Genomic DNA, 55,522 nt, shown 5'->3' on the forward strand with positions numbered 1-55,522 from the left:
GCGGCCTGCATCCTGTAAGTAATAAGCAGATTATAGCCGGCGATGGCTTCAATTTCATAAGGGCGTAGCGCATCAAACACGCCAGCGGAGCGCGGCGTTGTCGGGCCCAATCGATCAAGATTGGCCGTTATGCGCGAGAAAAGTGTTCCGTTTTCGTCCTGCAACGGTGCAAGGGTCAGGCCTTCCGCGATTGCCATTGCGTGCAGCCGGTCGCCGGAAATTTCGATCCCGTTATCGCGGATATCTTCCGCCACGCCGACGCGATCGGCCGAAGTGGTCACCAGCGGAATGGCGATCATGGCGGCTGCCGCAATGAGGATCAGCGGATAGAAGATATAGTCGTTGGATCGCAACAGCATGGCGGCTAGAAACAGGCTCCGGGACGAGGCGGGAATATAATCATGGATCCCCTAACACGTTTGGAGAACCGCAGCATCTATATCCTGCGGGAAGCAAGGCGGGCGTTTTCACCCATGGGCCTTTTATGGTCGCTGGGCAAGGACTCCAACGTCATGCTGCACCTCGCGCGTAAAGCCTTTGGCGGCCGCGTGCCGTTTCCAGCCATCCATGTCGATACCGGAAAGAAGTTTCCGGAGATGTATGCCTTCCGGGCAGAGTACGGGAAAAAGTGGGATCTCGACCTGATTGTCCGCGATTGCCCGCCCGTGGCCGCAACCGATGAATCTCTGCCGCCGGCAGGCCGGTCCGCGGCCCGAAAAACAGCGGGTCTCAAAAACGTCCTCAAGGAATTTGGCTTCAAGGCGCTGGTGGCCGGTATCCGCCGGGATGAACAGGCGATCCGCGCCAAGGAACGGGTTTTCTCGCCCCGTGATGCGTCAGGCGCTTGGTCAGCCCGTCACCATCCACCGGAATTCTGGGATCAGTTTTCCACGCATCTGCCCCAGGGTGGGCATATGCGCATTCACCCGCTGCTCGATTGGACCGAGCGCGATATCTGGCTCTACACCAAGCGGGAAAACATCCCGGTGATTGATCTTTATTTTGCCAGGGACGGCCAGCGCTTTCGCTCACTGGGCGATCAGGACATTACGAACCCGGTGCCATCCGAAGCCGACACGGTCGATAAGATCATCGCCGAGCTAGAGCACTCCAGGATCGCAGAACGCGCAGGCCGGGCTATGGGCCATGAAGCTGAAGACACGTTCGAGCGTTTGCGCTCGGACGGGTATCTGTAGGGGGCGTTGCGATGAGCCAACCTCTCACCCCTGTAGTCTTCGCCGGCCATGTTGATCATGGTAAATCCACTCTGATCGGCCGCTTGCTGGCGGATACGGGGTCTTTGCCGGATGGCCGTCTGGAAGAGGTTAAAGCCAGCTGCGAGCGCCGCGGGGTCGATTTCGAACCCGCCTTCCTAATGGATGCCATGCAGGCCGAGCGCGATCAGGGTGTCACCATTGATGCCGCGCGGATACTGTTAAAGTCGCGCCAGCGCCATTTCCGCATTATTGATGCGCCCGGCCATGAGAGCTTTTTGCGTCACATGGTTTCCGGCGCCGCGGAGGCCAGCGCGGCGGTGCTGGTGATTGATGCCGCTGAAGGCGTCCGCGAACAGACCCGCCGCCATTCCATGTTGCTGGGTCTGCTCGGCGTGTCGCGCATCATCATTGTGGTCAACAAGATGGACCGGGTCAGCGAAACCCAACGCGCCTTTGACCAGATTTCCGCCGAATTGAACTCGCTCATGTCTGATGCCGGTCTTGAAACCGAGGCGGTGATTCCTGCCATTGCGCGGTCCGGGGAAATGGTTGCAAAGCGCGAGGGTGACAAGGGCTCTATCCTGTCCTGGTGGTCCGGGCCAAGTCTGTTGGAGGCACTGGAAAAACTTCCCGGAGAACCCGAAGCCATTGACCGTCCTTTACGCATGCCGGTCCAGGACGTGCTCAAGGACGCAGACAGCCGCATAATCATCGGGCGTGTTGAATCCGGGAGGCTGTCCGAAGGCGAAACCGTTCTGCTTTCGCCCTCGGGCCAGACAGCGAAAATCGCCAAGCTGGTCTCCTGGCCGGATGATACCGCAACCGCGTTCGGCCCCGGCGAGGCTGCCGGCTTCCTGACCGAATCCCGTCATTTCATTGATCGCGGCGAGATGGTGACAGCGCTCTCTGCTCCCTCTCGTGAAGCCAGCGCTTTCGATGCACGCTTGTTCTGGCTGGCCGATCATCCCCTGCGTGCAGGAGACGGCATCACGCTGCGGCTCGGTACGGCAGAGGCGCAGGGCGAGATCACCAAAATTCATCACATCAGCGATGCAGGCCGCGAAGGCAAACCGGAGGACGGCGAAGTTCCGGCCGGTGCCATCGCCGATGTGTCGGTCCGCTTGCGGCGGACATTGGCGCTGGATGATTATCGCGATGATCCGAAGACAGGCCGCTTCGTGTTGATCGACAAAGGCATTATCTGCGGCGGCGGCCGTGTGTCGCTGGAAGGCTATCAGGACGACAGCGCGGCGCGCCGGGCCAAGGCCAGCCACATTCATTATTTCGCCTCCACCGTGAACCGCGCCGACCGGGAAGAGCGCACGGGCCATAAGGGCGGGGTGATCTGGCTGACCGGACTTTCAGGCTCAGGCAAGTCCACCCTCGCCAATGCGCTGGAACTGGCGCTTCACCGGCGCGGCTGGTCCTCCACCATTCTGGACGGTGATAATCTGCGCCATGGCCTCAATGCCGATCTCGGCTTTTCACCGGATGACCGGACGGAGAATATCCGCCGTGTGGGCGAAGTCGCTGCGCTGTTTGCGCAATCCGGCCTGATCGCCATTTCCGCTTTCATCTCGCCCTACCGTACTGACCGGGATCAGGCGCGGGCTGCGGCGGGAGAAGGCTTTCACGAGATTCATGTCGCAACCTCTTTGGAAGTCTGCGAAATGCGCGATCCGAAAGGTCTCTACAAAAAGGCCCGGGACGGTCAAATCAAGGAGTTCACCGGCATCTCAGCGCCTTATGAGGAGCCCGACAAGCCGGAGCTTGTGGTCGATGCCGGGAGCCAGCCCATCGAGACCTGCGTCGAGCAATTGCTCGATTATGTCGACCGGAACTTCCGCCTTTGAAACCCGATCTCGCCTTCCTTTCAGCGCTCGAAGACGCCTGCCATGAAGCAGGCGAGAAAATTCTCGCTGTCCGCAAACGCGGCTTCAAGGCCGAGCGAAAATCTGATGCTTCACCTGTGACCGAGGCCGATCGCGCGGCTGAAGCCGTTATTCTGGAACATCTGGCAAAGATCGCGCCGGGTGTGCCGGTGATTGCGGAGGAGGCCTTTACCGCCGGTCATGCACCGAAAACGGACGACACGTTTTTCCTTGTCGATCCTCTCGATGGCACCAAGGAATTCATCGCAGGACGAGATGAGTTTACCGTCAATATCGGCTTGATCGTCAAAGGCGTTCCCACCGCCGGTGTTGTGCTGGCACCGGCAACCGGGCGTATGTTTGCCGCCGATAGCGGTAAGGCCTGGCGAATGGAAGCGGGCAATCGGCATGTCCTGATCGGTCGTGAATGTAATCCGTCCAGCATGATCGCTGTAGCCAGCCGGTCGCATCGTGATTGGCAGACAGACAGCCTCCTCAAGGCCCTCAAGGTTCAGGATACGGTGGGTGTCGGCTCCTCGTTGAAATTCACCATTCTGGCTGAAGGTGGGGCGGACCTTTACCCGCGCTATGGGCGCATCATGGAATGGGATACCGCCGCCGGCGACGCCATATTACGCGCGGCAGGCGGGCAGATCATGGATTTGCTAGGCCAACCCATCCGCTATGGCAAAGCCGCAATCGAAGACCCGTTTGCGCATGCCGGCTTCATCGCATTTGCCAGTGAAAAAGCCGCCCATGCTTACCTTTCACACATGAATTTGGTGTAGGCCTGTTGGCTCAATAGCGGGCTTGGAATTTTCATGACGGCGCCGAAAACTCTCATCGACACCGCTGCACGTTTTTGCGACTGGATGCGCGATGCGGCTTTGCCGGTCTGGGCGGACGCTGGATGGGATGCCGAACGGGGCGGGTTTTTTGAGCGTTTGAACCTCGATGGCTCGCCTGATGCCGACGCCGTGCGCCGCGTGCGGTCACAGGCCCGCCAGGTTTATGTCTATGCCCATGCGCACGAGCTTGGTTGGTATGAAGGCCGTAAGCTCGCGCTGCAAGGCTTCGACTATCTGGTCGACAAAGCCTGGTCGCCCGATGGTGCGCCGGGCTGGGTGATGAAGCTCAATCGTGATGGCAGCGTCGCCGATCCAACCCGCGATCTTTATGAACAGGCCTTTGCGCTTCTTGCATTGTCGCATGTTTACCGACTCACCGGCGATGCGCAGGTCAAAACGCTCGCCAATGAGACGCTGGCTTTCATTGACGATGTAATGGGCGCGACCTCTGGCGGTTGGCGCGAGGCCGAGCCGGATCGCCTGCCGCGCCGCCAGAACCCGCACATGCACATGTTTGAAGCCAGCCTCGCCCTGCACGAAGCCTTTGGCGGGCAAAGCCATCTGGCCCGAGCGGGCAATATTCTGCGCCTGATGCGCGATCACTGGCTCTTCCCGTCTGGCGGATTGCGCGAAGTATTCAACGCCGACTGGTCGCCGCTCGACGGTCCTGAGGGCCGCAAGACCGAGCCGGGTCACCAGTTTGAATGGGTCTGGCTGCTCGACCGCTATGCGGAATTATCCGGCAATGAGCCTGGACCGGAATCCGCCGGGCTCTATGCCTTTGCCAAAGCCTATGGCCGTTCACCAACAACAGGCTTGATTGTCGCCACGGTCAGCGATGACGGCGTAGTGCTGGATGGCTCGGCACGCACCTGGCAACAGACCGAGCACCTCAAAGCTGCCCTTGTGCAAGGACAAACCGGACGCTCCGGCGGCTGGGGCAGTGCGCAAGACGCGCTGCATCAACTTTTTACCAAATTCCTCAAACCCGCGCCGACCGGTTGCTGGATTGATGCCTATGGCGCAGCGGGTAATCCGGCAGTTACGCACATTACCGCGTCGACGCTCTATCATTTGTTGGTGGCTGCGGTGGAAGCTGATCGTGTTCTTGGACGCAAGGCCCAGCCCCTGCGCAAGGTGGTGGGATGACCCGAATTCGCCCCGCCATCCTTTGCGGCGGTTCGGGCGAGCGGCTCTGGCCGCTCTCGCGCAAATCCGCCCCGAAGCCTTTTCACACGCTATTGTCTGATCGGACCCTGTTTGAAGACACGCTGCTGCGTTGCACGGGCGAGGGCGAAGGCGTTTCCTTTTCCGATCCGTTGATCATCGCAGGACAAGCGATTGAACAACCGGTGCGCGACGCGCTGAAAAGCGCCGGGATCACCGCGGCCTCGATGGCGTTCGAGCCCATGGGCAAGAACACAGCCCCCGCTGCGGGTATCGCAGCGCTGCTGGCCCAGAAACAGGATGGACCGGAGGCCTTGGTGCTTTTGGTGCCATCTGATCATCACATCGCCCCCGTCTCGAAATTCCGTGAGACGATTGCCGCTGCCGCGCCTCTGGCCGCTGACGGAAAGATCGTGGTGTTCGGTATTCCGCCAACCCGGCCGGAAACCGGCTATGGCTATATCCGTCAGGGCGAGGCGTTAGGTGAAGGCTTTGCCGTCGAGAAATTCGAAGAAAAGCCGAACGTAGACACCGCCAAGGACTATCTCGCAGCGGGCAATATGCTCTGGAATGCCGGGATCTTCCTGTTCCGCGCCGATGTGCTTCTGGGCGAGCTGGGTCTTTACGAACCCGACGTGCTCGCGACCATCAATCTGGCCTTGAGCGAGGATGACTCGATCGACGCAGATCTGTTTTCAACCGGCCCGTCCATCCCCATCGATATTGCCGTCATGGAGCGCACCAAATACGCCGCGGTCGTTCCCGCCCGCTTTGACTGGTCGGATGTCGGCACCTGGCCGTCCTTGATGGATGCGGTCGAGGCTGATGAAGAGGGCAATGTGCTTGCCGGCGATGTCACCGCACTCGACACCACAGGCAGCTATGTGCGCGGAGAGGGCATCACCGTTACCGCGTTGGGCGTGGATAATCTGGTTATTGTCGCCACCAAAGACGCGGTGTTCGTGGCCCCGAAAGACAAGGCCCATGACGTCAAGAAAATCCTTGGCACACTCAAGGAAAAGGGCCGCGACGAGCTCAGCTGAGCAACAAACTTCGAGTCCTGCTTGAAGTTTTTCGCGTTTGAGCCGATTTTAATAGCGCATGTCCAAGACAAAGGATCCGCTCGCTCAAGCGATTGCGCGCCTCGATAAGGCGCTGACCCAGGTGGAATCCCGCCTGCATACCTTGCAGGCCGCTGCCCAGACTTCTGACAACTCGGATAACGATCGGGCACGCCTGGCTGAAGCCCTTGATAAATCCCGCGCGTCCGAGGCCGCCATGGCGGAAGCGGCTGAAGATGCCTCCAAGGCGCTTGGCGAAGCGATTGAGGAATTGCGTGCCGCAGCACAAGCCGCTGAAGCGGAGGCGCAAAATGGGTAAGGTTTCCGTCACCCTGAATGGCCGCGCTTTCACCATTGGCTGCGAAGATGGGCAGGAAAGCTATCTGCGCGAGCTGGCCCGCCATCTCGATACGCATGTGTCCGGTCTCTCCAAACAGGTGGGCCAGATCGGGGATTTGCGTCTTTTGCTCATGGCGTCGCTGGTTGTGGTCGATGAACTCAAGACCGCAGAAAACCGCCTCGAAGCACTCGAAGGCCACCTCAACCGGTTGAAATCAGAAGGCGGCGGCCCGGCAGAACCTGCCAGTGATGATGGTCTGGTCGAGGCGCTCAACGGGATTTCAGCGCGGCTGGAAGCACTGGCTGCAGACGAGACCCCTTGAGGATGAGGCCCTCGCGGTCCACATACACAAGCGGCGGTCCCTGCGGCATGCGTCAGGACTTTAATTCCCCGCGACCTTACATCTCATCGCGGGAGCTGCCTCTGATTGGGATCGTGGTCCCTGATACGCGGCGCCCACCTACGTCTGTGGGTTCGATGGGAATTTACAAAGGCCAACGGTGACTGTGGGGCCGCTGCATGTTTTCTAAATGGCGTAAGCAACGCGCGCGAAAAGCGGCACTGGCCCGCCGCAAGGCGGCCCATGCGGCTTTACCGGATGCAGCCGCCGCACTGGTTGAGCATTTCCCGGACGAGATCTGGCCGGGCGTCGGCAAGGTCGTTGCGGCTTATTGCGCGACGCATTCCGAAATCGACCCGATCCGCCTGATGGAAACCTTTCACTGCGAACAGGCGCGGATTGCCCTGCCGCGCGTGGACGGGCCGGACCAGCCTTTGACTTTCCATCAATGGCAGCCGGGTGATGAGCTGGAGATCGGTGCCCACGGCATTGCCGCGCCAAAGTCCGGCGCGCCGGTTCTGGAGCCGGAATTATTGCTAGTGCCGCTGGTCGCCTTTGATCAGCGCGGTATGCGGCTGGGCTATGGTGGCGGATATTATGACCGCACGCTGGCGGCCTTGCGCGCGAAGAAATCGGTCATGGCCGTTGGCATCGCTTTTGAGGTTCAGGGGGTCAAAAAACTTCCCACCCAACGCCATGATCAGCCACTGGATTGGATTGTCACCGAAAAAAGGGCATATCGCTTCGCCAGCAAATAGGTGGACGAGATGCGGATAGCGTTTTTTGGTGATGTGATGGGCAAGACCGGCCGGAAAGCCGTGACTGAACACCTGCCCGGCATGCGCGAAACCCTGTCTCTGGATTTCATTGCCATCAATGCCGAGAACGCGGCAGGCGGCTTTGGCATCACCGAACGCACCGCCAATGAACTGTTCGAGGCCGGTGCCGATGTTTTGACCCTCGGCAATCACGCTTGGGACCAGTCTGAAGCCCTATCCTATATCGAGCGTGAGCCGCGCCTGTTACGTCCGGCGAATTATCCGCCCGGTACTGCGCCCGGAAAGGGCGCGGGTGTTTTCGCGGCCCAGAATGGTGCCATGGTCTTCGTGATGAATGTGATGGGCCGGTTGTTCATGGATCCGCTGGACGATCCCTTTGTCGCCGTGGAACGGGAATTGTCCGCTGCGCCTTTGGGCGAGGTCTGCGATGCCGCTTTGGTGGATTTCCATGGCGAGGCGACATCGGAAAAGAATGCGATGGGCTATTTCTGTGATGGCCGGGCTAGCCTGGTGGTCGGCACTCATACTCATGTGCCGACTGCGGATTATCGCGTCCTGCCGCAAGGCACCGCCTACATCACCGATCTGGGCATGACGGGCGATTATGATTCCATCATCGGCATGGACAAAGAAGAACCCATGCGCCGCTTTACCACGCGGATGCGCTCGGGCCGCTTTTCACCGGCAGACGGCGAAGCCACGCTGTGTGGTGTGATCATCGAGACCGATAACCGCACCGGGCTGGCGAAACATATCCAGCCGGTGCGGGTCGGCGGCCTGCTCGGAAACGCCGAGCCTGACTTTTAATCAGCTGCCGCTGCCAGCGCGGCGTCCATTGCCGGGTCAGCGCCATTCAGCCAGCTTTCCAGCGTTTCAGGTGCCTGGAGATCCGGCGTATAGCCCAGGCCGATCTCCGGATCAGAGATGTTCTGATAATTGCGCTGGGCCGGGACCCGTACGCGAATGCCGCTATTCGGCAATTCCAGGAAAAAGATAAGGTTCGCCGTCGGGCCTTCCTGTGATCCGCCTGTGGCTTCACCGACCAGCAGGGCATCACGCTGATCGCGCAGCGCGCCGATGATTTGCGTTGCACCGGATGAGTTCAGCGGACCCGTCAGGATGATCAGCTCGCCAGTAAACGCGTTCTCAGCTGGTTGCACCTCTTGGCCTGCACCGGAAATGGCCGGGTTCAGGATGAAGCCATTGCCATCTTCAGCCTGGGTGAACCAGGCCGGATCCGGGTTCAGGGCCGCCTGCTCCCAGGTTTGCAAATGCTCGCGCAGGCCATCAAGGTCATAGGTCGCCACGCGGACTTCGCGCACCGGCGCATGGGGGGCGCTCAGTAAATGCGCCATTAGGCCCCGCTGGGCATCCGTCGAGCCACCGCCATTCTCGCGCATATCCAGGATCAAGGTTTCGGTGTTGTTGGCGGCGATGTCTTCAAACACCGGGCCATAGACCGTTAGGGGATCGACCGGCGTGCGGTAGTTGACGAACGTGCCCTGGCGCAAAATAGCGACGCCTTCTTGCGGATATTCCACCGTCACATTGCCCTCGTCGGAGAAATTCCGCCAACGCGCCTCACCGGTCAGAGCGCGGAACTCTGGATAGGTCAGGCGATCTGCAAGGACTGCGAGGGTTTCGCCATCGCGGTGCGCGGTCAGTTGCACCTGAGCGCTTACCTCATTCATCAGCGGATCAAAATGATCAAAACCGGAGCCGAGAAATTCGCTGGTCGATTCAATCACCCGGGTCCGGACAGAGTCGGTAAACCCATCGACCGGGATCAGCGGATAGATCGCCGCCAGACGATCGGAAGCTGCATCGCCATCAACGGTCAGAATTTCATCGCCGCGCTGAAGACCTGTCGTGCCGGGCTCCTCGACATACATGCGGCCCTCAAAGACGCGAAAGCGGAACGGCAGATAGACGGGTTCGCTATCGCGCAACTCCGCTAGATCACGCGGCAGCTCCGCCTTGGTATGATCGCACCGAATGTCCGAGAGCAGCAAGGACAGGTCGAGATAAAGCTGTTCGCGGCTCACACCGGCACGTGCGCGGGCTTCCAGCCGGGACCAGCCGGCATCCAGCTGATCACGCTCGATATAACGGTCATAGCCAGGATGCACGCGTTCCAGCGCGTCTCGGGCGAGTTCGATATCTGCCAGAGCGGTGTCCGGGGACATGTTCAATGCTTGAGCCGAGGCCAGCGCGCCGACGGAAAGAAGGGTCGAAATAATCATGATCAAGGCTCCTGCTTAGTCATTGGGCGAAACGCGAATGCCATTGCGGAATAGAAAAGGATCGGCGTCAGAGCTGCGGACGGACTTGTCCGCGGTCAGTTCATCGCCGTCGAGTTCGTAGATAAAGCGGACGTCTACGGCCTCGCCGGCATCGACGCCTTCGCCGCGCAATTCCGCGCGCCAGCCAGCGTCGGTCAATTCGAAATCAATCAGCGTAAGTTCGGAGACGCTTGCTTCACCATTCCCGGCATAGGCCAGCGCGATGGTGTTTCCATCAAAGGTCGCGAGCTCGGCCGAATAGACGCGATAACCCGGATCAGTGAATTCCATCTGGGTCAGCTGATAGGAGCCATCGGGAGCAGTCTGGATTGTTCTGGCATGTGGAATTTGAACGTGCTGGTCTGTTCGGAAGTCGCGATATTCGAGGACGCCAGCCCATTGGCCATCCAGCCCGGCCAATTCACTACGGAACTGATCCATGTCCTGGGCAAAGGCGGTTGAGGTGAAAAGGGCAAGGCTGCCGGCGATTAAAATTGCGTGTTCCATGTCTTGTCTCCATGCGGGGCGGGGAAGCCCGCTTGTTTCGATGAGGCAGACATGGCGGATCGCAGCGAGGCTGGCGTCCCGGCTTCCGGAAAAGTCACGATTTACAGGATTTGAGACGTCTCAAACGGCGTTTTCAGCCCTGAAAGCGGCCGGTGTTTGACCCGCTATTTCTTTGAAAACACGATTGAAAGTGGCCTTGGAATTGAAACCGCTGTCTAACGCAGCGGCCAGCACATCATTGGTACCTTCTTGCAACGAGGATTTGACGGCTTCGACCCGAATCTCGTTCACAAAGCGATTGAAATTCACGCCGGCGCCCTGATTGACGGTCCGTGAGAGATAGCTTTCATTCGTTCCGATCCGCCGCGCGAGATCCGGAGCCGACAGGCGCGGTTCGAGATGCCAGTTTTCGTCCCGGATGCGCTGGCGCAAGATGTCCGCTTCACGCCCCCAGTCGCGACCGGGTTCACGTGGATTATTCTTATCCACCACATCCGTGATCTTCGGAAAAGCTTCGCGCTGCAGGATCAGCGCCGCCTGCCCCATCCCCCAGAAAGACAGGGCGACCAGGACATGTAAGGGATAGGAGTCAAAATAATTGAGCCGCGTGATGAATGAATTGGTGAATTCCGTGGCGCTCCAGGCCGCCAGGACCACGCCGCATATGCCCAGGAAAACCGGCAGCCAGCGCGGATCAAACTCTGCAGCGGCTGAGGAGTAATCATTGATGAACTGACGATGGCTTTGATAGGCGCGCCAGGCGGCAAACAGGCCGGCATAGGTGAGACCAATCGCCAGCCAGGTCCGCGCCGGCCAGTAAAAGCCTGAATGAAACGCCCCGATCCGCTCCCATCGAGTCTCGAATGGCTGAAGAAACCAGTAAGACTGGTAGAGGAAATCAACCGCCCCGGGCACCAGCACCAGCCAGACCCAATGCGGCAGTCGGCCTCTGGTCAATGCCGTAGCATAAAGCCAGATCAAAGGTCCTGCGAGCAGCTCGACTTGAAATGGCGCAAAGGACAGCCAGGGAAAGGAATCATAAAAACCGGCAAAGCCAATAATTTGCGGGATCAGCGCGAACCCGATCACCAACAGTAAGGCGGCGAGAATCCAGTTGGCGAGCCGGTCAAACTTACGCAACATCAGGAGAATGGCCGCCAAAACCAACTGGCCGAAGACCAGCAGTAAAAGCGCCGTGCGCCAACCAAAGACCAGCTCATCCATAAAGCGCTAGATAGCGCCTTTACCTGCATCCGCCCAGTCTTTTAGGAAGGCTTCCAGGCCCTTATCGGTCAGTTCGTGCTGGACCAGCGCATCGAATATGTTCGGCGGAATGGTACACGCGTCTGCGCCCGCCATCGCCGAGCCTTCGACATGTTCAACCGAGCGGATAGAGGCCGCCAGAATACGCGTGGCAAAGCCATGCTCATCATAAATGTGACGAATGTCTTCAATCAGGCCCAGCCCGTCTTCACCGCGATCATCCAGACGTCCGATGAAGGGTGAGACGAAAGTCGCGCCTGCCTTGGCGGCCAGCAGTGCCTGATTGATTGAAAAGCAAAGCGTCACATTGGTGGCGATGCCATTATCAGTGAGCGCGCGGCAGGCCTTCAAGCCTTCCATCGTCAGCGGCAGTTTGACCACCACATTATCGGCAAGCGCGGCCAGCGTCTGGCCCTCGGCAATCATGGCGGAGGCTTCGGTCGCGACCACTTCAGCGCTCACCGGTCCGGGAATGAGCCCGCAAATATCCGCGATCCGCTCCTTGATATCAGCGCCCGCCTTGGCGATCAGAGACGGGTTGGTGGTGACGCCGTCCACCAGACCTGTGTCGGCGCGTGCGGCAATGACATCGGCTTCGGCGGTGTCCAGAAAGATCATCATGGGCTTGGCTCCCTTGTTTTGGTCCCGCTTACGCCAAGCCGGTGAAGGAAACGTGACGAGACGCTTGGACGATGCAGCCCCTTTGCGCTATGCACCCGGACAGATGCGCAGCGCATGAAAAAATGGAGGCGCCGGACATGGCCGGACACTCAAAATGGGCAAACATCCAGCACCGTAAAGGCCGACAGGACAAGGCCCGCGGCAAGCTGTTTTCCAAACTCTCCAAGGAGATCACGATTGCGGCAAAAATTGGTGGCCCGGACCCGGACATGAATCCGCGCCTGCGTCTGGCGGTGGCCAATGCCAAGGGCCAGTCCATGCCCAAGGACAACATCCAGCGCGCCATCGACAAGGCTTCTGGTAATGATGTCGAAGCCTATGAGGAAATCCGCTATGAGGGCTTCGGCCCGGGCGGGGTCGGCATCATCGTGGAAGTGTCGACGGATAACCGCAATCGCGCGGCGTCTGACGTGCGCACGGCCTTCTCCAAGAATGGCGGCAATCTGGGCGAAACCGGCGCAGTTGCGTTCATGTTCGATCAGGTCGGCGAGATCCGTTATTCCGAAGATGTTGCGGACGAAGAGGCCATGTTTGAAGCCGCCATCGAGGCCGGGGCCGAAGATGTCACCTATGAAGAGGGCGATGCTGAAGAGGACGAGCCGGGCGAACGCATTGTGTTCTGTGCCCGTGATGATCTCGCCGAAGTCGCCGGTAATCTGCAAGCCGCTCTGGGTGAGCCGAAATCTGTCAACATCATCTGGAAGCCGCAGACCTTGACGCCGGTTGAGTCCGACAAAACCGAGAATGTAATCAGACTTCTGGAAGTTCTGGACGATCTGGATGATGTCCAAAATGTCTACGCCAACGCCGATTTCCCGGACTAATTGATGCTGCCCGGGCTGAGTTTTCTGGACGCGATCAATGCGCCGTCCGGTTCCGGCACGGGCGACGACCGCTACGGCTTTGACGAAAGCCATGGCACGGCCTGGGTCGTGGATGGCGCGACCGATGTCGGCACGATGCGGCTGTTTCCGGAATTCCTGCCATCGGGCAACAGCCCCATTGGCTGGGAAAGTGACGCGGCCTGGTATGCGGACCGATTATCCGAGCGCTTTGTTGATCCCCCTCAGCGGCAGGAAAGCACACGGGCGTATCTGAAACGCGTGATTTCGGACATGGATCGCAAGGCGCGCGAGGAAGCGCGGGTGCCACTTGACAGTCAGCCCCGCCATAACCTGCCAAGTGCCGGCGGCATCTGGATGCGCCGCCAGAACAACACGCTGGACTTTGCCATGCTGGGCGATTGCATGGCGATCGTCCGCACCGGTGGCCACACGCAAATCATTGGCGATCTAGAGGGCATTCGCGCCGAATATGAAAACTGGGGCGAGGCCATGCGCGCGCAAAGCCGCGAGGCCGGTTTCGCAAAGGCACGCGACGTTCGCAATGCTATGAACACGGCGGGCCATCACTGGGTATTTTCCGTGCACCCTGAAGGCGCAGCGCATGCCACGCTGGAGCAGGTGCAGCTGCGCGGAGAAACACTGGTCTTGTTGATGTCAGACGGCTTCTTCCGGTTGGTCGAGCCCTATCAGACCTATTCCGCGCCCGATCTTCTGGACGCGGCATTGGAGCCCGACGGTCTCGCGGACTTGATCGCAGACTTGCGCAACCGCGAACAGAACCCGGAAGAAGATGCGGCCATGGGCCGTTTGAAAACGTCTGACGATGCCTGCGCGCTGTTGGTTGAGATCCGTTAGTCCGGCGGCGTAAACCGCCCGATGACGCCCTCGGTGAGCGAGCCTAGCCAGATATCCCCGTTTTCATCCGGTACAGCGTTGGCCAAAAACCCGAAGCGCTCATCCGGATCGTGATAGCTGTCGAGGAAATTGCCCTCTTCATCCATCACCAGCACAAAGGCGGTTGTTGGTCCGGGCCGCGCCCAGATGGATTGCGGCAGCTTGGTGATCATCTGCGTGATAAACGGATTGCGGTGCAGGAATCGAACCAGCGGGACGCGCTGGGTATTCATCGCGATGTAAAGCTGGCCTTGCCCATCCCCCAACAGCCCGTCAGGGCTGCCGGGCAGGTTTTCAGCCACGGTTTCAAATTCTCCCGCGCGAGGGCCTTCAATCCAGTAGCGCGACAGCCGATATCGGAAGGTCTCCAGTACAAAGACTGATTGCCCGTCTGCCGCCATCGCCACGCCATTGGCGAAGTATAATTCGTCAGCCAGCACCTCCATCTCGCCGGTGTCAGGGTCCAGTGCGTAGAAAATCCCGTAGGGCCGGTTTTCCGCAAGGTCATAAAGATAGGATGGTGCGCCTTCACCGGCGCCCCATTTCCAGCTCGCTTCGGTGAAATAGATCGTCCCGTCCGGACCAATATCCAGATCATCGGCAAAAGCCAGCCGGTAGGGCGTCTCTCCGGTTGAAAGCAGCGTCACCTCGCCTGTGGCGACATCCACCGCATAAACGCCATCAATGGCCGCGGCGATGAGCCGGCCTTGCGCATCCCATTGCAGGCCCAGCACTGAGCGATTGTCGGTGATCTGGGCGACGGTTTCTCCCTCCCAGCCGTTTTGGGTCCGGCGCAGCCGCACCAGAGAGCCATCATGCTGGCCAGAATAGACCGCTCCGTCTGGCCCAATCGCAACATCTTCGGACGTTTCCAATAAGGGGTGCCGGATCAGTTCAGCCTCGGCCAGACGGCCCCGCGGCTCCAGCACGCCGGTCATTGCGGGCGGTTCGGGTTCATCCCAATAGGCCGGGTTGATTTGTGCGGGCCAGGCCCACCAGATAACAAACAGCGCGGCGATAAAGCCGCCAATCCAGAATAAAACCCGCATGACATCCCTCCCTTGCGTCAAACGCTAGCGCGAAGCGCCACGCCAAGGAAGCCACGCATTATTGTGGGAAATCGTGCAGGGATGAGTCGGCGCATCCGGCGAATCTGATAGAAAGCCGACATCAAATTCCCAGCCTGGAAAGGGCCGCCATGACGCCGCTGGACCTCAACACGTTGAAACCCATGGCGAATGCCATTCGGGCGCTGTCCATGGACTCCGTCGAACAGGCTAAATCCGGCCATCCCGGCATGCCGATGGGCATGGCGGATACGGCGACCGTGTTGTGGTCCCGGCATCTGAAACACGACCCTGCAGACCCCGACTGGCACGACCGCGACCGTTTCGTTTTGTCCGCAGGGCACGGCTCCATGCTGATCTATTCGCTTCTGCATCTGGCCGGCTATCCGGGGATGACTCTCGATCAGATCCGCGATTTCCGCCAGCTGGGCTCCACCACGCCGGGCCATCCCGAGTTTGGTCACACGCCGGGCGTAGAGACGACGACCGGCCCGCTGGGGCAGGGAATCTCGACGGCGGTCGGCATGGCGTTGGCCGAACGCTTGTTGAACGCGCGTTTCGGCGATGATCTGGTGGATCACCACACCTGGGTGATTGCGTCCGATGGCGATCTTCAGGAAGGCATTTCACACGAAGCGATTTCGCTGGCGGGGCATTTGAAACTCAACCGGCTGATTGTCCTCTGGGATGACAATTCCATCCAGATTGACGGGGATACCGACCTTGCAGAGAGCAGCCATACGCTCAAACGCTTTGAGGCCGCAGGTTGGACGACGGACACGGTTGATGGTCATGATATGGAGGCGGTGGATGCGGCCCTGAGCAACGCCAAGTCATCCGCAAAACCGGTCCTGATCGCGTGTAAAACCATTATCGGCTTTGGCGCGCCGACAAAGTCGGGATCTGCCTCAAGTCATGGAGCGCCCTTGGGCCGCGATGAATTGATCGGCGCCAAAAAGGCCCTCGATTGGCCCCATGGGGCCTTTGAAGTGCCGGAAGATATCCGCACGAACTGGCTTGCCGCCACCGAGGCCGGCAAAGCCGCCCGGAAAGACTGGACGGCGCGCTATGAAAGCTCGTCCCGGCGGAAAGAGTTTGATCAGGCCTTTGAAGGCGGATTGCCAGTCGAGGCGGCCAAAGCCTTGTCCGATTGGCGTTATGAGGTCGCGGCGGAAAAGCCTGACCTTGCCAGTCGGGCGGCTTCCGGCAAAACACTGGAACATATCGTGCCGGTGATGCGCGAGCTGGTGGGCGGATCGGCCGATTTGTCCGGCTCCAATAACACAAAAACCCCAAATCAGGGCGTTATCCAGGCCGATGCCTATTCCGGTCAGTACATCCATTATGGCGTTCGTGAACATGGCATGGCGGCCTGTGCCAATGGATTGTCCTTGCATGGCGGGGTGCGGCCCTATATCGGCACCTTTTTAGTGTTTGCCGATTATTGCCGGCCTTCGATTCGCCTGGCCGCGCTGATGAATCAGCCGGTCACTTACGTCTTCACGCACGATTCCATCGGGCTCGGAGAGGACGGCCCGACCCACCAGCCGGTTGAACATCTGGCGTCCTTGCGCGCGATGCCGAATTTGCGGGTTTTCCGTCCGGGCGATGCCCTGGAAGTTGCGGAATGCTGGGAGATGGCACTGGCGCACAAAACCGGGCCGAGCCTGCTTGCTCTGTCGCGTCAGAAACTGCCCTTTGTGCGCCAGGATGATGGCCGCGATAACAAGTCGGAATGGGGCGGCTATGTGCTCCGCGATGCGCCGGAGGCAAAAGCCGTTATTCTTGCCACCGGGTCAGAAGTCAGCCTGGCGGTGGAGGCTTTCGACCGGCTGGCAGAGATGCGCATTCCGGTCCGGGTCGTCTCGGTGCCCTGTCTCGATCTCTTTCTGGAGGAGGACAAAGCCTATCTTGATGAGGTTCTGCCCGAAGGCCTGCCGCGGATCGCAGTCGAAGCCGGAATCCGGCAAGGATGGGACGCGATTATCGGGCGCGAAGGCGGCTTTATCGGCATGACCGGATTCGGTGCTTCAGCGCCCGCCGAAGCGCTCTATGAGCATTTCGGCATAACCGTCGAAGCGGTGATTGAGGCTGTGAAAGCGCGGGTCTAGCCCGCTATTTCCACAATTCCGAATCCGAATAATTGATCTATCGCTTTCTGTGCGGTCTCGTCATCGGTGTTGAATACCGACCGGTCGAAGACCCCTCCATCAAGGATTTTGTCGAGACCCGGTTCCAGCGCAGCCGGGAAGGTCAACTCTCCTCCGGCAGTGATCATCACCAGCTGATCCCCATCCCCGGCCAATCGCCAGGGAATGAAGGGCCGCAGCTTGAATTTCGCCTTGGCATCATAGCGCGCCGCGCGCTTGGTGATCGCGCCCTCTGAATATGCGGGCCGGGACCGGATGAAATTGTCGATATAGATGTCCAGCGCATTATCGAGGCTGGCATGATCTGAAATCTTGCTGATCAGCTTGGCAAAATGGGCTTTGGCGGCACCCCGGTCATAGTCGGCCCGTGCAAAGCCGACCGGCAGGGTTTCACGGAATTCCTTGTGGCTCAGCGCCACTTCAGAAACCGCCTCCAGCATCAGATCGGCCCAGGTTTTGACGATCAGCCCCACCGTGATGTGCAGGCTGTCCCCTGTCCCCTGTGTTCGCGCATCATGCATCAGACCGCGCGGCACATAAGCCATTTCGCCGGCTTTCAGGACAAATTCTTCCACCAGCTCGCCGGGGATGTCGCGTTGGCTGTTAAAGCCTTCGCCGCGATAGGGCTTGTCGACCGTCTGGTCATACAGCCGCCACAGCTTTTCGCCTTCGATTTGCAATACGAAGACATCGTGATCGTCATAATGCGTCCGGAAACCCTGATTGTTCGGCGGTGTCAGATAGATGTTGGTCTGAACGTGCACGCTGAGTTCTGCTTCGAGCGCGCGGCAGAATGTTTTCAACCCGCTTTCATGCTGGTGCAGTTGCGGCAGGATCAGGGTTGCACCTTCCTGATAGAGCTTGCCGACGGCGCCGCGGTCCGCAAAACCTGATTCCAGAATGAAATCATCCCTGTTCAGTGGCGGATCTGCCCGCGCCATATCCAGGTTGTCGCCGTGCAGGTCCCGCCCGGAAAGCAAATCGTCGATCTTCGTGATCGAGAGCAGATCGCTGTAACGGTCTGGCTCATCGCGGTGAACGATCAGCGCTTTCTGCTCGAAATACCGTTCGAAAAAATCCGGCTTGAGTGATGGCCCGATTATGAAATCGAGCACATCCTCACCCCACGCAAAAGCGCTCATCTTGTTATTCTACTCCGTTCCGCCGGACTAGCAGCGCCGTCCGCGACCGACCGGATCGGCATAACTGCCGCCATCACTATCGGTGCAATTGCGCCGCCGCCGTCCGCCGCGGCCATTGCCGACCGGGTCCGCATAAGCGCCCGTATCACTGTCCGTTATACCGGAATTTCGTCCACCCCGACGTCCGCCCCGGCCGTTTCCAACCGGATCGGCATAGGACCCGCTATCGCGGTCCGTGATGCCGGAGCCGCCACCCCGGCGGCCACCGCGGCCATTGCCGACCGGGTCTGCGTAAGAGCCGGTGTCACTGTCGGTAATGCCGCTTCGGTATCCGCCGCCTCCGCGGCCATATCCGGCTGGATCCGCATAAGATCCGACGTCCGAATCCGTAACGCCGGTATAGGCGCCCGTGGTGGTGCAGCCGGTAACGGCAGCAGCCGCCGTGCCTGTCAGGCCGACGCCTGCCACCTTGGTCAGAAATGAACGCCGGCTAAGTTTGCCCTTCTTGGCCATGCCATGCCTCCAGGAATGAAAATCCCTCGCGTTTCAGATATCCTTCGCCTAACAGCGCCGGCCACGGCCCGCCGGGTCAGCATAGGTGCCCCCATCGGAATCCGTGCAACGACGGCCGCCGCGGCCATTGCCGACCGGGTCCGCATAGGATCCGGTGTCGCTGTCGGTCACACCGCTGCGGCCTCGGCCGTTGCCTACAGGATCGTTCGGATCACTGTCGGTCACGCCGCTGCGGCTACCCCGGCCATATCCAGCGCGGTCAGCATTGCTGCCGCCATCGCTATCCGTGCGGCCTGTACGTCCGTAACCGACCCGGTCCGCATAGCGGCCGGTATCAGAATCCGTATTGCCGGTATAATTCTGCGCCTGAGCGCCGCCCGTCACCACGCCAGCCGCACCGGCTGCCATGCCTGCACCCGCGACGCGGGTCAGAAAGGAACGGCGGCTTAGTTTGCCTTTTTTGGCCATGAGTTCATCTCCCCTGAACTGCCATCCGGCATAACGCCGGTAAACTCCCTCACCGAAACTGTGGCAATTCCGACCGCACGCGTCAAATGCAAATCCAAGAATTTGCAAAGAAAACAGGCAAAATGCGCCGACTTTACTTTAACTGATAATCATTCTCACAGAATTGATCGCAGAAGGCGGGAAAGGCGCGGTAAAGGTGAAGTAATGATAATCATTCTCAGAAAACCGGCGCAGCCGGGGAGTGGGCATGCGCGCAATCGCGTCTAGACTGGCGACAATGAGCGCGCCGATTCGCATTCTCGGGATTGATCCCGGCCTCCGCCATACCGGCTGGGGCGTCATTTCCGTGGACGGCTCCCGGCTCGGCCTCGTGGCAGAGGGGCGGATTTCCCCCAAAACCGATCAAGCCTTGTCAGAGCGCTTGATGGATATCCATGCCGCGCTGGAAACCTTGATCTCGCAGTATCGCCCCAACGAAGCGGCGGCAGAGGAAACCTTCATGGCCAGTAATGCTGCCAGCGCGTTGAAGCTTGGCCATGCACGGGCGGCCGCGCTGCTGGCGCCGGCCCGGGCGGGACTGCCGGTGGCGGAATATGCCGCGCGGCTGGTGAAGAAATCTGTCGTCGGCACGGGCGGCGCGGACAAGGCGCAAGTCTCAGCCATGATCGGCGTACTCCTGCCCGGATGTAAGGCAAAAGACGATGCTGCGGATGCCTTGGCGGTCGCCATTTGCCATGCCCATCATCGCAAGAGCCAGTCTCTGGGGGGTGCGGCATGATCGGCAAGCTGCGCGGTAAGGTCGACGCCATTGGCGAAAGCGAAGCCGTCATTGATGTGAACGGCGTGGGCTATCTGGTCGGAATGGCCGGGCAGACGCTCGCCCGTCTGCAACAGGGCCAGGAGGTCGAGGTCCATATCGAAACCTATGTCCGCGAAGATGCGTTTAAACTCTGGGGCTTCCTCTCGGAACGTGAACGCGCCTGGTTTGCCCAGTTGCAAACGGTCCAGGGCGTCGGTGCCAAGGCCGCTCTGGCCTTGTTGGACGCGCTGGGCGTGGACGAGCTGGAAAGCGCTGCGGCGCTCGGTGATGCCTCCGCCTTTGGAAAGGCCAAAGGCGTCGGGCCAAAACTGGCTGGACGCATCTCATCTGAATTGAAAGACAAGCCGCCGCCTACGGGCCGGGCGTTTTCGCCGGGCTTTGCGGTCGCCGCCAGTGCGGGGATCGCATCGGCCCCGGCAGAAGACGCACCTGCCGCCAACAATCAGGCCCGCGAAGATGCCGTCTCGGCGCTTCTAAATCTCGGCTATGCGGAAACGGACGCCCGCCGCGCAGCCGCCGCAGCCGCCCGCGCTAATCCAGAGGCCGAAGCCAGCGAGCTGATCCGTCTGGCGTTAAAAGAGCTGGCGAAGTGAGGGTGTGGGTCCTGATCCTGGCGCTCTTCGCCGTGCCTGCCGTCAAGGCGGACGTGACCATCCGCTTCATCGCTAATGAGGGCGTTTACATCACCAATGGCGAGACGGCTGTCTTGATCGATGCACTGGCCTGGAATTCCTATGACGGGCGCTATGCGCTCGCATCGGATGAAGCTCGCGTCGCCATGATTGCCGGTGATCCGGTCTATGAGAATGTGGTCGCGCTTTTATTCACCCATATTCATGGGGATCATTTTGATCCGGAAGGGGCGGCAGAATATCTCCTCGCCCAGTCTGACGGCACGGTCGCGGCCTCGCCGCAGATCACAAATGCCATGTTGAATGGACAGATCGAATTATCCCCACAGGACATCCAGCGCATCTTTCCAGTGGAGCTGACGGCGGACGCACCGGGACCCTGGCACCATCCGATATTTGATTTCATCGAAGGGGCTTGGATATTTCACCGCGAGGGCGTTGATAATATCACCTGGCATGTCGAGCTCGACGGCATTTCCATCCTTCATCTCGGCGATACCCAGCCACAAATCGCCGATTTTTCGGTCTGGGATGATACCGAGTTTGATGTCATCCTTTATCCCTACTGGTTTGCACAAATGCCGCCGGGACAGGCCTTTCTGGAGTCGCGGCCCGAATCCCGCGCCATCGCCTTTCATATTCCCGCCATCGCCACGCCTCTGACCATCCGGGCCGGGCTGGGCGACCGGGAATACTTCTTCCAGGAAGGCCAGGAAGTGGTGATCGAAACGCCATGATGGATGATCGCGATATCTCGCCTGAAGCGCGGCCCGAAGACGTCCGCGATAAAGCGCTGAGGCCTTTGTCTTTTGCGGAATTCGTGGGTCAGCCCGCGGCCATCGCCAATCTGAAAGTATTTGTCGAAGCGGCCAGCCGACGCGAGGAGGCGCTGGATCATGTGCTTCTTTCCGGCCCTCCGGGGCTGGGCAAAACCACGCTGGCGCAAATCGTTGCGCGCGAATTGTCGGTGAATTTCCGAGCCACTTCAGGGCCAGTGATTGCCAAGGCGGGGGATCTGGCCGCCATCCTGACCAATCTGGAACCGCGCGATGTGCTCTTCATTGACGAGATCCACCGGCTCGCTCCGGCGGTCGAGGAAATCCTCTACCCGGCGATGGAGGATTATTGCCTGGATCTGGTGATCGGGGAGGGGCCGTCGGCCCGCACGGTGCGGATCGATCTGCCGCCCTTCACGCTGGTGGGCGCCACGACGCGCGCAGGTCTCTTGGCCACGCCTCTGAGAGATCGCTTTGGCGTACCGGTTCGGCTGGAATTTTACGATACGGATGAGCTTGCCGGGATTGTCGCCCGCGCAGGCGGCAAGCTGGGCCTTTCCATGACCGAAGATGGTGCGCGTGAGATTGCGCGCCGGGCGCGGGGAACCCCGCGTGTCGCCTCCCGCCTGTTGCGCCGGGTCCGCGATTTTGTCGAAGCTGATGGCAAGAATGAAATCGACGCCAGCTCGGCCGATATCGCGCTGAAACGTCTGGAGGTCGATGAGATCGGCCTTGATAGTCTCGACCGGCGCTACCTGACCGCGCTGACCGGGCATTTTGCCGGTGGACCGGTGGGCTTGGATACGCTGGCCGCTGCGCTCGCAGAAGCGCGCGATGCGCTGGAAGATGTGGTCGAACCCTTCCTCATCCAACAAGGCTTTATCCAGCGCACACCCAGAGGCCGCGTCGCAGCGGCGCGGGCCTGGTCGCATTTGGGATTAGATGCCCCCCAAACTGCGCAAACGGGTCTGTTTGATGAGGGCAAGTAATCAGGCGGCGCGGGTGTCGGCTGCCTGATCGTCAATTGCTTCAGAGAGCCGCGTCAGTGGCAAAACCGCGGTAAAGGTTGAGCCCTGTCCGGGCGCGCTGACCGCTCGTAAATCTCCGCCCATCAGATCGCAGAGATGACGGCTGATCGACAGGCCCAGCCCCGTCCCGCCATATTGCCGCGTGGTGGACGCATCCGCCTGGGTGAAGGGTTCGAACAGCTTGTGCAGCTTGTCTGCCTGAATACCAACACCGGTGTCTGAAACATCAAATGCGATCCGTCCGTCTTCATCTCGAACTGTGAGTGTAACCGTTCCGGCCGCTGTAAACTTCACCGCGTTGGAGATCAGATTGTTCAGGACCTGACCGATCCGCATCGGGTCGCCCTCAAAGTCAAGCGTGAGGCCGTCTTCGATCTCCGCGCTCAAATGCAGGCCCTTCCTGGCGGCATTGGGTTGATGCAACTCAGTAACCTGTTCGACCACATCGCGCAGGTCAAAGGCAATGGATTCCAGCTCCAGCATCCCAGCCTCGATTTTCGACATGTCGAGTATCTCGTTGAGCAAGCGCATCAGCATCTCGCCGGATTCGTGAATGATCTCGACCTGCTGGCGTTGCGGGCCGGTCAACTCGGACATTTGCAGCAAGGAGGTCATGCCCAGCACGCCATTCATCGGCGTACGGATTTCATGGCTCATCGTGGCCAGGAATTGCGATTTCGCTTCATTGCCGGCATTGGCGGCCTTGCGGGCCGCATCCAGCCTTTTATTCACTGCTTCCATTTCCGCCTGAAACACGGCGGCAAAAGCGGCGATGGCAATGATCAAGAAGGAGAGCGTGATCGTATTCCAACGCGCTGCCTCTGCTGCATCAAATCCGGCGGGCAGGGTGGGCAAAACATCGCGGAAGGCAAACAGGCTGACGATGGAAACTATCGTGACAGCGGCGGTAACGATCCCCGCCCGGTAGCCGATCAGGAATGTCGCCAGCACCGGCAAGCCTGCCATGTAGAGCATCACCGGATTGGCCGCTCCACCAAGCGAAAGGGCCGGGACCAGAATCAGCACATAAATGAGGGCGATCACACCGGCGGAAATGGTATTGAGCCGCCCGGTCGAATGAAGAAGAAAAGGCGCAGCGACACACAGCGCCGGACCGATCAATCCCACCCAGGTCTGCAGCGGGAAGTCATTGATCATGTCCTGAAAGGAAATCAAGGCCGAAGCGGTGCCCAACAGACCCGTCGTCATCGCCAGTGCAACCAGCAAGCGCTTCCGTGCGACAAATAAAACGTCGTCCTCATGGCCACGCGGCCAGAAAATTTCATATAGGTTCGACAGGCGCATGCGGCATGATCCGGCTTGATTCGAAGACATCAGCGTATGAGTTTGTCTGCTACGAGGGAGTTAACCGGGATGATGGAGCACAGCCCGACCTGCGGTGCCTGGGGCGAGGACAAGGTCCATCGCCTGCCCGTCCGCGTCTATTACGAAGACACGGACTTTTCCGGCATCGTCTATCACGCCCGCTATCTGCATTTTTTCGAGCGTGGCCGCACGGAAAGCCTGCGGGCTCTGGGCGTGCATCATTCCGAACTTATCGAAAGCGAAGACCCGGTGGCGTTCGCTGTGAGACATATGGACATTCACTGGCTGCGCCCTGCCAGAGTGGATGAGAGCTTGATCGTTCAGACCATCTATCGGCCCCACAAAGGTCCACGGCTGAACATGGAACAATCCATTCATCGCGGTGAAGAAACCCTGTGCAAGGCGACGGTCGAGGCCGTCATCATCGACCCGGCCGGCCGGCCGCGCCGCCCGCCGAAATGGATGATCGACGTCTGGACGCCCGTGCTGCAGCCGGCATCTGAATAGCAGCAAGCCCCAAAATCTGCCTCATTCTGACGGTTATTTAACGCGCGTCTCGCGTGCATTGGCTTGACGCAGCCGTGCCACTTCGATTGGAAGCATCCGATTAACGCTTATCGGCGAGAACGGGCGGCACTGCCCGCCCCCGACGGAAAGGACCCGAGTATGGAAACCGGCATGATCGATGTGGCCCCAGTGGTTCAGGAATTCAGTTTCGTTGATTTATTCCTGCTCGCCGATTGGGTCGTGAAAAGCGTGATGATTGTGCTGGTTCTGATGTCCATCTGGTCCTGGGCCATCGCGGTCGACAAATGGCTCAGCTTCCGGTCGGCACGGTCCAAGGGCAAGCATTTCGAAGAGGCCTTCTGGTCTGGCCGCGATCTGGACTCGCTTGCTAATGAATATGGCAAGCGTCCGCGTGACGCATTCAGCCGCGTATTTGCGGCGGGCTTGCGCGAATGGAAAGGCCGAAATGCGGGCGACCGCGTAGCCAAAGCCGCCAGCGCCGAATCCGCGCGGGAGCTGTCCAAGATGGAAGGCGGGCTTGGAATGCTGGCCACGATTGGCTCCTCGGCACCCTTTATCGGCCTGTTCGGCACGGTCTGGGGAATCATGAATGCCTTCCGCGCCATTGCCGCCCAGCAGGACACCAGCCTGGCCGTTGTCGCACCGGGTATCGCCGAAGCGCTGTTCGCGACCGCGCTGGGGCTGCTCGCCGCCATCCCGGCTGTGATGTTCTTCAACGCACTAACCGCCAACCTGTCAGGTTATGCCGCAAAGCTGGAAGCTTTCGTGGACGAATTGTCCGCCCTCGCTGACCGGGAAGAGGGGTAGGATATGGCCGGGTCCGTCGCCAATAAAGGAACGCGCGGCCGCTGGAAGCCGCAAGCCGAAATCAATGTTACCCCCTTTGTGGATGTGATGCTGGTTCTGCTCATCGTTTTCATGATCACCGCGCCGCTGCTGACAGTGGGTGTGGAAGTCGAGTTACCGGAAACAGAGGCCAGCTCATTGCCCGCAGACGAGGAACCGCTGACGATTACGGTGGGCCTGAATGGCGAGATTTTCCTGCAGGAAACGGAAATCGAGATCGAGCAATTGATTCCGCGGCTCGAGGCGATCGCCGGTGCTGGCTATGAGGGCCGTATCTTTATCCGCGCCGATGAAAACGCGAATTACGGAACCGTTGCGCGGGTGATGGCGCGGGTGTCCAACGCCGGTTACACAAATCTTGGCCTCGTACATCAGCCGCTGAACGACTAGCTGGCCGGATGCGCGCGTTTCTCGTCTTTCTGGTTTCGCTTCTGGGCCACGCCGGGCTGGTTGTGGCCGGATTGCTGTATTTTCCCGAATCGACGCGCCAGTTTGCTACCAGCCAGATTGTGCCTCTTGAGCTGATTACCGAAATCCAGGAAATTACAAATCTTCCTGAGGAAGAGGTGGAAGAAGAGCCTGTTCTGGAGGAAGCTCCGCCCGAGCCGGAACCGGAAGAGACGCCGCCACCGCCCGATCCCGAACCCGAGGTCGAACTCGACGCTGAACCGGATGTTGCTCCTGTTGACGAGGCAGAGCCCGAGGCGACACCTGCGCCCTCCGAAACGGCGCAGCCAGAGGAAGAAACCCCTCAACGCCCGGTTCGCTCTCGCCGGGAAGATTCTCTCGACTCCCTGCTGGCCGATCTTGCCAGCACGGTCGAGGAAGAACGGGGGTCTTCTTCCAGCCGCGATGACCGTCCAGCCCAGGCATCCTATGAAGCCCTTGGTATTACTCTGGCGGACTCCATCCGCTCACAAGCTCAGCGCTGCTATCGCAGCTCGGTAGATGCCCCCAATCCGGAACAGTTAATTGTGCTGGTGCGGGTCCGCCTCAACAGAGATGGTACGCTGGATGGCCAGCCTGATGTTTTGAATCGTGACACGATCGAAGGTTCGGGCAACCGATTCTGGCGTGTGGCGAGAGACCGGTCGGTCGCCGCGATCATCGATTGTGCCCCTTATCGCCTGCCTGCCGAATACTTTTCAATTTGGCGCCGCATAGATGTCACGTTTCGAAGTGATAACTGATTTGAACCCATCCGGAATTCCTGGAGTATACTTGTTTTCATGACCCAGCCGATCCGACTTTTCGCCGCCCTGATCCTGTTCGTCCTGCCGTCCGCCGCCTGGGCACAGGAGCCCTTGCAGGTGGACATATCCCGTGGCCATCTGGACCCGACGCCCATTGCCATACCGGACTTCATTGAAACGGTGGGTGGCACGCGGGGGGCAGATATCGCGGCTGTCGTCGCAGCGGATCTGGAAAGCTCCGGCCTGTTTTCGACTGTCGATGAACGCGCCTTTATTGAAGACATTTCCGATTTCAATCTGAGACCGCGCTTTCAGGACTGGCGGGTGATCAATGTCGACGCGCTGTTGATCGGGCAGGTTACCCGTCAATCGGATGGCCGTCTTCTGGTCGGATTCCGCTTGTGGGACACACGCCTGCAAGAACAAATGGTCGGATTGCAATTTGTCAGCGCGCCGGAAAACTGGCGGCGTGTTGCCCATCGGGTTGCGGATGCGGTGTATGAGCGTCTGACCGGTGAAAGCGGATATTTCGACACCCGCGTCATCTATGTGTCTGAAGGCACGGGCCCGCGCGGAGAACCCATGCGCCGCCTCGCGGTCATGGATCAGGACGGGGCCAACCCGTCCTTTCTGACCGACCGGTCCTACTGGTCGCTCCTGCCCAACTATTCCCCCAGCGCACAGCAGATCACCTATGTCTCCTTCCTCGACGGTCAGGCCACAACTTATGTCTACGATCTGGAGAGTGGACGCCAGGAAGCGCTATTTGCCTCCGGTGGAGCCGGTCTGGCGCGGATCGATCCGGATGGTCAGTCCCTTTCGGCGCGATTTTCGCCCGACGGGGATCAGCTGGCTGTCTCGATCGAATTGCAGGCCGGACATGACATTCACCTGTTTGATCTGCGCTCGCGCAGCCTGCGCCGCTTGACCGAACATCCCGCCGACGATGTCGAACCCAGCTTCTCACCGGACGGCAACCGGATCGTGTTTTCGTCCGGCCGCAGCGGCGGGTCGCAGCTTTATGTGATGGACGCCAATGGGGGCAATGTGCAGCGGATTTCCTTCGGAGAGGGACGCTATACTGCGCCGGTCTGGTCTCCGCGCGGCGATTTGATTGCATTTGTCAAACAGCATCAGGGGCAGTTCTCGCTCGGCGTCGTCGATGCGGACGGGTCGGGGGAAGAACGAATTCTGTATCAGGGCTATTATGTTGACACGCCCGCCTGGTCGCCAAATGGCCGGGTCATTCTGTTCACACGGGGCGATCGCGGACGCGATGGCACCCAGTATGAAATCTGGAGTATTGACCTGGCCGGGTTCAATCTTCGGCGTATGCCAATCACGGGTCAGTCCTCCGATCCGGCATGGTCGCCCTTGATTGAATAGGGGTTTCAGGACTAGCGTGTGAGACTTGTGGGATGCTTTTGCGCTTTAAAACGTGCCCAGCAGTCACGAAAGCGGCGTAATTGTGTGTACTTAGGTGGAGGTTCCGGGGGCTGGATAGACCCGGGGAAGAAGGGATAGCACACCAATGAAACTCAGAATTCTTGTGATGGCCGGCCTGTCTGCCGTTTTGGCAGCCTGCGCCTCAACGCCGCCGGAAACGACAACGACACAGACGCCGAACGAGCCGCCGCGCACGACGCGGACAACGCCGCCGCCGGTCGTGGATCAAGGTCCCGTGCCCGGCACGGAAGCTCATTTTGTGGCGACCGCTGGCGACCGGGTTTTCTACGATCTTGACCGGTCGACACTGACCGCGGCGGGCCGCGAGACGCTGCGCCGCCAGGCGGATTGGCTGAACGCCTATCCGGGCGTCCGCATTCTTATCGCCGGTAATTGCGATGAACGCGGCACGCGGGAGTACAATCTCGCACTGGGCGCACGGCGCGCGAATGCGGCACGCGATTATCTGGTCAGCCTCGGAGTCTCGCCTTCGCGGATCGACACCGTGTCCTATGGCCGCGAGCGTCCGACCTGCCGCGAGTCGAATGAGCGTTGCTGGTCTTTGAACCGCAATGCGACGACTATGATAACCGGCGGCGCGACGGGTTAGTTCCGGCCGCAGGTTCTGGAAAACGCCCGTAGCAAGCTGGCTGCGGGCGTTTTTCTTTGTTAATCGCCGCGCCGTATTTTTGCCGCCTCGACACGCTAGGCCCGCTGGATAACTGGCCGAAAAGGGATAATCCGACCCATGATCCGCTATCTTGTGCCCCTCATTCTTGTTGTTGCCTTCGCCATGCCCGCCGATGCGCAGTCGCGCCGTGAACTCGGCCGCAGGCTGGATGCTGTTGAAGCGCGCCTGGCGGAAATGGAAGCGCAGCGCATCGCCCAGACCGATCAATTTTTGCAGCGGATCGCTGATCTTGAATTCCAGCTTCAGGAATCGACGGGGCGAGTTGAACGCCTTGAATTTTCCAACCGGCAACTGACCGAAGAGGTCTCGGAAAACGAGGACGAAATTGACCGTCTGCGCCGGGAGCTGGCCGATTTGCGCCGCCGCAGCGCAATGCCGGACATGGAGGCATCCGGCCTGGATAGCGCCTCGCCTGGCATGACCGGCGCGTCGGGAGAGCCGGGCACCGGCAGTGGCGATGCCGGCCCGCGTAATCTCACCGGTCGCGAATTCGCAGTGACCGATGCCGATGATCCCTTCGCCGAGGAACGCGCCAATGCGACCCGTCCGCTCGGGGCCGCCACGGCCTCCGCTTCAGATCGCGCCCCGGTGATGAGCGCCAATCAGGCCTATGGCCAGGCGCGCGCCAAATTGCTCGATGGCGATTTCGCCGGCGCACAGGAAGATTTTGCCAATTTCATTTCCGACTATCCGGAAGACGGGTTGATAGACGAAGCCTGGTTCTGGCTGGGCGAGACGCATTTCGTGCAGGGCGAATATTCCTCTGCCGCCGAAGCTTATATCGCCTCGCTTCGTGAGCAGCGCGACGGACCGGTTGCACCCGACGCGCTGGTGCGTCTGGCCTCCTCGCTCGGAGCGCTGGGCCGGAATGACGAGGCCTGCTCGACCCTTGCACGGTTTTCCCGCGAGTTTCCGTCTGCAGGGCCCAATGCCCGCGCCCGGGCAGAGCGGGAATCCTTGCGGGCAGGTTGCCGATAACCGGCTCGGGTTTTCATCCGGAACTCATTCATCACCGCCTGAAGAATAGCGAGGGCGAAATCTTTCTGCTGGGTTTTTCTGGCGGAGGCGATTCGCTCGCTTTGCTGTGTTTATCTGCTGATTGGGCCCAAAAGTCCGGGTCCGCGGTCCGGCCCGTAATCATTGATCACGCCTTGCGGCCCGAAAGCGGCGAAGAGGCCCGATGGGCAGCCGCCCGCGCCAAAAATCTGGGACTTGAGCCGCTTATCGTAAAATGGACGGGCGGAAAACCATCAGCGGGCGTGCAGGCAGCAGCCCGGGATTTCCGTTTGAAGACCTTTGCCCGGCTGGCCCGCGAGCTTGGGGCCGCAACCGTCCTTCTGGGCCATACGCTGGAGGATCAGGCCGAGACGGTTTGGCGGCGTATACTTTCCGGCGGCGGTTGGCATGCCCTCGCGGGAATGACGGAAACAGCGCCTCTGCCAGTTTGGCCAGAGGGAAGGGGATTGACCATCATCCGGCCCTTGCTGGGCTTGCGGCGAGCGGCGCTTCGCAGTTGGCTTGAAGCGAGAGGGGAAACATGGATCGACGACCCGACCAATGAAAACACGGCTTTTGCCCGTGTGCGGGACCGGCTGACGCTATCCCGGCTGGAATCTGCCGGATTCGACCGCCGCCGGCTGTGCGCGCTGGCTGCGCAACTTCAATCCCGTCAGACGACAATCGCCAAACAGGCTCTGCGCTGGATCGAAACAGGGTGTGCGTTTCATGGCTGGGGCGGCATTCGCATTGATTCCAGTACCAGCCCGCCTGTAGAGGCGATGGACGCCATGCGATCTGCGGTCACAGGCTGGCCCGCCAGCGACAGGCCTGCCGCGCAACTCCTGTGTTCAGCCCTGCAAGCCCGGCAGGCGGCCACTGCGGGAGGTGCGGCCCTGACCTTTTTCAAGGGAATCGCCTGGCTGATCCGCGATCCGGGTGCGGTGTCAGGCCGTGCGGATGGGACCGCCTCTCCCCCCGCACGGGTTCAAATCGGCACGCAAGCCGTCTGGGATGGCCGGTTTCTGGTTCACAATCTTTCACAAGATATCCGTCCGCTTGCTTTGTCCGGATCCGAAATTCCGGGTGCGGAATTAATGACCGGCATTCCGGCACTGGCCCGGCCTGGCTTGCCGACGGTATGGAAAGCGTCCCGTTTTGAAGGGGTTGCAGGTTTGACCGCGCAATCCGCTGAGGGTCACTGGCTGGCGAGGGAGTTGATTGTCCGCAATCTCTTCGGTGCCACCGGGCCCGGAGCGCTGCAGATCAAACTGCGCGGCGATTTGGCCCAAGGCTCGCATTAGCTTGCAATATACCCCATATCAGGGGTTCAACCGCGTTCAAACGACGGAATCGAAGATGAATATTCGCAATTTGATGATCTGGGCCATCATGATCCTCCTCCTGGTGGCGCTTTTTAACCTCCTGCAGCCTTCGCAGCCCGCGACCAGCGCGCGCGAGGTCAGTTATTCAAACTTCCTGCAACAGGTCGAAGCCGATCAGATCAACCGCGTAACCATTGATGGCAGCGTGATCGTCGGCGACCGTCAGGATGGCGGCGGAACCGTCCGGGCCAACTTCCCGGAAAACGATTCCGAGCTTTATGAAATCCTCCGGGCCAATGAAGTCGACGTCACCAATGCACCCGCAGAAAGCGGCTTTAACTTCTTCAGCATTCTGCTGGGCTGGTTCCCTTTCCTGCTGCTGATCGGTGTGTGGATTTATTTCATGCGTCAGATGCAGGGCGGTGGCCGTGGTGGCGCGATGGGCTTTGGTAAATCCAAGGCGCGCCTTCTGACCGAGAAACAGGGCCGTGTGACCTTTGACGATGTCGCCGGCATTGATGAAGCCAAGGAAGAGCTTCAGGAAATCGTGGAATTCCTGAAAGATCCGTCGAAGTTTCAGCGCCTGGGCGGCAAAATCCCCAAAGGTGCGCTGCTGATCGGCCCGCCGGGAACCGGTAAAACCCTGACCGCGCGTGCCGTGGCGGGTGAAGCCAATGTGCCCTTCTTCACCATCTCCGGTTCGGACTTTGTGGAAATGTTCGTTGGTGTGGGTGCATCCCGCGTCCGTGACATGTTCGAACAGGCCAAGAAGAACGCACCGTGCATCATCTTCATTGATGAGATCGATGCAGTCGGTCGCTCGCGTGGCGCTGGTCTGGGCGGCGGGAATGACGAGCGCGAGCAGACACTCAACCAGCTACTGGTGGAAATGGACGGGTTTGAAGCCAATGAAGGCATTATCCTGATTGCCGCGACCAACCGTCCCGACGTGCTGGACCCGGCGCTGTTGCGTCCCGGGCGTTTCGACCGGCAAGTCGTGGTGCCCAATCCGGACATCATCGGCCGCGAGAAAATCCTTAAAGTGCACATGCGCAATGTGCCGATTGCCGACAATGTGGACGCTAAAGTCATCGCGCGCGGGACGCCGGGCTTTTCAGGTGCGGACCTCGCCAATCTTGTAAATGAAGCCGCCTTGCTGGCCGCCCGCCGTAACAAGCGCATGGTTTCCATGCAGGAGTTCGAGGACGCCAAAGACAAGGTAATGATGGGTCCGGAGCGCCGCTCCATGGTCATGTCAGACAAGGAAAAAGAGCTGACCGCCTATCACGAGTCCGGCCACGCCATTGTCGCGCTGAACGTGCCCGCGGCAGACCCCGTTCACAAGGCGACGATTATTCCGCGCGGACGGGCGCTGGGCATGGTCATGCAGCTGCCGGAAAACGACAAGCTGTCGATGACGCATGAGGAAATGACGTCCCGCCTCGCCATTATGATGGGGGGCCGCGTTGCCGAGGAAATGAAGTTCGGTAAGGAGAAAGTCACTTCAGGGGCCGCGTCTGACATTCAACAGGCGACACGCCTGGCGCGCGCCATGGTCACACGCTGGGGCTTCTCTGAAGATCTCGGCCCTGTCGATTATGGCGATGATCAGGGCGAGGTGTTCCTGGGTCAGCAATTGGTGCAATCCAAATCGGTCTCGGGTCAGACGGCTCGCAAGATCGAGGAAGAAGTGAAAACCCTGGTTCAGACCGGCATGGATGAGGCCCGCAAGATCCTCACCAAGCACAAGAAGGACTGGGAAGCCCTGTCCGAAGGTCTGCTGGAATATGAAACGCTCAGCGGTGCTGAAATCCTCGAATTGCTGAAAGGCAATCCGCCGGACCGCACGCCGCACGAACCGCCGCCCTCCGACGAACCGCCTTCGGGTGCCGTTCCCGTTACGGATGACGAAGACGAGGCGGATGACAAGGGCGCTGAACCCTCCGGAGGCCCAGCGCCTCAAGGGGCGTAAGTCCTGAGCCCTTTGTCTGACCTGACCGAGGCCAGCCGCCAACGCGGTTGGCCTTGTGTCATGGGCATCGTCAACGTGACGCCCGACAGCTTCTCTGATGGCGGGCGGTTCAACGAGACGGATGCCGCGATTGATCACGCGCTGAAGCTGGCGCGCGAAGGTGCCGACATTCTGGATATTGGCGGCGAGTCGACACGCCCCGGGGCCAACCGGGTAGAAGAAGCGGACGAGCTGGCGCGCGTCATTCCCGTCATCAAGGGCGTGCGACGTCATACCGATGCCGCCATCTCCATTGATACAATGAAGCCGGTTGTCGCCGCCGCCGCCATCGAAGCCGGCGCGAGCATATGGAATGATGTAAATGCGCTGCGCGCGCCCGGTGCCAAGGCGCTAGCCGCTGAGCTGGGCTGTGGCGTGATCCTGATGCACATGCAGGGCGAGCCGCGAACCATGCAGCAAAACCCGCAATATCAGGACGTCGTGGCAGAGGTTGGAACCTGGCTTTCGCGCCGGGCGGAAGCGGTCATTCAGGCTGGTGTGGATCGCTCAAATATCTGGCTGGATCCAGGCATCGGGTTTGGAAAAATGCTGCAACACAATTTGCAATTATTGCGCAGCATAAAGGGCCTCACAAAGCTTGGATTTCCCTTGCTGGTCGGAGCTTCCCGCAAACGATTCATCGAGATGATTGATGCGGGCTCACAGGCGGGCGACCGTCTGGGCGGGTCGCTTTTTGCTGCGCTTTATGCTGCGCAGCAAAGCGCAGCATGCTTACGTGTTCATGATGTCCGAGAAACGGTTCAAGCGTTAAAAGTGATGGCGGCGGTTAACGCGGCAGGGTGACGTTTGACGTCTCCAGCGTCACAAGCCGCAAGGACAGCTCGTCGCCTTTGACAAGATTGACGCCGTCGACCTGACCCAGCTCACGCAGGGCGAGCCCGTCCATCGCTTCGAGAAAGGCCGCCTGTTCCGCAGCATCGACCGCAGCAATTCCGCAGTCGGGGTTAAACATCAAATGCGCAGCAGCGCCCGCACCATCGGTAAGCGCGACAGTGGTTCCCAGATGAAAGACATTGCTGGGCTCGCGGTAGCCGGCTGTGGCGGCGGGATATATCTCGCATCCGTCGAGCTGTGCCACCAGGCGCGCCATGCGATCAGAGGGCCAGGCTTCATTCACGCTCGGGATCGCAAATCCGAAAGCCAGCGCATATTGCAGTGCCGCCAACCCCGCCACGGGCAGAAGCCGATCAAGACGGGGCTTAAGGGCAAACCAGATAAGTGCGGCGATCGTCACCAAGCCAGCGATCCCGGCGGCAATCGGCAGGGTGAGATCATCCGATCCCAGCTCCATCGCGCCATAGAGGGGGACCGCGGCGATCGCCAGCCCGGCAATCACGGCCAGCCCGATCCATGCAAAATGCAGGGCCTTGGCTTTCCCGCCCTTCAGGATATCCCCGATCTGCATCAAACCGGCGGCCGCCAGAAGGGCGATGGCCGGATAAACCGGCAGCACATAATGTGGCAGCTTGGTCTGCACCATTTCGAAAACCACGAAAGTCGGGACAATCCAGACGATCAGGTAACGCACTTCCGGCTTTGCCCGCAAAGCCCAGGCGGCCAGAATGGCCAGGCCGATCAGGGCCGAACCCGGCCAGAACATCGCCGGCGATAGAAGAGAATGATACAGGAAGGGTCCGCCATGGCTGTCATCGGCCTCGCCGACCTTTCCGAACAGCGCATGGCCCACCGATTCCTGCAGGAAGCCCCAATCCGTTGCTAGATTGATGGCGATCAGCCAGGGCAGGGCCAGGGCGGACAAAGCGATCAGGCCCTTGATCCAGTGGAACTTTGCCAGCACGGACCGTGTGTCCGCATTGCGGATCAGATCAAAAACGAAGGCGCCTGCGAGGCCACCCATCAGCGCCGGAATGCCACCGGGAAGGAAAGTCACGCCGGCCAGATTAAGGAGTTCCAGCACGGTCGCGACTGCGATCAGCCCCCAGAAATAGCGGGCATAGTGTTTCAGGATAAAATAGCCGATGATCGTCAGGGCCGAAACCAGGGTGATGATCGGTCCCTTGATCATGATCGCTGCGCCGCTGGCCGCCCAGAACAGCAAGGGCCAACCGATGAATTTCAGGCGCTCACCGGCTTCTGCCCGCAACAGCATCATCATCAGGCCGATTTGCGCGAGCACACCGGTCGCCAGCAACATGGCGTCGGTCTTGGCGGTGCGGGCCTCGACCTGCAGCATGATCGCTGCGGCCATCATGACCCCCGCAGCCAGCCCGGCCTGCGGTCCGAAAAAACGGGCACCCAGCCAGGCCGTACCGAAGACCGCAATGAGCGCGCCCAGCAAGGACGGAATTCGAAAGGCCCAGATGCCGGCCTCAGGCCCGCCAAAGGGGGAAGTGGTGATCACCTGCATCCAGTAAATGCCGGCGGGTTTCACATGCCGGGGCGCATCCTGAAAGCGGATATCGACATAATCGCCGGTTTCCATCATCTGGGTGGCGGCTTGCGAATAACGCGCTTCATCCCGGTCCATGACCGGCATGGAGGAAATGCCGGACCCCAGCGTGATGACGGCCAGCACGGCCAGCGCGATCCAGGCCCGCGGCGTCATACCCCAACGGGTTTCGCCCGCAAACAACCAATCGGTCAGCTTTTGCATCACTCATCACCCTTGGGAGTAAACAGCAAATCCCGTGAAGGAATATGCGTGCGCCGCATCAGCCAGTTCACGCCCATAAGATCAAAAAACCCGGCCACGCCGCGGCCCAGATTGGTGTATTTCGTTTCGCCCGATATCCGCGCGCGGTTCACCACATCCACATAGATCTGATCGAAGCCCAGATGCCGCGTCAGCGGCGGCAAATAGCGATGTAGAGAGTCAAAGAAGGGCAGGGCCAGAAACAGATCGCGCGGAAGGGTTTTTAGCCCGCAGGCCGTATCCGGGCACTCATCGCGCAACATGGCGCGGCGTATGCCATTGCCAATCTTCGAGGCCCATTTGCGGTTGGCCCCATCGGTGCGGTTGGTGCGGCACCCGCAGACCAGCGCCGGGGCCTCCAAAGACGTCAGATCAATCTCGGCGGCCATATCCACGACCGAGCGCGGATCATCCTGGCCATCGCCATCCATGGTCGCCACCCACAGCGTATCCGCAGCCAGAAATCCGGTGCGTAAGGCCGCGCTTTTACCCGCGCGATCAGGATGTTGAATCGCCGTCAGCTGCGGATATTGCGCATCCAGCGCGGCCAGTTTTTCCCAGGTTTCGTCGGTCGAGCCATCCTCCACCGCGATTATGTGGAAGGCTTCAAACGCTGAGGAAAACACTTCCACCGCCTCGGCGATGACCGAGTCGATATTGCCCGCTTCATTGTGAACCGGAATCACGATGGAGAGTTTGCCAGACTGCATGTCCGCCCGCTTCAAGACTGCCCGGGTTGGATAGCGTGTTTTGTGTCGCGGCGATACTGCCGCGTTTCAGCCCGTCTCAGCTTGAGGAAGCGTCCTGCACATAGAGCGCTTCAAGCTTTGCCACCACCGGGTTGCGGATGATGTCGGGCACGGTGAAATGAATGATGCGGGCGAAGTCCTCGCGCTCGACCATCTTGAGGAGATGTTCAAAGCCGGACTGGCCATCATTGCGCAGTTCGCAATGGTTCGGATCGCCGATCAACACCATGCGTGAATTTTCCCCCAGGCGCGACACCGCCATCCGTGTGCGGCGCACATTCATGTTCTGCGCTTCATCTATGATGAGGAAGGCATCCGCAAAATTTCGTCCTTGCAAACGGCCCACCGGGGTGACTTCCAGCCGGCGCCGTTGTTGGAGACGGCGGACTTCTTCCGGCCCGATAAGATCATTCAGCTCATCTTCTATGCCGGCAAAACCTTCATCATAGACCCGGTCCAGCCGGAGTTCCGGCGTCATGGTCTGGCCTTCTTCGATCACATTGGGCCGGGCGACAATCATGTGCCGGATTTTCCCGGTATCGAGCAGGCTCAACCCGGCCGCCAGCGCCAGATGGGTTTTGCCGGTACCGGTCGGCCCGGAGGCGATGATGATGGGTTCAGTCCCTTCGAGCAGGGCTTCGATATAGGCGTGTTGCAACACCGAAAGAGGGCGCACAGGTTTGGGTAAGCCGGGCAGGCGCAAGACCAGGTCGCGCTTAAGCGCATCGTTGATCACGGCTTTCAGCGAGCTGGCATCCAGACCCTCATGCGTACCTGAAGCTCGCCAGTGATCAACGATTTGTTCCAACCAGCGCTGCATCACCAGAACGGCGGGTGCATCGCCATGGATTTCTACCCCTTGAGACACGGCCTTCAATGAAAGCTGATAGGGCGAAAGCGCGGCGTGGGCGGCGTGCACGACATCCCGCGACTGGCGCAGCTGAGACGCCAGTGTTTCAGGTGCGTCCACCTTTACACATCGCGCGTGAGCCGTATCCCGCTTTATCGCGCTCTGAGCTGAGTCAGGCATCGCCAACCCCCATAAACCATATTTCCGTTAGGGGATTATGCCGGGCGGGCATGAAAACGGGGTTAAGCGTGCAAAGTCGCGGGCTCTATGAGGCAGCCGCTATGCATATCTCCAGATCGCTTTGATAGTCGCACAGATTTTCAATCAACAACGACACACTGGCTTGAAGGTTGGAATAGCGAACACCTAGCTCCCCGACATAGACTTGCAGGTCTCCTCTGAGAGTGGGATGAGACCGGATCAACTGAGCGGTAAGCCGGATATCGTCAGCGGGTAAGTCAAGCTCGCAATCCCGTCGCAACCCATCGATTTGCCCGGTCGCATCGAGGGTATCACCGCATTGCTCATTGATAGCCGTTTGAATGCGGTATGGCACGGTTCGGCGAATACTATCACGCAAAGCCGAGCCGCGAACATAACCTGCAATGAAAGCGCGATAATCGAACATGTAATTCGCAACGGCGCGGTTGGCTAATTCCCGATCCGGAATCAGCCGGAGATTTCCGGTTGCGACCAGTTCGTCATAGGCCGCCCTGAGTTGGGCTCTCCCCACATGTTGGGTGGCATTATAAATCGCGACGATGAAGTCTGAATCCTGTTGTGGGTCTTCGGAATCGAACAGATCTATGGCACGCAGTGCGTGATGGTGGACGGCGCCATAATACTCAACCTGAAAACGCCCGCGAAACGCCTCGCCATGCAGATCGTCCAACAGATCCTCTGCAAAACTTTCGCCCAGCTCGATTTCTCGTTGTTGCTGCGCCCAATTGGTGATCTGAAAGCCGATCACCACACCCGCGATGACGATGACGAATTCGAGAGTCACCGCGAACCAGTTTTGTTCGCGGATAGCGGTCGAGAGGCGGGCGAGGATCATTGGTCCGCTCCCCGCGAAGCACGAAGCTGGGCCAGCACAGCTTCGGTCGTGACGACTTGAGACTCGTGGATCGCCAGAGCTGCATACTGGTTAGAGACCCAGAAACGCAGTTGGCGGTTCAGGGCCTCGTCCCGCATTAGCGCGATAGACAGCTCCGCGAGAATTTCAGCCTCGGTAGCGGGTGGCTCACAGTCGATAAGACGCTGGTAGCGGCCTGCTTCGGACGCATAGCACGTCTCCCAGATATAGGTTTGGATATCCATGGGGATGACGCCGCGAACCGTCTCACGATAGGCTGGCAACTCATTCAAGATGCGCGCAAAACCTGTATTGCTGTAATAGGCAGAAAGCTCGCCGCGCAATTCCAGATCTCGCAACAGGCGAAGATCGCCTGTTGCCACCATTTCACGATAGGTCGCATCCACGGGCTCGGCGCCACCCGCCTGGCTGGCGTTGAAGTAGGCGACAATGACGTGCCAATCGCTGGGCGGCATCTCCTGCCCGCTGGCATAGCGCAAGGCTTCCTCACCCAGAGCCCGCACCGAGGCCCTGAAGTCGCGTGCTTCCAGGAACCGCGTCTCGTTGGTTTCAAGATCTGCTGCCAGCCGATCGAGATAAAGTTCTGCGCGCGCTGTTTCGGCGCGATTTTCCGCCCATCCCGTGATGGCGAATCCAATCACCACGCCGGAAACAACAACGAAAAATTCCAGCACAACGGCGAACCAGTTCTGTTCGCGGATGGCCTTGGAGAGTCGGGCGAGGATCATTCGGCGGCCTCGCCGTGATCTATCCCCAGCGCCGCGTCCACAGCCGCATGAAGTTCGGCCAAGCGCTGATCCGTCGCATGAACCGCCGTTTCAACGTAGAAATAATAACGCGAGGTATTGTCGGCATACTGGTTGAGGAAGGCCAGGTCCGAGCGCATGGCGTCGAGATTGCACCGCGCAGAATTGTCAAACATCGGGTTCCAGTTTTCAGGCACGTCCGCCGCCACATACGTGATGGCCTCCGCGGACAGGGCCGGGAGGCTGTGGAATCCACGGGTCATCTGATCGACAAGGTCGGCCGTCCTTTCGAACCGCTGCAGTTGATTTGTGAGCGCAATCCGCACCGCGGCATCGTCGATCAGGCGGATTGCACCCGTCGCCTCCAACTCATCGAGCATAGGCAGAACCTGTGGTGGCAGGGCAAGAATGTGAGACCTGACCAGCGCACTGCACTCCTCTCGGGTCAGGGGTCGGTCCGCAGCGTCCGTGTCCAGCAGAAGCGGCGACAGCGCGCGCAAAGTGTCCAGCATTTCAATAGGCTGAACCAATTCCCGCCAGTCTTCGCGGACCATTTCAACATCAAGGATTTCATCGTGTAGGCGGGCCATGAGATCAGCGGCTTCCGCGCGTTCCTGCCGCTCGCCATTCCACGCCGTGATCTGGAAACCAATCACCACACCGGCGATGACGATGAAAAATTCCACGATGACTGCGAACCAGTCCTGTTCGCGGATAGCGGTGCTGATGCGATTTAAGATCATGTCCCCATAACTCCCCATCTCCGACGCTAGCAGGGCCTGCGCAAAAAAGGAAAGGGGAATAGGGGCAGGGCTTTACCGGGAAAAGGCGGAGGCGGTTTCCCGCCTCCACCCAATCCGATTAAGCCGCCGCGAGCGCCGCCAGGCGCGCATAGAGCCCATCACCCTGAGCGGCGAGTTCGTCATGCGTGCCCTGTTCCACAATCCGGCCACGGTCAAAGACGAGGATTCGGTCGGCATTGCGGATCGTCGACAGGCGGTGGGCGATGACAATGGTCGTCTTGCCTGCTGTGGCGCTTTCCAGTGCCTGTTGCACATCCCGCTCGGTCTCATTGTCGAGGCTGGAGGTCGCCTCGTCAAAGATCAGGACCGGGGCATCCGACAGGATTGCCCGGGCAATCGCCACGCGCTGACGTTCTCCGCCGGACAGTTTCACACCGCGCTCGCCGACCAGGGTTTGATAGCCCTGTGGCAGACGCGTGATGAAGTCATGCGCATTCGCCCGTTTAGCCGCGGCCGCGATCGCCTCTTGTGAGGCATCTGGTTTGGCGTAAGCGATGTTCTCGGCAATCGTTCGGTGAAACAGGGCCGGGTCCTGCGGCACCAGCGCCACCGCGCTACGCAAGGAGGCCTGGGTGACCTCGCGGACATCCTGCCCGTCCAGCCGCACGGCCCCGTCCTGCACATCGTACAGACGTTGCACCAGCTTCACGAAGGTCGATTTGCCAGAACCCGTGGGCCCCACCAGAGCCACCTGCTCGCCCGGGTCTATGCGCAGCGAAAAGTCTTCGTAAAGCCGCTTGGCCTGGTTTTCATAGGCAAAGCCGACCCCATCAAACACGATCTCGCCCGCACCGCGGACAAAGTCTGGCGCATCTTTCGCATCGGAGATCTGGACCGGCTGGGCGTCATACCCGGCAATGTCCTGGATCTCGTCCAGCCCGCGCTGCACGTTCTGCACCTCCTCGCCAAATCGGCGCATATAGCCGGCCATGGTCAGAAACGCCGTGATGGCGAAGACCACATCGCCCGGCGTGGCCTGACCCGCCATCCACATCTGGATCAGCAAGCCGGTCAGGCCGGCCTGCAACGCCAGAATGGCGATAATCTGGATCAGCCATGTGTTCACAAAACGAAACCAGGTCTTGCGGGTTTCCCGCCGCCAGTTTTCCGCCAGATCGGTGAAGCGGCCATCCTCGCGGGATTCTGCGCCAAAGCTTTTCACCGTGGCGATACCGCCAATGGAATCCGCCACGGCGCCGCCCAGCTCGGAATCGACCGCGTTGGAGCGGATGTTCTGGGGCCGGATGTAGCTGTTGGCGGCCCACACGGTGGCCGCCACAAACAAGGTCGTGACCGACAACGAGAACAGGCCGACCATCCACCACTGACTCAACATGTAAAAGCCCAGCCCGTACATCACGGCGATGGACGGGATCAGGCCAAACCAGGTGGTCGCCGTAATCGTGTCATAGGCCCACATGCCGCGCGTCACTTTGCGAACGACGGAACCGGCAAACGTGTTGGCATGCCAGTCGAGCGAGAAGCGCTGAACCTTGGCAAAGCTCTCCGCGACCATGTCTTTCATGTTCGAGGAGGAAAACCGGATCTCAAACCGCACCGCGATTTGCCGGAGGATATTGACGGTGATCGCCAGGCCCAGAAACACGGCATAGGTCGACCAGTGGCCGCCTTCACCCGTATTCAAGGCATCGATCAGCGCGCCCGCAGCAATAGGAACGAACACGTCGGCAATCGTGGCCAACATGGTAAAACCAACGAGGGCGGCAAAAAACCAGGGACGCCGCCGCCATTGCTTGATCAAAAAGCGGACCACGGAAAGATTGGATAAAACGCGAGGAGCGCGGGGTGCGGAATGGGTCATCGGACTTACGGGCGCAAAGCCGCCCGCCTCATACAGATTCGAATGTCACAGAAGGGGTGGATCGCGAGGGGTCACCGGTGGTCCGCATTGCCTGGCAATGAGGAAATAGGCCGGGAAAAGGCGATCGATCAGCCGCCTTTATAGTCGAATCTTATGCATGGGTCCTGGATGCTCCACTTGTTTTCGGGAGGCGGCTCTTACATCTCCTATCGGGTGAGGGCCACAGAAAAATGTCCTGCCGGGTCGCCTTGAGGACGAAAGCGCGGCATCAATGTCACACTGCGAGTGGGGAGAAAGACACAGAAATGGGCGAAGCCAAGGGACGTGTGTTGATTATTGCCGGATCAGATTCCGGCGGCGGAGCCGGCATTCAGGCCGATATCAAAACCGTCACCGCGCTGGGCGGTTATGCAGCTACGGCTGTCACCGCGATCACGGTTCAGAACACAAAGGGCGTGACCGGAATTCATCCCATCCCGCTGGACATCATCGAAGCGCAGGCGCGCGCCGTGCTGGCGGATATCGGCGCTGACGTCATCAAGACCGGCATGCTGGGCGATGCAGAACTGGCCGGGCTGATCGTGCGTCTGCTGAACGATTATCCGGATATTCCGCTGGTGCTCGATCCGGTCATGGTGGCAACCTCGGGGGATGTGCTGGTCGATGACACGGCCTTCACGGCGATCCGCGATCAGCTTGTCCCGCGCGCGGCCCTGGTGACCCCCAACGCGCCCGAAGCCGAAAAGCTGACGGGCCTTCCAAACGCCTCGCTGGAAGATCAGAAACGGGCCGGTCGGGCCCTGCTGGAAACCGGTGCAGAGGCCGCTCTGGTCAAGGGCGGGCATCTGGACGGTCAAACCATCCACGACGTGCTGGTGACGGCTGACACAATCACCGTGTTTGAAAGCGAACGGCAGGACACGCGTAACACGCATGGCACCGGCTGCACGCTGGCCTCAGGAATTGCCGCCGGGTTGGCAAACGGGATCGGTCTGCCGGACGCCGTCGATCGCGCCAGCCGCTATCTGTCTGAAGCGATCCGCACGGCACCGGGTCTGGGTTCCGGCCACGGGCCGGTCAACCACGCCTGGCGGTCAGGCGGTTAGCGTTTTCGCGACAGGGCGATCCCGGCCAGGATGATCACCAGCCCCAGATACGCATTCCACGAAATCACTTCCCCAAAGGCCAGCCCGGTAAACAGCGCAACAATCGGCACCAGATAATTCACCAGGGCCATGAACCCCGCCCCGGCGCGGGCAATCAGGCCGACATAAATCACCGTGGCCAGCGCGGTCGGTCCGAGGCTCAGCCAGGCCAGTGCGCTCCATCCGGCAAGCGTCGCCGGTAAGTCGTTCACCGAAAGTTGCCACAGGCCAAAAGGCGCGCCGAGAATGGACGAACAAATCAGCGCGCCGGACGCCAGTACCAGAGGATGCGTCTGCGGGGTCTTGCGCGTCAGAATGACGTTCAGCGCATAGGAAAAGCGGCGGCCAGAACGGCAAGCTGGGCCAGAAATGTCGGCCCCCCAAGCCCGGCCAGTGCCGCTGGCCCGATCAACACCACCGCGCCGGCGAAGCCAACAAAAAACCCTGCCAGCTTCCAGCCGGTCATTTTCTCTTCAGTGAAGAAATGCGCCAGCGCCACTGTCGTCAGCGGCATGACGGCCAACAGGATACCCGCCAGCGCCGACGGTATCTGCGTCTGGCCCAACGGAATCAGGAAAAACGGCAGGGCATTGCCGAAAAATCCCAGCAGGACAAAGCTGATCCATCGCCGGTCACTCAAAGGCGGCAGACGGTAACCGCGTGCATACGCAAAAGCGGTGACAATGACCGCGGCAATCGTCAGCCGGGTGAAGGACAGGGCGGCAGGTGGCAGGCTGTCCAGCGACCACTCGATGAAAATAAAAGCCGTTCCCCATAGCACGGCAAGTGACAGCAAGATCGCCCAGTCGCGCGTGCCGGGGGTTGAGGGCGGGCTCATGCGAGCTCGGCCCTTAGAGCGTCGGCAAATCGGTCGATATCGGCCTGGTCATTGTAAAGATGTGGCGTCACCCGCAGCCGGTCGCCGCGCTGTGAAACAGAAACGCCGCGTGCTGCCAGGCGGCCGGCAAGATCCGCGGGCGCGTCATCCGGCAGAGCCAGGCAAAGATAGTGCGGGGCCCGATCCGGTGTGTCGCACCGGGCACCAAGAGAACGCACCGCCTCTTCAATCGCGTGGGTCCGCGCGGACAATCCGGCCAGCAGATCATCGCCCAGACCGTTTAACCAGCGCAGCGAGGTCAATGCCGGCCTGACTAGTTGAAAGGCCGAGCGCTCGCCCATGTCGAAGCGGCGCGCGCCCTCCTTATAGTGGTCAGCATAGTCTGCCAACCGAGTCAGATCTTCTGCGCCCTCGCGGACAATCCAGCCCGCCTCTAGCGGCTGTCCGCCTTGATGCTCCGGTGCGACGTAAAGATAGCCGAGCGTGTAGGGGCCCAGCAGCCATTTATACCCTGCAGCAACGGCATAATCCGGCCGCACCTCTGCCATCGGAAACGGCAAAGCCCCTAGAGACTGGGTAATATCCAGGACAAGCCGTGCACCGTGTTCATCTGCAGCTTCGCGGACGGCTTTAAGATCAACCGTTCCACCATCGGCCCAATGCACCTGAGGAATGGCGACTATGCCCGATTGGGCGCTCAATGCGCCCAGCACAGCCTCGGTCCAGCTTTCATTGGCTGAGCGGCGAACGGTTTTCACCACAGCATTGCTCGCGGCGGCCTTGTCGCGCCAGACATAGACATTCGAGGGAAATTGCGCGTCCAGCACCAGTATTTCCTGACCGGCCGCAAGCGGTAAATTCCGGGCAGCAACCGCCAAGCCGTAACTGGCGGCCGGGATCAGGGCGATATTCTTGGCCTCGGTTCTGAAGGGCTTAGCGGCCTCGCCCCGCAGCGCTTCGGGCAGATCAAAAAAGTTCTCCTGAATATTCAGCTCCCACGGGCGCTGGCGAAGATCATAGGCATTTTGGCCTTCAAGCGCGGCGTGCTTGGGCATGGGCCCCATATATGCACAGTTCAGATATGCCAGATCGCGTGGCAAATCGAAGAGCGGGCGGATCTCGGAAGTGATCATGAGGCGGGCACATGGCGCGGCGCGGCCGTCAGGTCAATTCACGCTTGCGGTTTGAACCGAAACAGTTTGCGAATTGACGCCGTCCATCCTCCGGCGTTAGGCCGGAAAAAAACCGGATCCGGCCATGACCGAACTTACAAAACCCCAGCTTCGCCCCTTTGATCCACGCTTTTCCTGCGGCCCCACCAAGAAACATCCCGGCTGGTCAGCCGATCAACTGGCCAATGGCATGTTGGGCCGCAGCCACAGGGCCTCCGGACCGCGCCAGCGCATTGTCGAAGCCTATGAACGCACCGCCGCCCTGCTGGAATGTCCGCCGGACTATAAAGTATCCATGGTCGCCGGCTCCGATACCGGCGCGATGGAAGCCGCCATGTGGTCTCTGCTCGGCCCGCGCGGCGTGGACGTCTTTGCCTGGGATGTATTCGGCGGGCGCTGGACCAAGGATGCCCGTGACGAGTTGAAGCTCGAAGATCTGCGGATTTTTGAAGCGTCGGGTGGCGAAACGCCCGATTTCAGCCAGGCCGATACGGATCGCGACACAATTTTTACCTGGAATGCGACCGCAGCCGGCGCGCGCATCCCGAACACGGACTGGATCAAGACCGACCGCAAGGGCCTGACGATCGTGGATGCCACCTCGGCCGCTTTTGCGATGGAACTGGACTGGTCGAAAATCGATGTGCTGACCTATTCCTGGCAAAAATCCATGGGCGGCGAAGCCCAGCACGGTATGATTATTCTCGGTCCGCGTGCGCTGGAACGCCTGGCCACTCATGTCCCCGCATGGCCCGTGCCGCGTATCCTTCAGCTCCACAATGCGGAACGCACCGGCGTGAATGATGTGATCTTTGACGGCAAGACACTCAACACACCCTCGCTGATGTGTTTCGAGGATTATCTGCTCGCGCTGAAATGGGCCGCAAAGGAAGGCGGGCTCTCGGCTCTGATCGCGCGGGTCGATCACAATTATGCGGCCTTGGCCGAATGGGTGAACCGCACCGGATGGATCGACTTTCTCTGCTTTGATGAATCCACACGCTCGCCGGTTTCGGTGACGTTGAAATTCGTTGAACCCGGCGTGGCGTCTTTGGATCAGGACACCCAATGGTTGCTAACGCGCAGAATGGTTTCACTGCTGGAACGCGAAAACGCGGCGCTGGACGTTAATCCGCACCCGTCCGCACCCGCTGGGCTGCGCATCTGGTGCGGCCCGACCATGGAAGCTGATGATATCACCGCGTTGGGCCCGTGGCTCGATTGGGCCTATGCAATGGCTAGACAGGATATCTAGTTTTGCGCTTTGCGGCGGCGCACATTAGGGTAAACAAATGCGCGCTGCAGGGGCGTTAGTGAGGGGTAATAATATGAAATCCAGTGTTCTTGTTCTCGCGGGCCTGTTGGCTGTTTCGGCGCCGGCGCTCGCCGATGATCATGACTTTGAAGTCCGTCTCGGCGTGACCGCCCATGATCTGGCCCGCAGCATTGAGGACGGGCCGAATGTCACCTTCGGTATTGTTGGTCCTGAGATAGAACCGTTGAGCTTCATCTGGTCGCCGCGGCCTTATGCCCATATTTCGGTCAACACGGTAGGCCTGACCAATTTTGGCGGTGTCGGCCTGGAATGGGATTTTCCGCTCTCGGATGTGATTTCTTTTCAGCCCGCTTTTGGCATTGCCTATCATGATGGCGTCAACGACATCGATCCGAATGCGCCGCCCGGGGATCCAAATCGTATCCGGCTGGCGACCACACGCGCTCTTCTGGGCGAACATGTGCTGTTTCATTCCACATTCGCCCTGAACTGGGAGCTGTCAGAGCAAATGACTGTGGCGGCTTTTTACGAGCATATCTCGCACGGCCAGATTCTGGGCAGCGGCCGCAATCAGGCGCTCGATAATGCGGGTATCCGCTTTGGTATCCGCTTCGGCGGATAGCCTTCAAATCTGTGTTTCTGGAGTTTGGGTGCGCCGCTGATCCGGGGGAGGACCAGCGGCGCGACGCAATCCGGGAGGACAGACAAAGGGACCGGGAGTCCTACTCCCCGGATTGCGTATTCGGATCGTCTTCCTGATGCACATAACGTCCGATGAACCAGTCGGTCCAGACCTCTTCAGCAGCGTCAAATTGCGTGAAATGCTGTGTCACGCTGCCATCCTCATTCAAAGTCCAGACGCCCCGGAACCCAAAGCGTTGATCATTGGCATGGTAATGGATTTCGCCTTCCAGAGCCATAGCGCCGTCGGCATCCAGACCACCGGAATAGTCAATGAAGATTCCTGAGCTCATCCAGACCTGCCGCCATTGACCGGTCAGCGGGTCATAGAAATTCATTGAAAAGCCTTCGGATCCGCTGGCACCGGACCAATGTTCTTCAATCAGGCAGCCGCCTTGGGTTTTCCGGATGGAATTGGTCCCGGCCAATGTCCCGTCTGGCGAGTAGACATTCCATTCGCCGACCCAGAAATCGAAATCGCCGCGATGCGCCATCCCGTTGCAGGAGGGCGGTGTCTGCGCGCCAGCCGCAGCCGTCAAAGCGCCAGCAAAGGCGCCGGTCATTACAAGTTTGCGGATCATGGTTTTCCCCTGCACACATGGCCCTTTGTCAATCTCAGACTAGGCTGATAGACCGCGATTGGCGTCTCACAATCGCGTGAGTCTCCGCCGGTCCTGGGAGAGCAAAATGGCCAATGTTACTGTCGTCGGCGCACAATGGGGCGATGAAGGCAAAGGCAAGATTGTCGACTGGCTGTCGCACCGGGCCGATGTCGTGGCGCGCTTTCAAGGCGGTCATAATGCAGGTCACACCCTGGTCGTGGGCGATCAGGTCTACAAGCTGTCGCTTTTCCCCTCCGGCGTGGTGCGTGGCAAGCTCTCCGTCATCGGCAATGGCGTGGTGATCGACCCCTGGGCGTTTCGCGACGAAAAGAAACGGCTGGAAGATCAGGGCGTGGCGATCACGCCGGATCTGGTGAAGGTCGCAGAAACCGCCAGCCTGATCCTGCCCGTCCACCGCGAGCTGGATGCGCTGCGCGAAAACCGCGATGATGGAATGGCCATTGGCACCACACGGCGAGGCATCGGTCCGGCCTATGAAGACAAGGTTGGACGCCGTGCCATCCGGGTTTGCGACCTGGCAGACCCAGCCAGCCTGGAAGCCAAGATCAAAGACCTCCTCCATCATCATAACGCCATCCGCCGCGGCCTCGGTCAGCCGGAAGCCGATTCCGCGAGCCTGATCGCAGAGCTCAACGACATTGCTCCGCATATCCTGCCTTACATGGCGCCCGTCTGGAGGGATTTGGAAGCCGCCTTGCTGGATGACAAGAAAATCCTGTTTGAAGGCGCACAGGGCACGATGCTGGATGTCGATCACGGCACCTACCCTTATGTCACCTCGTCCAACACAGTCGCCGGACAGGCCGCGGCCGGAACGGGGGTCGGGCCACGTCATGCCGGCTATGGGCTGGGTATTGTGAAGGCCTATACGACGCGAGTCGGTGAAGGGCCGTTTCCGACCGAACTAAAAGACGAGACGGGTCAGAAGCTGGGCGAGAAAGGCCGCGAATTTGGCGTGGTGACCGGGCGCCAGCGCCGCTGTGGCTGGTTTGATGCGGTACTGGTCCGTCAGGCCATGGTGCTCGGCGGGATTGATGGCATTGTCCTGACCAAGCTGGACGTGCTCGACGGGTTTGATGAGCTCAATATCTGCATCGCCTATGACATTGATGGCGAGCGTTATGACCGCCTGCCGCCCGAACGGGGCCTGCAGGCCCGCGCCAAACCGGTTTATGAGACCATTGAGGGCTGGAGCGAGTCCACTTTTGGTGCACGCGAATGGGGGCAATTACCGGCTGCTGCGGTGAAATATGTGCGCCGTCTGGAAGAGTTGATCGGGGTTCCGGTGGCGATGCTCTCGACCAGCCCGGAACGCGAGGATGTCATCCTCGTCACAGATCCCTTCCGGGGCTAGCTGCACCTGACTTGAATTTAATCATCCGGAAGTCTCGCGGCGTGCATCTCTTTGCTAATCGCGAGGCTGCATGATGACGAGTAAGACCACCTGCCTGCTGGATAATGCCGATTTGTCGGTTCGCCTGTCCTGGTATCAGCCCGGAGCGGTGATGACCGAACACGCCCATGATCTGGGTCAGGTATCAATTCTGCTGGCGGGCCGGTTGCGCGAAATTGCCAGAAACCACCGGGCCGACAGCTCGACGGCCTATATCGGCTTCAAGCCGTCCGGCCTGTCGCACGCCAATGTCTATGGCGAAGCGGGCGCGCTCATCCTGTCCCTGAACTTTCCTGATCAAAATTGTCCGGCCTCGCGCGGCTGGAACTGGCAGGCGGCGAGCCGTGAGGAAATCACGCTGGCCCGTCAGATTGCCGCGGAGACAGTCCCGGAAACAGAGCGCCGCCAGTTCGCGCTGGACCTGGCGGCCAGTGCGTTATCACATCAGAACACGGAGGCGATTGCCCCTGGCTGGTCGCGTCAACTGCGCGATCAGATCGAGGCGGGGGTACCGGTCGATCTCAATCGGGCCGGCCAGAACTTTGGCCTGCACCCCGCTCACATTTCGCGCGGCTTTCGCAAATGGTTCGGGGCTCCACCCAGCCTTTATGCGCTGCGTTGCCGGATGAGCCGCGCCGTGGAGGCGCTTGCGGCGGGTGAGGCGGCTGCGGATGCGGCGCTGGATGCCGGATTTGCCGATCAGAGTCATCTGATCCGCACGCTTAAACGTGAAACCGGCTTCACGCCGAAACAGCTGACCCGTCTTCTCGCGGCCTGAGGTTAAACGCGTTCAATCTGTCGGCTGCTGAACGCGGCTAAACCGGCGTCCGGGCTTCGGATTGGAGTAAAGACAATGAAGAATATTCTGGCAGCCGGACTGGCCAGCATCGCGATGATGCCATCGGCAATGGCGCAAGACATTGAAACCGCGACCTCGCGCATGAATGCCTATCTGGATCAGTTTTCCGATCTGGTCGGGCCCGGCTTTGCTGTTGTGGTCGTGACGCAAGACGACGTGTTGATGAACCGGGTCGAGGGCCTGCGCCGTGCCTCTACAGGTGCGCCGCTCACCGCAGAGACGCCGATCTATATCGCCTCGCAGACCAAGGCCTATATGGGCCTTGTGGCCGCTGCGCTGGATGAACGCGGAATACTGCCGTTGGACACGCAGCTTAATGCCTATTGGCCGGATCTGACCTGGCCGGAGGGTGTGGACGGGTCGGCCAATAAGTTGCGCGATCTGCTGACCCATGAAGTGCCCTTCAGCAATGGCGCGATCACCTTCCTGGAAGCCTATGTCATGCGCGTCGAGCCGGAGGATTATCCCGCCCTTATCGAGGCGCATTCCGAACCGCGCGAGCCGGGCTTTCAGTACGGCAATATCGGCTACAATGTTTATGGGGCCATTCTGGAAACTGTGACGGGCCGGACCTGGCAAGATTGGCTGGATGAGATCCTGTTTGATCCGCTTGAAATGGATCAGACCTCGGCCCGGACTTCGGACTTTCCCCTGGAGGACCACGCCTGGAGCCATATCTGGCAGGGTGAAGAGCTGGGTTGGCATGAGGTGCGCCCGAAAACCGATGGCATGATGCAATCAGCGGGCGGTCTGGTGACCTCTCCCGATGACATGATCACCTGGCTGCAATTACAGCTGCGCGGCGAAGCTCCGGAGGCGGGTTTGACCGCCTCCATGCTGACAATCGCCCAGACCGCCTATGCGGATACCAACCAGCTGGATGGCCGCAATGCCTATGAAATGCCCTGCCATGACTATTCGCTGGGCTGGAATATCTGCGAATTTCAGGGCTATGAAATCCACATTCATGGCGGCGGCTATACCGGCGCGCGCACCATGATGGCCTATTCGCCCGATGCCGGCGTGGGCATCGCCGCCTTTGGAAATTCAGACAACATGACGGGTTGGTGGACGCAAACGGCTGTCCGTATGTTCTTCCAGTTTCTGGCAGACGATGAAAATGCGGACCGCATGATGGCCCACCGCGAACACTTCTACCGCGAACGCACCGCGGCTCTGCTGGATCGCCGTCAGCAGCAGATCGCCGAACGCAATGCGCAGGACTATTGGGAAGGTTGGGCCTGGAGCCCGTCAGCAGACGAGCTTTTGGTCTATGCGGGTGACTACCGGCCTGAGGGCCTCGATGCACCTGTGGAAGTGTCGGTAGAAGATGGCGGCCTTCTCTTCCGGATGGGCGGCTATCATTCGCGGCTTCGTCCGGCGCGGCTTGATCTCTTCGGAGGGCAGAACCATCCCTTTGACGCCGCCGACCGGTTTGATTTTCAGCGCAATGAAGCCGGTGAGGTGGTGTCCTTCACCTGGAATAATCAGACGTTTTCGCGAATGGATTAGCGAGCGGGCCGGGCCTGCTGGCCGCGGATAGCGGCCAGCAAAGCGGGCTTCATCGCCAGCGCCGGGCGTTCGACAAGGACGCGCAACAGCCAGCCGGCGAGCACTGACAGTGGCAGCATGATCAGGAACAGCTGGCCTGACCCGATCGCCGGGATCATCGCCAGCGCCATCTGCCCGATCGGCCAGTGAAGGATGTAAATGCCGTAGGAAATATCCTCGACCTCGCGCACGACCTGGCCGGTTCTTCCGGGGATGAACACATAACCTGCCCAAAGCGTGGCATAGGCCATGGCGACCTGACCGGCGACCATGCTGGAGGGTAAATCCCTCAGGATAAATGCCCACGCGGCTAGCATCAGCGCCCAGCCGGGGGCCAGCGGAATATAATCGCGCCAGGCATACATGGCCGCGCCCACCATGAAGGCCCCACCAAAGCGCGCCGCCGCAAACACCGTGCCGCTGCCCACGCCTTCATAGGGCCAGATCAATTCAGTGATGGATAGAAGTGCTGCACCGATAAACACCGCCAGAATACCCCAGCGGCTGCGGAAAATACCCGCCACCGCAAACACGCCAGCGGCCAGATAAGCCAGCAGCTCATATCGGATGGTCCATAAAGGCCCGTCCATTTCCGGTATCGGATGACCGGAGAACACGCCGGGCAGGGTGGCTTGCGGATCGGCTTGGGACAAAATCAAGACTGGAAACAGCCAGGTTTCGCCATGCGCGAAATAATCCTGCAGCGACAGCGACGTGAAGGTCGGTCCGACCAATAGCCACAGGATCAGCATGGCGGCGATCAAGCCCGGTAAGATGCGCAAAAAGCGCGACAGCGCGTAATTCAGCATGTCATTCCCGCGCATCACGCTGGCGGCGATCATATAGCCGGACAGGATGAAAAACCCGTCCAATGCAAACTGCACCACCCCGTCGAGAAACTCCGGGAAGACCCCATGAATGGGCAGGCCCATGGGCAACATGATGGCGTGACCGCCAAGCACCAGCAGCGCAAAGGCCGTGCGGATCGCGGTGAAGTTATTCTCACGCGACTCCAGCCGCCCATGTTCGCCTGTAAACAGGTATTTGCTCAGTTTTGACACGCTCATAGCGCCGCCTCCGGCTTAACGGAGGGAGCAGCGCAATAAGAGGGCCGTGCGCCTGTGGCACGAAACCCAGCATTTTGTGATAGTATGCTCGCCTTGAACGCTTCGGATCAGGAGAACACCATGTTCGACACGGCCTCCACCACTGAGTTGTTTCTGCGGATTTTCGGTCTCTACTTCGTCGCCGCCGGGGCAGGTACTGTCATCAATCCCGGTTCCATGAACACAATCAGAACCGAGATGGAAAACAGCGCCATGCTGCGCTTCATCACCGGCTTTCTTGCGTTTGTAACGGGCGTCATAGTGCTGGCCATCCACCAGCCAGCCCAAGGCTGGACCTCGACGCTGGTGACCGCCTTCGGTTGGCTATCTTTACTGAAAGGCGTTGTCCTGTTTGTTCTGCCGTCCATCTCATTGGGTTTGATGAAGGCTGTTGCGTCAAATACCAACGTCATGCGGATCTACGCGCTTGTCATCGTGATCGTCGGGGCCGGGTTGCTTTATCTGGGTTTTGCCTAAATCGCTTGCTTGCCAGTTAACGGGCGCTTGGAGCCCGCAGATTGCTTCAACCTTGTTTTTCGGGCGCTTCGGCGGTCAAAAGTTGATGTAGCGGTTTTTGATGGGTGTTGACCCACTCACCATGCGACCCCGGCTAAATCGGACGAGACAGCGGATTAAGACGGCCGGAGCAAAAATGGGCTGCGGAATGGTATCGTTCAGCCCGTTCTTGTCGCTGAAATCAACGCAAAGTTGGCGGCACGGATTTGCGTTGTTATCTCCGCAACGCTGGCTGAGAGGTCTCCGCCAACCCAGGCCCGTATTAATCCGGCATGGGCTTCAGCAATCTGCCGGGCAACCAGTGGCGCTCGCGGCAACGTATCAGGCAATTCAGTTGCAATCATTTCGGTAAGAAGACTCATTACCCGCGACCGCATCGGGCCAGAAAAAGTATTTCGCGCCAGGGCCCGGTAGTCCCAGTAGTGTTGCATGAGGTGTTGAAGATTACCGGTGTCAGACTCTTCGCGCACCGTGTCTGCAAGAAGCTGAAGCGGCCCCTTCAGGGCTTCGACGAAAATGGCGTCTCGGCCATTGAAATGTTCGTAGAAGGTTGATCGACCGACATCGGCGATTTCGACAATATCAGCGACCCGGATTTGTTCATATGGCCGCGACAGAGCGAGTTGCGAAAATGCGCGTAAGAGGGCGTGTCGTGTGCGCCGCACGCGTCGGTCAGGAGCGGTCGATTTATCGGACAATTGTATCAATTCGTCTGCTTTCGGACTTTTTATAGCCGGTTTCTGTTCACTTCCAAGGGCGTTTCTTTTTCCTGTCAGGAATTGCCCTCGCGCCATGGAAAGGAACGCTTATGGCTATCCAGACGACCCGCTCCCCAGCCGGATTCGCTGAAATGACTCGCGCCGCCGGGCTCGTGATGGCGATTGCGTCCGGCCTATCGATCCTTTTCATGGCGCATCATCCAACCGGCATTGGCGGGCCTGGTATCAACCTGAACAATACGATTCATGCCGGCATGATGATATTTGTTGTTGTGATGCTCGCAGGTTGGACGGCTTTTACCGTGAGGCGCGGTCTGACCTATCTGAACCTCGTCGCGATCATCGCTTACGCGTTAAGCGTGCTCGGTCATCTAGGAGCAGCGCTGATTAGTGGCTTTCTCACCGAACGCCTCGCGACAGTCGTCGCCCCTGCAGACTCACGCGATCTTTTCGCGCTCACAATGGTGACCAATCGCGTCCTCGCGGAAGCCGCGATTGTGGCGGCTTCAATCGCATTCCTTTTCTGGTCGATTGATTTGTTGATCCGCTTGCCCCGCCAAATCGTTCTGGCTGGCCTGGGCCTTGTTGCAGGGGTCCTGCCAGTAACCGCGCTGCTGTTTGGCTGGCTTCAGTTGGACATTCAAGGCGCGTTTCTGATCTACGGAATGCATGCGCTTTTTACGGGCGCCGTTGGTATTCAATTGACACGGCGCAAGCTGTAACCAGCAGAGTCGAGCTGACCTGTTTTGGCTTCGCGCAAAAGGCTTGCCGGCCACCGCCGGGCCGCCTAGGCTTACAACCATCCAAGGGGTGTCCGGATCATTGGGGTCCGGGCTGAGACTTTACCCTTAACAACCGGATCCGGGTCATGCCGGCGGCGGGATGGAGAGCGCGATGACGCGTGAGGAATTTGACGACTTTTGCGGCTCGCTCGCCCATACGACCCATGTCGTGCAATGGGGCGATGCCAGCGTCTGGAAGATCGGCGGGAAAATCTTCACGGTCGGCGGCTGGAACAAGACAGAAGACGCCTTTTGCGTTTCGTTCAAAACCTCCGACATCTCGTTCGAAATCCTGTCCGAACAGCCCGGCTGCCGCCCGGCGCCTTATCTCGCCTCACGCGGCATGAAATGGATCCAGCGCACGGGCGAGGAAACACTCTCGGATGAGGATCTGAAAACCTACCTCGCCGAGAGCTATCGCATTGTCGGTACCGGTCTCACCAAAAAGCTTCGGAAAGAACTGGGGCTGACTTGAAGATCGGGTTTTTCATTTTCGAGGGTATGACCCAGCTGGATTTCACCGGCCCGCTGCAGGTATTGGGGCGAATGCCAGCCTCCGAAGTTTGCGTAATTGCGAGAACACTGGATCCTGTGGGCACGGACGGTGCCCTGACCGTTTTACCTACTCACGATATCAACACCGCGCCGGATCTCGATTTGATCTGTGTGCCCGGCGGGTTTGGAATTGCAAGCGTGGCGAAAAGTCAAATCTCGATTGAATTCATCCGCCGACAGGCTCTTCATGCCCGCTATGTCACTTCTGTCTGTACAGGCGCACTCATTCTCGGAGCAGCGGGCCTGCTGAGAGGCAAAAAAGCCACGACCCATTGGGCCTATCACGACCTTCTACCTCTATTTGGCGCTGAGCCAGTGAAGGCACGTGTTGTTCGCGATGGCAACGTGTTCACCGGCGGCGGTGTGACGGCGGGCATTGATTTTGCCCTGACCATTCTGGCGGAAGTCGCCGGTCCGGATCTTGCCAAGACAGTTCAGCTTGGACTGGAATACAATCCCGCCCCGCCATTCAATTCGGGCCATCCGGATATAGCCGATCCGGTGGCGCTGGAG

The 55,522-nt window shown here is 59.8% G+C and carries 59 protein-coding genes and 1 other RNA gene (2 of these 60 running past the window's edge); 37 read left to right on the forward strand and 23 right to left on the reverse strand.

The window, feature by feature from the left end:
• Positions 1 to 359 carry the 5' portion of a hypothetical protein gene (locus tag ACO079_RS11880; RefSeq protein WP_421790318.1) on the reverse strand. Its footprint begins 253 nt before the window's first position, so the window shows 359 of its 612 coding nt (coding positions 1-359); its start codon is at positions 357 to 359; the stop codon falls past the left edge of the window.
• A gap of 42 nt (positions 360 to 401) precedes the next feature.
• On the opposite strand from ACO079_RS11880, the gene cysD reads away from it, so the two are divergent.
• The 10 genes from cysD (at position 402) to ACO079_RS11930 (ending at position 8,430) form a co-directional block, all read left to right on the forward strand.
• Positions 402 to 1,196 carry a sulfate adenylyltransferase subunit CysD gene (gene cysD / locus ACO079_RS11885; RefSeq protein WP_421790320.1) on the forward strand — a complete coding sequence of 265 codons (795 nt, stop codon included), beginning with the start codon at positions 402 to 404 and terminating at the stop codon, positions 1,194 to 1,196.
• A gap of 11 nt (positions 1,197 to 1,207) precedes the next feature.
• Positions 1,208 to 3,070: an adenylyl-sulfate kinase gene (cysC, locus tag ACO079_RS11890; RefSeq protein WP_421790322.1), complete on the forward strand. Its 1,863-nt coding sequence runs from the start codon at positions 1,208 to 1,210 to the stop codon at positions 3,068 to 3,070.
• Positions 3,067 to 3,876: a 3'(2'),5'-bisphosphate nucleotidase CysQ gene (cysQ, locus tag ACO079_RS11895; protein ID WP_421790324.1), complete on the forward strand. Its 810-nt coding sequence runs from the start codon at positions 3,067 to 3,069 to the stop codon at positions 3,874 to 3,876. Before cysC ends, cysQ begins: the two co-directional genes overlap by 4 nt.
• A 33-nt stretch (positions 3,877 to 3,909) precedes the next feature.
• Entirely contained in the window at positions 3,910 to 5,085 is a 1,176-nt protein-coding gene (locus tag ACO079_RS11900) for an AGE family epimerase/isomerase (RefSeq protein ID WP_421790325.1), read from the forward strand.
• Entirely contained in the window at positions 5,082 to 6,146 is a 1,065-nt protein-coding gene (locus tag ACO079_RS11905; protein ID WP_421790327.1) for a mannose-1-phosphate guanylyltransferase, read from the forward strand. The genes ACO079_RS11900 and ACO079_RS11905 overlap by 4 nt, the downstream gene beginning before the upstream one ends.
• A gap of 58 nt (positions 6,147 to 6,204) precedes the next feature.
• Positions 6,205 to 6,483 carry a DUF4164 family protein gene (locus ACO079_RS11910; protein WP_421790329.1) on the forward strand — a complete coding sequence of 93 codons (279 nt, stop codon included), beginning with the start codon at positions 6,205 to 6,207 and terminating at the stop codon, positions 6,481 to 6,483.
• Positions 6,476 to 6,826, forward strand: a complete 351-nt coding sequence (locus ACO079_RS11915) for a cell division protein ZapA (RefSeq protein WP_421790331.1) — start codon at positions 6,476 to 6,478, stop codon at positions 6,824 to 6,826. The genes ACO079_RS11910 and ACO079_RS11915 overlap by 8 nt, the downstream gene beginning before the upstream one ends.
• A gap of 34 nt (positions 6,827 to 6,860) precedes the next feature.
• A non-coding RNA gene (gene ssrS, locus ACO079_RS11920) (6S RNA) lies at positions 6,861 to 7,021 on the forward strand.
• Between the two features lie 2 nt (positions 7,022 to 7,023).
• The gene (locus tag ACO079_RS11925) at positions 7,024 to 7,602 is read left to right on the forward strand and encodes a 5-formyltetrahydrofolate cyclo-ligase (protein WP_421790333.1); all 579 of its coding nucleotides are present in this window, start codon (positions 7,024 to 7,026) and stop codon (positions 7,600 to 7,602) included.
• A 9-nt stretch (positions 7,603 to 7,611) separates the two neighbouring features.
• Entirely contained in the window at positions 7,612 to 8,430 is an 819-nt protein-coding gene (locus tag ACO079_RS11930; RefSeq protein WP_421790335.1) for a TIGR00282 family metallophosphoesterase, read from the forward strand.
• Here ACO079_RS11930 and ACO079_RS11935 read toward each other — a convergent pair.
• The 4 genes from ACO079_RS11935 to fsa all read right to left on the reverse strand — a co-directional run bounded on the left by ACO079_RS11935 (position 8,427) and on the right by fsa (position 12,296).
• Complete coding sequence (locus tag ACO079_RS11935) at positions 8,427 to 9,866, reverse strand: S41 family peptidase (RefSeq protein ID WP_421790337.1); 1,440 nt, start codon at positions 9,864 to 9,866, stop codon at positions 8,427 to 8,429. The two genes, ACO079_RS11930 and ACO079_RS11935, sit on opposite strands and share 4 nt — an antisense overlap.
• A gap of 15 nt (positions 9,867 to 9,881) precedes the next feature.
• A complete protein-coding gene (locus tag ACO079_RS11940) occupies positions 9,882 to 10,412 on the reverse strand; it encodes a hypothetical protein (RefSeq protein ID WP_421790339.1) in 531 nt (176 codons plus the stop codon).
• 120 nt (positions 10,413 to 10,532) lie between these two features.
• Complete coding sequence (locus tag ACO079_RS11945; RefSeq protein ID WP_421790340.1) at positions 10,533 to 11,636, reverse strand: helix-turn-helix domain-containing protein; 1,104 nt, start codon at positions 11,634 to 11,636, stop codon at positions 10,533 to 10,535.
• Between the two features lie 6 nt (positions 11,637 to 11,642).
• Positions 11,643 to 12,296 (reverse strand): fructose-6-phosphate aldolase, encoded by a 654-nt coding sequence (gene fsa, locus ACO079_RS11950; protein WP_421790342.1) that lies wholly within the window; start codon positions 12,294 to 12,296, stop codon positions 11,643 to 11,645.
• A gap of 137 nt (positions 12,297 to 12,433) precedes the next feature.
• Here fsa and ACO079_RS11955 point away from each other — a divergent pair, with 137 nt between their 5' ends.
• Together ACO079_RS11955 and ACO079_RS11960 are read left to right on the forward strand one after the other, a co-directional pair.
• A complete protein-coding gene (locus tag ACO079_RS11955) occupies positions 12,434 to 13,180 on the forward strand; it encodes a YebC/PmpR family DNA-binding transcriptional regulator (protein ID WP_421790344.1) in 747 nt (248 codons plus the stop codon).
• A 3-nt stretch (positions 13,181 to 13,183) separates the two neighbouring features.
• Positions 13,184 to 14,056 (forward strand): hypothetical protein, encoded by an 873-nt coding sequence (locus ACO079_RS11960; RefSeq protein WP_421790346.1) that lies wholly within the window; start codon positions 13,184 to 13,186, stop codon positions 14,054 to 14,056.
• Here ACO079_RS11960 and ACO079_RS11965 read toward each other — a convergent pair.
• Positions 14,053 to 15,144 carry an SMP-30/gluconolactonase/LRE family protein gene (locus ACO079_RS11965; protein WP_421790348.1) on the reverse strand — a complete coding sequence of 364 codons (1,092 nt, stop codon included), beginning with the start codon at positions 15,142 to 15,144 and terminating at the stop codon, positions 14,053 to 14,055. The genes ACO079_RS11960 and ACO079_RS11965 overlap by 4 nt on opposite strands.
• Positions 15,145 to 15,293: 149 nt before the next feature.
• On the opposite strand from ACO079_RS11965, the gene tkt reads away from it, so the two are divergent.
• On the forward strand, positions 15,294 to 17,273 hold the full coding sequence (tkt, locus tag ACO079_RS11970; protein WP_421790350.1) for a transketolase: 1,980 nt from the start codon (positions 15,294 to 15,296) through the stop codon (positions 17,271 to 17,273).
• Here the strand turns inward: tkt and ACO079_RS11975 are convergent.
• From ACO079_RS11975 to ACO079_RS11985, 3 genes are read right to left on the reverse strand one after another with little or no spacing between them, the layout of a single operon-like run.
• Positions 17,270 to 18,454, reverse strand: coding sequence for a cupin domain-containing protein (locus ACO079_RS11975; RefSeq protein ID WP_421790352.1), 1,185 nt, complete (start codon positions 18,452 to 18,454; stop codon positions 17,270 to 17,272). The genes tkt and ACO079_RS11975 overlap by 4 nt on opposite strands.
• A 27-nt stretch (positions 18,455 to 18,481) precedes the next feature.
• Positions 18,482 to 18,967 carry a hypothetical protein gene (locus tag ACO079_RS11980; RefSeq protein WP_421790353.1) on the reverse strand — a complete coding sequence of 162 codons (486 nt, stop codon included), beginning with the start codon at positions 18,965 to 18,967 and terminating at the stop codon, positions 18,482 to 18,484.
• A gap of 48 nt (positions 18,968 to 19,015) precedes the next feature.
• Positions 19,016 to 19,435, reverse strand: coding sequence for a hypothetical protein (locus ACO079_RS11985; RefSeq protein ID WP_421790355.1), 420 nt, complete (start codon positions 19,433 to 19,435; stop codon positions 19,016 to 19,018).
• 277 nt (positions 19,436 to 19,712) lie between these two features.
• Between ACO079_RS11985 and ruvC the strand changes: the two genes are divergently transcribed.
• From ruvC to ruvB, 4 genes are read left to right on the forward strand one after another with little or no spacing between them, the layout of a single operon-like run.
• Positions 19,713 to 20,213 (forward strand): crossover junction endodeoxyribonuclease RuvC, encoded by a 501-nt coding sequence (gene ruvC, locus ACO079_RS11990; protein WP_421790357.1) that lies wholly within the window; start codon positions 19,713 to 19,715, stop codon positions 20,211 to 20,213.
• Positions 20,210 to 20,848, forward strand: coding sequence for a Holliday junction branch migration protein RuvA (gene ruvA, locus ACO079_RS11995; protein WP_421790359.1), 639 nt, complete (start codon positions 20,210 to 20,212; stop codon positions 20,846 to 20,848). The genes ruvC and ruvA overlap by 4 nt, the downstream gene beginning before the upstream one ends.
• Positions 20,845 to 21,624: an MBL fold metallo-hydrolase gene (locus ACO079_RS12000; RefSeq protein ID WP_421790360.1), complete on the forward strand. Its 780-nt coding sequence runs from the start codon at positions 20,845 to 20,847 to the stop codon at positions 21,622 to 21,624. Before ruvA ends, ACO079_RS12000 begins: the two co-directional genes overlap by 4 nt.
• Positions 21,621 to 22,652 (forward strand): Holliday junction branch migration DNA helicase RuvB, encoded by a 1,032-nt coding sequence (gene ruvB / locus ACO079_RS12005; RefSeq protein ID WP_421790362.1) that lies wholly within the window; start codon positions 21,621 to 21,623, stop codon positions 22,650 to 22,652. Before ACO079_RS12000 ends, ruvB begins: the two co-directional genes overlap by 4 nt.
• Here ruvB and ACO079_RS12010 read toward each other — a convergent pair whose 3' ends face one another.
• The gene (locus ACO079_RS12010) at positions 22,653 to 23,996 is read right to left on the reverse strand and encodes a sensor histidine kinase (protein ID WP_421790364.1); all 1,344 of its coding nucleotides are present in this window, start codon (positions 23,994 to 23,996) and stop codon (positions 22,653 to 22,655) included.
• A gap of 69 nt (positions 23,997 to 24,065) precedes the next feature.
• Between ACO079_RS12010 and ybgC the strand changes: the two genes are divergently transcribed.
• From ybgC to folP, 10 genes are all read left to right on the forward strand, one after another.
• On the forward strand, positions 24,066 to 24,524 hold the full coding sequence (gene ybgC / locus ACO079_RS12015; protein WP_421790366.1) for a tol-pal system-associated acyl-CoA thioesterase: 459 nt from the start codon (positions 24,066 to 24,068) through the stop codon (positions 24,522 to 24,524).
• A 171-nt stretch (positions 24,525 to 24,695) separates the two neighbouring features.
• A complete protein-coding gene (gene tolQ / locus ACO079_RS12020; RefSeq protein ID WP_421790368.1) occupies positions 24,696 to 25,352 on the forward strand; it encodes a protein TolQ in 657 nt (218 codons plus the stop codon).
• A 3-nt stretch (positions 25,353 to 25,355) separates the two neighbouring features.
• A complete protein-coding gene (locus ACO079_RS12025) occupies positions 25,356 to 25,781 on the forward strand; it encodes an ExbD/TolR family protein (protein WP_421790369.1) in 426 nt (141 codons plus the stop codon).
• Positions 25,782 to 25,789: 8 nt separating this feature from the next.
• A complete protein-coding gene (locus ACO079_RS12030; protein ID WP_421790371.1) occupies positions 25,790 to 26,581 on the forward strand; it encodes a hypothetical protein in 792 nt (263 codons plus the stop codon).
• A gap of 39 nt (positions 26,582 to 26,620) precedes the next feature.
• Positions 26,621 to 27,970 carry a Tol-Pal system beta propeller repeat protein TolB gene (tolB, locus tag ACO079_RS12035; protein WP_421790372.1) on the forward strand — a complete coding sequence of 450 codons (1,350 nt, stop codon included), beginning with the start codon at positions 26,621 to 26,623 and terminating at the stop codon, positions 27,968 to 27,970.
• Between the two features lie 145 nt (positions 27,971 to 28,115).
• Positions 28,116 to 28,640, forward strand: coding sequence for a peptidoglycan-associated lipoprotein Pal (gene pal / locus ACO079_RS12040; protein ID WP_421790373.1), 525 nt, complete (start codon positions 28,116 to 28,118; stop codon positions 28,638 to 28,640).
• A 138-nt stretch (positions 28,641 to 28,778) separates the two neighbouring features.
• Entirely contained in the window at positions 28,779 to 29,699 is a 921-nt protein-coding gene (ybgF, locus tag ACO079_RS12045) for a tol-pal system protein YbgF (RefSeq protein ID WP_421790375.1), read from the forward strand.
• Complete coding sequence (gene tilS, locus ACO079_RS12050) at positions 29,690 to 31,021, forward strand: tRNA lysidine(34) synthetase TilS (protein ID WP_421790377.1); 1,332 nt, start codon at positions 29,690 to 29,692, stop codon at positions 31,019 to 31,021. Before ybgF ends, tilS begins: the two co-directional genes overlap by 10 nt.
• Positions 31,022 to 31,076: 55 nt before the next feature.
• The gene (gene ftsH, locus ACO079_RS12055) at positions 31,077 to 33,014 is read left to right on the forward strand and encodes an ATP-dependent zinc metalloprotease FtsH (RefSeq protein WP_421790379.1); all 1,938 of its coding nucleotides are present in this window, start codon (positions 31,077 to 31,079) and stop codon (positions 33,012 to 33,014) included.
• 60 nt (positions 33,015 to 33,074) lie between these two features.
• A complete protein-coding gene (gene folP, locus ACO079_RS12060; RefSeq protein WP_421792956.1) occupies positions 33,075 to 33,857 on the forward strand; it encodes a dihydropteroate synthase in 783 nt (260 codons plus the stop codon).
• Here the strand turns inward: folP and ACO079_RS12065 are convergent.
• The 7 genes from ACO079_RS12065 to ACO079_RS12095 form a co-directional block, all read right to left on the reverse strand.
• On the reverse strand, positions 33,841 to 35,688 hold the full coding sequence (locus ACO079_RS12065) for an ArnT family glycosyltransferase (protein WP_421790381.1): 1,848 nt from the start codon (positions 35,686 to 35,688) through the stop codon (positions 33,841 to 33,843). The two genes, folP and ACO079_RS12065, sit on opposite strands and share 17 nt — an antisense overlap.
• Positions 35,688 to 36,437 carry a glycosyltransferase family 2 protein gene (locus ACO079_RS12070; RefSeq protein WP_421790383.1) on the reverse strand — a complete coding sequence of 250 codons (750 nt, stop codon included), beginning with the start codon at positions 36,435 to 36,437 and terminating at the stop codon, positions 35,688 to 35,690. The genes ACO079_RS12065 and ACO079_RS12070 overlap by 1 nt, the downstream gene beginning before the upstream one ends.
• Before the next feature lie 76 nt (positions 36,438 to 36,513).
• On the reverse strand, positions 36,514 to 37,506 hold the full coding sequence (locus ACO079_RS12075) for a PhoH family protein (RefSeq protein ID WP_421790385.1): 993 nt from the start codon (positions 37,504 to 37,506) through the stop codon (positions 36,514 to 36,516).
• Positions 37,507 to 37,591: 85 nt separating this feature from the next.
• Positions 37,592 to 38,383, reverse strand: coding sequence for a hypothetical protein (locus ACO079_RS12080; protein ID WP_421790387.1), 792 nt, complete (start codon positions 38,381 to 38,383; stop codon positions 37,592 to 37,594).
• Positions 38,380 to 39,150, reverse strand: a complete 771-nt coding sequence (locus tag ACO079_RS12085; protein WP_421790389.1) for a hypothetical protein — start codon at positions 39,148 to 39,150, stop codon at positions 38,380 to 38,382. The genes ACO079_RS12080 and ACO079_RS12085 overlap by 4 nt, the downstream gene beginning before the upstream one ends.
• The gene (locus ACO079_RS12090) at positions 39,147 to 39,911 is read right to left on the reverse strand and encodes a hypothetical protein (RefSeq protein ID WP_421790391.1); all 765 of its coding nucleotides are present in this window, start codon (positions 39,909 to 39,911) and stop codon (positions 39,147 to 39,149) included. Before ACO079_RS12090 ends, ACO079_RS12085 begins: the two co-directional genes overlap by 4 nt.
• Positions 39,912 to 40,029: 118 nt before the next feature.
• On the reverse strand, positions 40,030 to 41,793 hold the full coding sequence (locus ACO079_RS12095; RefSeq protein ID WP_421790393.1) for an ABC transporter ATP-binding protein: 1,764 nt from the start codon (positions 41,791 to 41,793) through the stop codon (positions 40,030 to 40,032).
• Between the two features lie 305 nt (positions 41,794 to 42,098).
• Between ACO079_RS12095 and thiD the strand changes: the two genes are divergently transcribed.
• A complete protein-coding gene (gene thiD, locus ACO079_RS12100; protein ID WP_421790395.1) occupies positions 42,099 to 42,899 on the forward strand; it encodes a bifunctional hydroxymethylpyrimidine kinase/phosphomethylpyrimidine kinase in 801 nt (266 codons plus the stop codon).
• Here thiD and ACO079_RS12105 read toward each other — a convergent pair.
• From ACO079_RS12105 to ACO079_RS12115, 3 genes are read right to left on the reverse strand one after another with little or no spacing between them, the layout of a single operon-like run.
• Entirely contained in the window at positions 42,896 to 43,309 is a 414-nt protein-coding gene (locus tag ACO079_RS12105) for an EamA family transporter (protein ID WP_421792957.1), read from the reverse strand. The two genes, thiD and ACO079_RS12105, sit on opposite strands and share 4 nt — an antisense overlap.
• Complete coding sequence (locus tag ACO079_RS12110; RefSeq protein WP_421790397.1) at positions 43,261 to 43,776, reverse strand: DMT family transporter; 516 nt, start codon at positions 43,774 to 43,776, stop codon at positions 43,261 to 43,263. Before ACO079_RS12110 ends, ACO079_RS12105 begins: the two co-directional genes overlap by 49 nt.
• A complete protein-coding gene (locus ACO079_RS12115) occupies positions 43,773 to 44,909 on the reverse strand; it encodes an aminotransferase class V-fold PLP-dependent enzyme (protein ID WP_421790399.1) in 1,137 nt (378 codons plus the stop codon). The genes ACO079_RS12110 and ACO079_RS12115 overlap by 4 nt, the downstream gene beginning before the upstream one ends.
• A 124-nt stretch (positions 44,910 to 45,033) precedes the next feature.
• Between ACO079_RS12115 and ACO079_RS12120 the strand changes: the two genes are divergently transcribed.
• Positions 45,034 to 46,203: a phosphoserine transaminase gene (locus ACO079_RS12120; protein WP_421790401.1), complete on the forward strand. Its 1,170-nt coding sequence runs from the start codon at positions 45,034 to 45,036 to the stop codon at positions 46,201 to 46,203.
• Between the two features lie 73 nt (positions 46,204 to 46,276).
• Entirely contained in the window at positions 46,277 to 46,846 is a 570-nt protein-coding gene (locus tag ACO079_RS12125) for a hypothetical protein (RefSeq protein WP_421790403.1), read from the forward strand.
• Positions 46,847 to 46,946: 100 nt separating this feature from the next.
• Here ACO079_RS12125 and ACO079_RS12130 read toward each other — a convergent pair whose 3' ends face one another.
• Positions 46,947 to 47,486, reverse strand: a complete 540-nt coding sequence (locus ACO079_RS12130) for a hypothetical protein (protein ID WP_421790405.1) — start codon at positions 47,484 to 47,486, stop codon at positions 46,947 to 46,949.
• 106 nt (positions 47,487 to 47,592) lie between these two features.
• Here ACO079_RS12130 and ACO079_RS12135 point away from each other — a divergent pair, with 106 nt between their 5' ends.
• The 3 genes from ACO079_RS12135 to ACO079_RS12145 all read left to right on the forward strand — a co-directional run bounded on the left by ACO079_RS12135 (position 47,593) and on the right by ACO079_RS12145 (position 51,292).
• A complete protein-coding gene (locus ACO079_RS12135; protein WP_421790407.1) occupies positions 47,593 to 48,882 on the forward strand; it encodes an adenylosuccinate synthase in 1,290 nt (429 codons plus the stop codon).
• A 73-nt stretch (positions 48,883 to 48,955) separates the two neighbouring features.
• Entirely contained in the window at positions 48,956 to 49,699 is a 744-nt protein-coding gene (locus ACO079_RS12140; RefSeq protein ID WP_421790409.1) for a helix-turn-helix domain-containing protein, read from the forward strand.
• A gap of 75 nt (positions 49,700 to 49,774) precedes the next feature.
• The gene (locus ACO079_RS12145) at positions 49,775 to 51,292 is read left to right on the forward strand and encodes a serine hydrolase domain-containing protein (RefSeq protein WP_421790411.1); all 1,518 of its coding nucleotides are present in this window, start codon (positions 49,775 to 49,777) and stop codon (positions 51,290 to 51,292) included.
• Here ACO079_RS12145 and ACO079_RS12150 read toward each other — a convergent pair.
• Positions 51,289 to 52,398, reverse strand: coding sequence for an acyltransferase family protein (locus tag ACO079_RS12150; RefSeq protein WP_421790413.1), 1,110 nt, complete (start codon positions 52,396 to 52,398; stop codon positions 51,289 to 51,291). The genes ACO079_RS12145 and ACO079_RS12150 overlap by 4 nt on opposite strands.
• 120 nt (positions 52,399 to 52,518) lie before the next feature.
• On the opposite strand from ACO079_RS12150, the gene ACO079_RS12155 reads away from it, so the two are divergent.
• Positions 52,519 to 52,914 carry a hypothetical protein gene (locus ACO079_RS12155; protein ID WP_421790414.1) on the forward strand — a complete coding sequence of 132 codons (396 nt, stop codon included), beginning with the start codon at positions 52,519 to 52,521 and terminating at the stop codon, positions 52,912 to 52,914.
• Positions 52,915 to 53,111: 197 nt separating this feature from the next.
• Here the strand turns inward: ACO079_RS12155 and ACO079_RS12160 are convergent, their stop codons facing one another.
• Positions 53,112 to 53,618: a TetR/AcrR family transcriptional regulator gene (locus ACO079_RS12160; RefSeq protein ID WP_421790416.1), complete on the reverse strand. Its 507-nt coding sequence runs from the start codon at positions 53,616 to 53,618 to the stop codon at positions 53,112 to 53,114.
• A gap of 185 nt (positions 53,619 to 53,803) precedes the next feature.
• Here ACO079_RS12160 and ACO079_RS12165 point away from each other — a divergent pair, with 185 nt between their 5' ends.
• The 3 genes from ACO079_RS12165 to ACO079_RS12175 form a co-directional block, all read left to right on the forward strand.
• A complete protein-coding gene (locus ACO079_RS12165) occupies positions 53,804 to 54,394 on the forward strand; it encodes a hypothetical protein (RefSeq protein ID WP_421790418.1) in 591 nt (196 codons plus the stop codon).
• Between the two features lie 172 nt (positions 54,395 to 54,566).
• Complete coding sequence (locus ACO079_RS12170; protein WP_421790419.1) at positions 54,567 to 54,929, forward strand: MmcQ/YjbR family DNA-binding protein; 363 nt, start codon at positions 54,567 to 54,569, stop codon at positions 54,927 to 54,929.
• A gap of 26 nt (positions 54,930 to 54,955) precedes the next feature.
• Positions 54,956 to 55,522 carry the 5' portion of a DJ-1/PfpI family protein gene (locus ACO079_RS12175; protein WP_421792959.1) on the forward strand. Its footprint extends 102 nt past the window's final position, so 567 of the gene's 669 nt are visible here — the first part of the coding sequence; it begins with the start codon at positions 54,956 to 54,958; the stop codon falls past the right edge of the window.

Origin of the sequence: Hyphobacterium sp. (assembly GCF_965228115.1) — a bacterium.
Taxonomy (GTDB): Bacteria; Pseudomonadota; Alphaproteobacteria; order Caulobacterales; family Maricaulaceae; genus Hyphobacterium.

Coding starts and splice junctions, on each gene's coding strand:
- cysD (WP_421790320.1), top strand. CDS start 402: ATGGATCCCCTAACACGTTTGGAGAACCGCAGCATCTATATCCTGCGG.
- cysC (WP_421790322.1), top strand. CDS start 1,208: ATGAGCCAACCTCTCACCCCTGTAGTCTTCGCCGGCCATGTTGATCAT.
- ACO079_RS11900 (WP_421790325.1), top strand. CDS start 3,910: ATGACGGCGCCGAAAACTCTCATCGACACCGCTGCACGTTTTTGCGAC.
- ACO079_RS11905 (WP_421790327.1), top strand. CDS start 5,082: ATGACCCGAATTCGCCCCGCCATCCTTTGCGGCGGTTCGGGCGAGCGG.
- ACO079_RS11910 (WP_421790329.1), top strand. CDS start 6,205: ATGTCCAAGACAAAGGATCCGCTCGCTCAAGCGATTGCGCGCCTCGAT.
- ACO079_RS11915 (WP_421790331.1), top strand. CDS start 6,476: ATGGGTAAGGTTTCCGTCACCCTGAATGGCCGCGCTTTCACCATTGGC.
- ACO079_RS11925 (WP_421790333.1), top strand. CDS start 7,024: ATGTTTTCTAAATGGCGTAAGCAACGCGCGCGAAAAGCGGCACTGGCC.
- ACO079_RS11930 (WP_421790335.1), top strand. CDS start 7,612: ATGCGGATAGCGTTTTTTGGTGATGTGATGGGCAAGACCGGCCGGAAA.
- ACO079_RS11935 (WP_421790337.1), bottom strand. CDS start 9,866: ATGATTATTTCGACCCTTCTTTCCGTCGGCGCGCTGGCCTCGGCTCAA.
- ACO079_RS11940 (WP_421790339.1), bottom strand. CDS start 10,412: ATGGAACACGCAATTTTAATCGCCGGCAGCCTTGCCCTTTTCACCTCA.
- ACO079_RS11945 (WP_421790340.1), bottom strand. CDS start 11,636: ATGGATGAGCTGGTCTTTGGTTGGCGCACGGCGCTTTTACTGCTGGTC.
- fsa (WP_421790342.1), bottom strand. CDS start 12,296: ATGATGATCTTTCTGGACACCGCCGAAGCCGATGTCATTGCCGCACGC.
- ACO079_RS11955 (WP_421790344.1), top strand. CDS start 12,434: ATGGCCGGACACTCAAAATGGGCAAACATCCAGCACCGTAAAGGCCGA.
- ACO079_RS11960 (WP_421790346.1), top strand. CDS start 13,184: ATGCTGCCCGGGCTGAGTTTTCTGGACGCGATCAATGCGCCGTCCGGT.
- ACO079_RS11965 (WP_421790348.1), bottom strand. CDS start 15,144: ATGCGGGTTTTATTCTGGATTGGCGGCTTTATCGCCGCGCTGTTTGTT.
- tkt (WP_421790350.1), top strand. CDS start 15,294: ATGACGCCGCTGGACCTCAACACGTTGAAACCCATGGCGAATGCCATT.
- ACO079_RS11975 (WP_421790352.1), bottom strand. CDS start 18,454: ATGAGCGCTTTTGCGTGGGGTGAGGATGTGCTCGATTTCATAATCGGG.
- ACO079_RS11980 (WP_421790353.1), bottom strand. CDS start 18,967: ATGGCCAAGAAGGGCAAACTTAGCCGGCGTTCATTTCTGACCAAGGTG.
- ACO079_RS11985 (WP_421790355.1), bottom strand. CDS start 19,435: ATGGCCAAAAAAGGCAAACTAAGCCGCCGTTCCTTTCTGACCCGCGTC.
- ruvC (WP_421790357.1), top strand. CDS start 19,713: ATGAGCGCGCCGATTCGCATTCTCGGGATTGATCCCGGCCTCCGCCAT.
- ruvA (WP_421790359.1), top strand. CDS start 20,210: ATGATCGGCAAGCTGCGCGGTAAGGTCGACGCCATTGGCGAAAGCGAA.
- ruvB (WP_421790362.1), top strand. CDS start 21,621: ATGATGGATGATCGCGATATCTCGCCTGAAGCGCGGCCCGAAGACGTC.
- ACO079_RS12010 (WP_421790364.1), bottom strand. CDS start 23,996: ATGCGCCTGTCGAACCTATATGAAATTTTCTGGCCGCGTGGCCATGAG.
- ybgC (WP_421790366.1), top strand. CDS start 24,066: ATGATGGAGCACAGCCCGACCTGCGGTGCCTGGGGCGAGGACAAGGTC.
- tolQ (WP_421790368.1), top strand. CDS start 24,696: ATGATCGATGTGGCCCCAGTGGTTCAGGAATTCAGTTTCGTTGATTTA.
- ACO079_RS12025 (WP_421790369.1), top strand. CDS start 25,356: ATGGCCGGGTCCGTCGCCAATAAAGGAACGCGCGGCCGCTGGAAGCCG.
- ACO079_RS12030 (WP_421790371.1), top strand. CDS start 25,790: ATGCGCGCGTTTCTCGTCTTTCTGGTTTCGCTTCTGGGCCACGCCGGG.
- tolB (WP_421790372.1), top strand. CDS start 26,621: ATGACCCAGCCGATCCGACTTTTCGCCGCCCTGATCCTGTTCGTCCTG.
- pal (WP_421790373.1), top strand. CDS start 28,116: ATGAAACTCAGAATTCTTGTGATGGCCGGCCTGTCTGCCGTTTTGGCA.
- ybgF (WP_421790375.1), top strand. CDS start 28,779: ATGATCCGCTATCTTGTGCCCCTCATTCTTGTTGTTGCCTTCGCCATG.
- ftsH (WP_421790379.1), top strand. CDS start 31,077: ATGAATATTCGCAATTTGATGATCTGGGCCATCATGATCCTCCTCCTG.
- folP (WP_421792956.1), top strand. CDS start 33,075: ATGGGCATCGTCAACGTGACGCCCGACAGCTTCTCTGATGGCGGGCGG.
- ACO079_RS12065 (WP_421790381.1), bottom strand. CDS start 35,688: ATGCAAAAGCTGACCGATTGGTTGTTTGCGGGCGAAACCCGTTGGGGT.
- ACO079_RS12070 (WP_421790383.1), bottom strand. CDS start 36,437: ATGCAGTCTGGCAAACTCTCCATCGTGATTCCGGTTCACAATGAAGCG.
- ACO079_RS12075 (WP_421790385.1), bottom strand. CDS start 37,506: ATGCCTGACTCAGCTCAGAGCGCGATAAAGCGGGATACGGCTCACGCG.
- ACO079_RS12080 (WP_421790387.1), bottom strand. CDS start 38,383: ATGATCCTCGCCCGCCTCTCGACCGCTATCCGCGAACAAAACTGGTTC.
- ACO079_RS12085 (WP_421790389.1), bottom strand. CDS start 39,150: ATGATCCTCGCCCGACTCTCCAAGGCCATCCGCGAACAGAACTGGTTC.
- ACO079_RS12090 (WP_421790391.1), bottom strand. CDS start 39,911: ATGATCTTAAATCGCATCAGCACCGCTATCCGCGAACAGGACTGGTTC.
- ACO079_RS12095 (WP_421790393.1), bottom strand. CDS start 41,793: ATGACCCATTCCGCACCCCGCGCTCCTCGCGTTTTATCCAATCTTTCC.
- thiD (WP_421790395.1), top strand. CDS start 42,099: ATGGGCGAAGCCAAGGGACGTGTGTTGATTATTGCCGGATCAGATTCC.
- ACO079_RS12110 (WP_421790397.1), bottom strand. CDS start 43,776: ATGAGCCCGCCCTCAACCCCCGGCACGCGCGACTGGGCGATCTTGCTG.
- ACO079_RS12115 (WP_421790399.1), bottom strand. CDS start 44,909: ATGATCACTTCCGAGATCCGCCCGCTCTTCGATTTGCCACGCGATCTG.
- ACO079_RS12120 (WP_421790401.1), top strand. CDS start 45,034: ATGACCGAACTTACAAAACCCCAGCTTCGCCCCTTTGATCCACGCTTT.
- ACO079_RS12125 (WP_421790403.1), top strand. CDS start 46,277: ATGAAATCCAGTGTTCTTGTTCTCGCGGGCCTGTTGGCTGTTTCGGCG.
- ACO079_RS12130 (WP_421790405.1), bottom strand. CDS start 47,486: ATGATCCGCAAACTTGTAATGACCGGCGCCTTTGCTGGCGCTTTGACG.
- ACO079_RS12135 (WP_421790407.1), top strand. CDS start 47,593: ATGGCCAATGTTACTGTCGTCGGCGCACAATGGGGCGATGAAGGCAAA.
- ACO079_RS12140 (WP_421790409.1), top strand. CDS start 48,956: ATGACGAGTAAGACCACCTGCCTGCTGGATAATGCCGATTTGTCGGTT.
- ACO079_RS12145 (WP_421790411.1), top strand. CDS start 49,775: ATGAAGAATATTCTGGCAGCCGGACTGGCCAGCATCGCGATGATGCCA.
- ACO079_RS12150 (WP_421790413.1), bottom strand. CDS start 52,398: ATGAGCGTGTCAAAACTGAGCAAATACCTGTTTACAGGCGAACATGGG.
- ACO079_RS12155 (WP_421790414.1), top strand. CDS start 52,519: ATGTTCGACACGGCCTCCACCACTGAGTTGTTTCTGCGGATTTTCGGT.
- ACO079_RS12165 (WP_421790418.1), top strand. CDS start 53,804: ATGACTCGCGCCGCCGGGCTCGTGATGGCGATTGCGTCCGGCCTATCG.
- ACO079_RS12170 (WP_421790419.1), top strand. CDS start 54,567: ATGACGCGTGAGGAATTTGACGACTTTTGCGGCTCGCTCGCCCATACG.